The following is a 57,375-nucleotide window of genomic DNA, read 5'->3' as shown; positions in this document are numbered from 1 at the left end:
ATCGACTATTGTGAAAATGAAGATTGGAAACGAAAATTGTATGCAAAAGGTTTTAAAAGTTATATCGCATTCCCTATAGTCGACAAGGACGGATTGTTCTTTGGAACGCTCTGTACGATAGATTATAAACCGGTAACTATCGATACTGAGCGGATAGCACCACTATTCGAACTTCTATCTGAACTGATAAGTTTCCATTTGGGTTCAATCGCCAAGATTAAAAATACAGAAGCACTGCTGGGTGAGGAATTGGAATACTCTGAACGCAGGGATACCCTATTATCAGTTTTGGGGCACGATCTGAAAAATCCATTGAGTGCTGTCATTACCTTGTCGCAGTATCTCGCCGACAAACTCGAAAATGCGAAACATAAACAGACGGCCAAGCTTATATACGATTCCTCGCACAGAATGAAAGGTTTAATCGATAACATCCTAGACTTTGCACGTAGTAAGCTAGGTACGGGTATTCATCTGAACAAAAATGTGGTCCAATTAGATCAGGTGATCCTACAGGCTCTGCGTGAGATCCAAACAAGTTCGCTCGAAAGAAAGGTATTTACACATCTTGGTGCAAAACTTACGGTCAAATGTGATCATGAACGTATGGCACAGGTGTTTTCAAATCTTATAGGAAATTCATTTCGCCATGGATCTGCAGAAAATACAATCGTTATAAACTCTTCCATTGAAAGTGGGAAATTTATCTTCCGGATAGAAAATGATGGACATAAAATCGCAGCCCCTATATTCAATAACCTATTTAAACCTTTTGTTGGAAGAAAAAATCAGAAGGAAGGCGGGCTGGGATTGGGACTTTATATCTGCAAACAGATAATAACCGCACACAAAGGCGATATCCATGTTAAATGCTTTGATGAGAAAGTAGTATTTAGCCTTTGGATCCCAATAGAATAAATGCTCTGATCATGATTAATCTATTATTTCGGGGATATTAAAAAAGGCGTTAACGCAACTAATGTACGTAAGGCATAATTAAGTAGAATAGTCAATTTTGGAAGATGGCTACGCTGTCTTCCAAGAGCATAACAGGAAACTGTTATGCTTTTTTGTGGAATACATTCTCTACAATTGTTTAGTATATAGGGACGTTAATCAAATTCAGCTTTGCAAATTAAAAAAGCGAGCAAAAGCCTGGTCTAATAATCCAGACTTTGTACCCGCTTCAAATTAATCTACCTTTGTGCAAGTGCAAAAAATAAGCTACCGTTTCAATCGCCTATTTCTTTTTTTTACGGAAGACATTATCCGTTACGTCTTTAGAGACAACATCTTTTTCCTTTTGATAAGAAGATTGTGCTTTCTCTTTGGTGCTTTTTTCCTTTTTAATGTCTTTACTCATGATGTATGGATTTTATAAAGTGATGGTCTTTTTACTTTCAATAGCTATGATTGATCGGAAGGAATAATATTAAGCTGAATCGTATTTACTCTTTGAAGTACGCAAGCTGCTATTTGTTGAACTGAAAATTTCCGAAAGGTATATCGTGGAGAATTTAAAGATAAAACAAGTGTATTTATCATATTGGATCTACTGAATGGGTTAAGATGAATAGCAGATCGCAGTAATAAATGTACGCATAATAATTGACAATCAGGCATCAAGTTTTTAAAATAAACTAACGCACAGGTTCATTCATGTAATCCTCCATCTTAAGCCGGGCCATTAAATAACTTATAGTAGATTCTGCGCCTTGATTGATGTTGATCGTGTGCTCTTCCAGACCGTCAAAACATCCACCGGTAACAGGATTATAAACAATCTGCCGAATATGATTCCGTCCCAGAAACCATTCAAATACGATTCGTATATTTCTCTTATACTGCTCATCTCTTGTGAACTTATAAAACCTATCTAGCGCAATAATAGTATAGGCAACATCAATGGGCTGCTCCCCACCTTTAGCCTTGGTTGTCGGTTGGCCACGGTGTGCCCACCCTTTGTTGGAAATCACGTGAATCTCATCGTCAACAATAATCTTGCTCAATAAGAAATCAAAGGATTGATAAGCGATGTCGCTATATCTGCTATCTCCAGTAGCCTCATAAGCGATCAATATGGCTTCGGGAATTACACTATTGCCATAGGTCATATATGATTCATACCATTGCCAATCTGCGGTGCTCTCATGTTCAAACATGGCTGCCAACCGATCTGCAAGTACTTGGATTATAGCTTTATAATTTTTGCCCGTCATAAAACTCAGACCTTTAATCGTGAAGGCCATCGATCTTGTCGAAAAATACACTAAAGCATGTTTGGAGGCTCGCTCCATAAGTTCTATTGCAAGCTTAACTATTCTTTCCGGCAAAAGATTGGCCATGCCCACCACTTCGCCCAGGGCCCAAACAGCTCGGCCGTTGGCATCCTCAAGATTCTCTACTTGGTTTTGTGTTGTAAAATTTCCGTATCTGTCTATATAATTTAGAAAAGTGTCATCTTCTTGCATACAATAAGCTATAAAATCTAAATATTTCTGGATCAGACTAAGGTCTTCATAGGATCCATACAATTTATAGTGATGTAACATAGCTACAAGCGCTCTTGCATTGTCATCCAAAGCATAACCGCTTGAAAGGTCCGGCGTGGAAATATCAGCAAATTGAACAAAGCCGCGCTCCTCTGACATCCGAAAGATATGGTCCAGATTGATCGGTGGAATGGAGTAGATCATTTTCCCTTTCTTATCTATAAGAAGCTCAAAAAGATATACATGAGCTATAGCAACGTTTTGCCAGGAAGTCTTGACCATCTTCTCAAGGTTAACATGATGAATCTTGCTTAATTGAAGTTCATCATCCAAAATATGATTGACAGCAGCTGCGAGCTGATCAGAAGCTTGAAAATCTATTATGGTGCCCATATCTTCCTTTAAAACCTCCTTCACATGAGGGATTGGCGTAGAGATGATGGGGCATCCGGAGCTCAGCGCATAAGAAAACGTACCGCTAACGGCCTGTAGCGGATCTTTTGACGTAAAAAGGTACACGTCGGTTATAGATAGATAGGCTAATAAGTCTTCAGTGGAAAGAAATTCGTTAATAAAACGCACATGAGCTGAAATACCGAATTCATCAACTATTGCCTCAAGCTCGTTTCTATACGACTCTCCTTCACTTCGCAGCAGGTTGGGGTGTGTCATTCCTAAAACAAGGAATATCACATTTGGGTTTTGTTCGATAATAGATGGAAGTGCATAAAGTGTGGTTTCTATACTCTTGCTGGGCCCCAGCAAACCAAATGTACTGAGGACTTTCTTGCCCACGAGGCTAAAATACTCAAGAATGGCATGTTTATCCTTAGCTGGGGCTAAATGGGTGCCGTGCGCAATTACAGTTATTTTACTGGTAGGAATTTTGTAATTACGAATAAGGATATCGGCAGATCCCTGGGTCATCACGATGATTTGCGAGCAATGATAAGCAATGGCAGATACATGTTCGAGCATAGTGCGATCAGGTGCTGGTAACACTGTATGGAAAGTGACTACAGTAGCAAGTTGTGCTGCATTGAGATCCGAAAGAAAAGATATGAATTTAGCCTCCTGACCAAGGAAGAGACCAAACTCATGTTCGACACAAATTAATTTAATATCCAGATCACACAGGATATTTTGAAGGATATTATCGAATGAAAGCGGATTTAAAATATCTAGCTTCCCCAATGGGCCATCATCTTGCGATGTATTATTATCTACAATCGGTATGGGAATTAGCCGGTACGACTCTTCAAATTTACTCGCGATAGCATTTATCAGATCTGTTGTATAGGTTGCAATACCGCAGGCGCGTGGAGGAAAAGTGGAAAGGAACGCAACTCCTTTTTTTGTTTTTGAAATCATGTTGGATTTTTTAAGTGAAGTCCTTGCATACGATCTTCTTGTATCTTTGACAAGGTGCTACACGTAGGGAGGTTTATAAATCTACAAAAATAAAATGAGAGAAATGCTAACTGGAATGTTATATCTGAAAAACTATTAATGATATGTTAAACTTTGAATATCAACACTTTTTTATCCTCATTATACGCCAACTTAGACAAGTACAAAAAATCAGCTATTCAGTCACAGTACTCTACTTTTGGCTCGACTCACCATCGCTGGCCATACAACGTTTAATGAAAAGGGTAGAAAACGGAAGGCACATTATCCTTTCTTATGTAATAGAAAGGCGATATCATCGTGGTTTAGAAAACTTGTTTAACATTTATATTTATAGCGGAACGATGTATTTTGCTAAAAATGCGAAAACAGAAGAATGGAATTTCTATTGTGACTTTTATTAAAAAAAATCGTAGTTAACATCGGCTTGGCAAAATCTAAATATTTACCTAGCTTGTGATGACTTGTATAGCTGTCCTTAGCGTAACTTTTTATATATTAGTTTCACAGTTTCACAAAAACAGTTGTTACCTGCAATGCAAAGACAAACCATTCTATGGCAAAAATAACAGATATTAATCAAGGCGACTTGTTAACATTCAAAGCCGCTGACAATAGATTTAAAATGTTGCTTTGCACGAGTACTTCCAAAGAGAAAAGCCCGCAATATTTTATTTTCTCGGCATTGACTTACGACAGTTTCGAAAAACCGACAACTTCAAACATTAATAATATCGAATTCTTTGGAATAGGAAATAGAAAGTCTGACTACTTCAAATATTCTGACAATGAACTTAAAAAGATGTGGTCAATTCATCCTGAGACTGAACCGTACTTTTTAGGTTCTTACGGATTTTTAATTGTCCGAAAAGACTTTATGAAGTTTCGAGACAATTTTGAAGTTATTGGTACTTTAAATATTATTGACCACCTCGACAAAAACGGCAATGGTAGTATGAATATAAGTAACTGGGAATTAATTAAGGACTTTTTCGCAAATAGAATTAATTCCGTTATGCAAGACAGAAGACAGAAAACCTTTAAGATAGCTGCAATTATAAAACCTTAGAGTTTTTCGACCTCTTCGACTGAAAGTCCTGTGCCCTTAGCGATATCAGCTATTGGTAATCCCATTTCCTTAAATGCTTTAGCAGTCTCAAGCGCTTTTTTGCGCTCCCCTTCTGCCAGACCTTTAGCTTTACCTTCCGCCAGACCTTCCGCCAAACCTTTAGCGTGACCTAAAGCTTCTCCGGATTTCATCGCCGTATTGAATACGCTCTCCGCATCGCGCTTATGTTTTAAACTTGCTTCGTATGACATGAGTTCCTCCTCCGTTAATTTACCTATCTCTCCTATCTCAAAGATAAGACCAAATATTCTTTTATCCAAAAATGATGGCAATCTATCCATAGTACTCAAGTGCTTAAGTAAGTACAACCACTGATCCATAACTGTCTTTAGTTCTTCCGGCTGTTTATTAAATAATGGAAGCGAAATCATCTTATACCCCAATTTATCATAAAATATTTCTTTGGTCAATTTGTCACACAGCGCAACATCATAGAAATAAGGGCGCTCTGTGACACGGGATATACCAGAACTTCCGTTTCTATCCATGTCAAACTCCAAAATACCAATAAAGTAAACCTCCGGTAGGTAATAATCGCTACCCTTCTTGCCTCGCGCTAATTGTTTATTGATGAGACGTGAGGTATAATACACCGCGCGGTCCTTAAAAAATTCTTGAAAGAGCTGCTGCATCTCAATGATGAAAACCTCACCATCACTGCCGATACAATGTAAATCAAATACAACACGACGCATTTCCTCATAGTCGCCATCTTGTTCTACAGGCTTATATCTTAGATCCGAAATTATCTTCTCTCCATGAAATAGACTATTGAGAAACTCAATTAGTAAGATTTTGTTGTCTTCTCTACCAAAGTAAAATTTCCAACCGAAATCGGTACGCGGATCTACATACTTACCCAAATGTTTTTTTGATTTAGCCATAATATTTATTAATTGGTTATCAAACAAATATACAATAATAAATTCAAAAATACTAATATAATTAGCAAAAACACGAGCCGGAAAGTAATTTATATTGATAATCAATCGCACGAGCTGAAAAGTTACAGACAGACTAGTCTTTATCAAATTTTATGAGTTATTTAGTATGTCTTAAATTAGGACCATAGCCTATTAAATAATATCGATTATGTATAAATTACTTTTAATCACTTTCTTACCCCTTGTTGTCTTATAGCAGCTCCGCGCATTATCCTATTAACGCTGCAGATAAGATACAAAACACGTATTCTTATGCGTATATAGGATTATAAGATCACAGCACTAAAAATGCAAGGCCATAGCCAAAATGCATTGCCGCAGGTTACCGGGTGTGATAAAACCCCTACCTCCATAATAATAACGGGTATTAAATAAATTTTCGGCGGTCAATTTACATTGAAATTGCTTGAAAACATAACCTATATTACCATTACAAAGTGTATAAGCGTCGGTATAAAAACTTCCAGCATTTGTACTGTTAATAATCAGATCCTGACCAACATAATTCCCTCCTAATCCGGCACTCCACTTACTGTCCTTATTTGCCGGTAGTTCATAGCTAGCATACCAGGTGAAAGACCATTTTGGACCAGCATTTACAGGCCTTAATCCCTGAACGGCAGCATCAGCAACCGTTAACTTACTAGCATTGTAAGCTCCCCCCGCATGGATAAAAAAATTGGCCAAGGGTTCGGACTGTATATCGAGTTCTACACCACGACTATACTGTTTTCCTCCTTGAATATATTTCGTGGCATCCGCTGGATCTGTAATCACCGAATTGCGTACCCTAATATCATAGTAGCTCAGAGTAAGATCAAGTGCATTGTTAGGAACCGCTATTTTGACACCGGACTCGAACTGGTTTCCGTATTGGGGTTTAAAATTATATAGAATGCCGTTGGCACTTGTAGGTGCGAGATTTTGAAATCCGCTCATATAATTTCCAAAAACTGTTATAATTTTTGGAATAACCTGATAAGTCAGACCTATTTTAGGCGTGATGGACGACTGTTTATAATCGGCTGTGGTAACGGCAGTCAACAGATCTTTTGTGCCAAAATTGATCAATCTATCGTACCTGGCGCTAAGCATCAGCGTCAACGCATCGGTGGGTTTGATGACATCTGAAATGTAGGCCGAGTAGCTGTTTTGAGGAGCGACCGAACTATTGGGCTGCTTGGAAAGTACGATACCACGGATCAGGTCTGCATGAAATAAATTTGCTGTAGCCGAAGGATCAGCAATTGATACCGTATCCACATAACCTGCATTTTTATAATTTGCGGCATAGCTATAGCGCTGGTAATCTAGACCGATCAGTAATTTATTGTCCCAGTCCCCTATCTTAAAATTGCCAATAAAATTTTGTTGAACCTGATAGTTGCTGATATCCTCGGATTCATAGTGTAATATCTTCCTTGCTACCGCGCTATTATTGTCGAGCAGCAGGTTTGTCTGATAATCGCCATTTGATGTACTGTTTGTACTGGCGAGGTTTGTTTCAGACTGCCAAGCCGGAGAAATGGCATAACTTATCTTTCCATAAAAATTAAGTGACGATGTTCGCCATAGCAAGCTGTTATTCGTATAAGAACTGAAGTAGTCCAAATGGAGATCTTTAGAACGCTGTACGTTTGTTGCAATGCCGCCGATTAGTGGATTGCTAGGTGTAAACAAAGGATTATTGGTAGTATTTCTGCGCAAGAATTCTACCTCCATTCTAATCTTAAGGTCAGGACTCAACTGGTAGCTAAAACTTGGTGCCAGAAAAAGGCTTTTATTCAATCCCTGATCCTGGAAACTCTTTCTGGAGGTATAGGTACCAAACATTCTGAACAGGGATTTGTGTGCTGAATCAAGTGCTGTATTTATTTCAACACTGCCGCGATGCAGGGCATTGTTGCCCGCTGCGAGCGAAATAGTTGTAAATGTACTATCCACGGGAATATAGGTGAGTACATTGATCAATCCCCCGAAAGCCATATTTGTACCACCAAACAGGGTACCACTGGGTCCTTTGATTACATCCAGCTGCTGTATATTGCTATTTTCATCGCTATAGTGTAGGTAAGCATTGAGGCCATTTCTAAAATTGCTTCTGGTCCGAAATCCACGAATAGTAAAATAAGGTGCAATCCCGGCCCAGCTAGGGGTAACCCCAGCTGCATTTGCCAACATAGCCGTCTGGGTATAATAGTTTCTATTTTTAGTTAGGTTGATACCGACACTTGTTGTGACCTGTGGATTCTCGTAATCAGGTATGTTTATCCGTGCAGACTGATAGCTAGACCTATCTTTCCTAAACTGGGATTTTATAAAAACAGAATCAAGCTGTTTTGGCAATAGCGTATCAGCATATTGCGACTGTGCATCGACGCTAAAAATTGTAAATAGAAGCGTAAAAATTAAAAATGACTTTAAGTATAGCGTTTTCAAGGGTATAATAAATTAAATTTGACCAATATATACCCACAACAGATCTGTTGCCTGTAAGCAAATAGCTCGAGCCATCCTGGTACAGACAACAATCTGATTTTGCAGGTTTTCATAGCTGGGCTTATTTCGCAGCGCTGTTACGCTCTCTCAAATATTCCAAAATAGCTCTGGCTTCCTCCTGCTGCAGTCCTAAGCTAATCATAGGAGAGCTGAAACCTTTGCTCAGCGCTATTGCATCGGCGTCTTTTTCGAGCATAGTAGCGGGATCCAGCATCATATTCATGATCCACTCTGCTGTACGCCGCTTTACAACGCCATCCAACGAAGGCCCTACCAAGGTACGTTCGAAATCGTGGCACATGGCACATTTAGACACAAAGAGCTCCAGGCCTTTATTAGCTAGCTGTGCGTCGAATGGTTTGTGTTCGATCGCGCTAACAGGCCCCACTCCTTTGGATCCATCTGATTTAAAATCCAACATGGCTGCTTCTGTTGAAGCTGCCGGTTGGTTTGCTGTTGTACTACTGTTGCTTTCTTTCTTCTTGTCTTCATTTCCACCGCAGGCGATTATCCCGATGATACCGAGACAGGAAAGGATTACGTTGATTTGTTTGTTCATTTTTCTTTATGTTATAGTGATTAAAAACTTTATGAAATATCGGACAGCCAGCAGCCGTCCAATTTTTTTACTTAATAATGTAGACCTGGTATTTGATATCATCCTGATTTGCTTTCTTGCCGTCTTTCCACAGCTCAACGATAATTTCCCATTGGCCAGCCATGGAGAAATTTACTTCTCCTTCATAGTAACCCTGTCCAATGGCTTCAGCATCCTTATTACCCGATGAGCCATGTCCCATAGCTGGCATATTTGTTTTCAGTTTGATGAGGTATCCATCCAATGGTGGAAAATCATGGTGCTCCATCCTACTCATCAGAAATTTGATAGGATGCTTTCCTTGCTTCAGGGTATCCGGCAGCAGATTGGATATAAACACGCGGCTATCATCCCGTGTACCGGAACTCATCGTCCGCATTGTCTTTGCAGCAGATACGGGAAGTTTTAGGGCTATGGTATCCTTTTTCCCTTTCGTTTCAAGGGTTGTATACAAATGCCAACCCGGTCCCATATCCGGTATATCGGCCATGATAAACACCATTGACCCTCGGTACCAGCCCTCGCCTAGGGCAACAGGATGTTCAAAAGGTCCTCCATGCTTCATCAGTCCCATATCCATCTGTGGGTAATAGTCAAGCGATGAACTATTGAAGGGTTTACCCTCTTTGTCCTTTACCTGTAAATAAACCGTATGGTATTTATTGTCAAGTTTAGCGTCGGCATAGACCTTAAATGTCAAGCCCTTGTACACGGTATCTGCGATAGCAATTAGCTTAGATTCGTCTGGAATAGCTGGTGCCGCAGCGCCATTGGCACCAACATGTTTTTTCTGGGAATTCTGTTCAGTACAGGCAATAGCATATAGGACAACCGAAAATGCCACGAGAAATTGGAATACTTGTTTTGATAAATTCATTGAATTGTTTTTTGCTATCCTTTATTCAGCAAAAGCTGGATATCGGCTATGATTTTTGGAATTGAATCTGTTTTTGTCCCATCATATACGGCTCTGATCCTAAAAGCGGTATCGACAAGTGTAAAAGCACCACTATGATCGAATCCTCCCGGAGCATTCGGGTCTTCCTGTGCAAACGAGAAATAACCGTCAGCACCAGCGAGCTTATACAGCTCGGTTTTCGGACCGTTGAGGAAAAGCCAATTGGATGGTGCTCCCAGTTCTGTTGCATACCGCTTCAACACATAGGGTCTGTCGTATTTTGGGTCGACTGTGTGCGATACGATCACGATTCTAGGGTCGTCCGCAAAGTGCTTTGCTACTTTAAGCAGATTGCGGGAGGTGATCGGGCAGATCGTAGGACAACGTGTGAAAAAGAAATCAGCTAGGTAGATTTTTCCTTTCAATGTCTTTTTGGACACTATGCTACTGTCCTGATCCAACAGTGTAAAATCGGGTATTGTATGGTATAAAGTATCGATGACCTTAACACCATCCTTATTCCTTTCCATGATATCCCGCTCACCCAAAATAGGCAGAGGACCTGAAGGAGATGATGGCGTACATGCAATAAATTGACATGCCAAAAATGAAAATAAGGTCACAACTATCCCTATACGGGAATATGTGCTCATGAGATTTTGATTTAATTATTATTAACAATTGCAATTGAAAAGGCCACCTCGTCAAATAGCTTATCAATTGCTAACACGTATAAGAATAATTTAAACCAATGGTGGATGGAAAATTGTAAAGGTGGGATTGTAGGAATAATCTTGTTTGTACGCTGGGTAAGGCAAACTAATATAATCTTCATTGTTTAAGGAAGACATATCAAAAGAAAAATTGTGGGAGTTGTCGATAAAGACTACGTCAATAATACGGGATTCAAGATTTTTTTGTTCTTTTTCCTCATGTTCGCGCATTTTCTTCATCAATACACACTGTCCACGGCAGGACAGTGCTTTTTCATTAAAGCGATTCACACATTCATTGCGTGCGATATAATCCCTGTTCAATGCAAATACAGACCATAGCCAAACATTTGAGAAACTCTGTAAGAGCATCAATGGCAATAAGATCCATATGAACTGTTTCGCTTTCATGTTTAGTTAATCCGCCAAATATAAAAACGAAAGATGGAATAAGCAACCTTATCGAAAAAAGAATTGAAATTTATTAAAAAACGTTATTAAACTATCTATTTCTAACCATACTTCAAAAAGCGAAAAACTTGACGAGATACTGATTCTCCAAATAGAAGATTACAACATTGCCGAAAAGATGATCCTCAAAGTTGAAGAGCTGAAAATGATCACAGCCCATTCCATGCTTGAACTTGTTGTAAAAGGCACAATTGAAATACATGGTGAAAAAATTGCCGATATGCTCTGTATGAAATATATCGGAAAATTTGACAAGGGATAAAATGTAATTTGTTTTTTTCGGTTTATAATCTGCCATTTCACATGTTCGGATATTTACGAACCAAGAACATTTACTCAAATATACTGACGAAACCCACGGAATAATATATAAGCCTTAGCGTAAATAGAGATTTGGACGCAAGATCCATACCTAGATCGGAATCGAAATTACCACTTCTAACCCACCAAACGTATTTATCTGGAAGCCTGTGCTTCCTGAATGCATTTTAACAATCTGCTGGACAATATATAAACCAAATCCATGCTGTTTAAATTGGAACAGATTGTCACTACCCAAATATTGAGTCCGTGTTTTAAGAAGGTGAATTTCCTCGGGTGTCATTCCCCTGCCATCATCAGACACAATAAATAACATGTCTTGTTTCCTCGCTTCTACCCGCACATAGATATTACAACCAGCCGGGTTATGCTTAATACAGTTATGGATTAAATTATAGATGGCCCGCTGCAGAAGTCTCCGGTCCCCGATCAGACAGACCGGTTCAGAATTTTTATCGATATTAAGTTCAACAGAAAATATGTCCGGTACTCCACTGTTTAAAAATGAGGCAATCAAGGCACGGCAAAAAACCGATGGATAAAAGACTTCCAGACGCAAAACCTGTGAATCATCTCCCATACGTGTGATGAGGTTCAGATCATTAACGAGATCCCGCAACCGGGTGCTCTGGTATTTGATAAGCGATGCCTTATCCTGAACTTCTTTGGGAAGGGAACTATTGGTTTCAATACTTTCGGCGTAACCGAGAATAACTGTGAGGGGTGTCCGAATATCATGGGAAATACCCGCAATCCAATTTTCCTGCGCTGTCTGCCGTCTTTTGAGTAAATCAGAAGTCCGGTTTAACTGGTTGGCAACTTCCGAAAAATCGCCATATTCTTTTAAATGGATCTGGTCCCCAGAAGCAAGAGATTTAACTCCCGTCAAAATATTGTGAACTGATTTTATCGATTTTCTCCCGATATAAAAGTATAACAGAAAAAGAATAAATAAATCGCATACTATCAAAAACAGAATACGGAAAGGCACTGCCTGGAGTTCCCCATAAGGAAATATATAGTTTAGTTTTGATAAACTATTTTTTGGGTATCCTAATACGATCAAACCTTTTGGATGTTTCCATGCAACGACAGGGTAATCCTTAAGATAGTACCGACTGAAGGTGGCAATGTCACTTAAGGTATAATGCGTAGGGATATCTTGGGGTAGCTTATGGATCCATAATAGTTTTCCGCTATGATCATCAATCAACATAGCCCAAATATTCTGCTTTTCGAGCTCATTTGTCATTGAATCAGGAATTTCATAACGATTGTCTACCATCCTGATGTTTCCGGAAATTTGCTTTATCAGGGGAAGAATGGCGGTTTCGCCTGAAACAGACTGCTGAAATCGGTATATGTAAACTCCTACCAAAAGTATATTGAAGCAAGCAATCAAAAAGATGGCAACAACTGTCCTTATTACAAACTGCCTGATGGATGACTGAAAGACATTCATAGTGGTACGTTTAGTTTATAGCCTAATCCTTTGATTGTGGTCAATAATAGGGGTGAAGATGGATTTACCTCAATTTTCTCACGTATCCTACGGATATGTGCCATCAGAGAATTCTCATATCCGTAACGGTTGTCACCCCAGACACTATTGCAAAGCGTATCTATGGTAACAATACGATTTGCTGCTTTATAAAGCGTGTCCAAAATTCCGATTTCTTTGGCTGTTAGCTGAAAGACCTCTCCTTCTCTATACACTTCAGCTTTACTGATATCAATAATGCAGCCTTCCAGTATAATTAAAGGATCATCTGCTTTATAACAACGTCTCAGAATTGCATAGATTCTCAAGATAAGCTCCCGTGGAGAAAATGGCTTTACCATATAATCGTCTGCCCCCAGTCCCAGCCCTTCAAGCAGATCCTCCTGTTGATCTTTAGCAGTCAGGAATAGAACAGGGATATGTTCTGATTTTCTGATTTCCCTGAGAAGGGAGAATCCGTCTCCATCAGGAAGCATCACATCCAATATGGTAAATTCGGGTTGATGTAGCGCATATTGTTCAAGCGCATCTTTTTTTGTACCACATTTGAATATGGAAGAAAATCCTTCTTCCTTAAGTAAGGATTCAAGCATATCCAGAACCACCTGCTCATCATCGACTAACAATATCCTCTTATCTCTCAGAAAGTAATGCTCATTTCTGTTCATAACAACAAAATTAAGCATAATTGAAACAAGCTAGAGGTTAAAGGCTCAAATGTAAGGTAAAAGTAAGGTTAGTGTAGGATTGCTGTAAAGAAGACGTTATACTTTTGCAGCATATTCAAGTTTAATATCGGAAATATCAATTTAAGAATGGAACCCAAAATATTAAAAGAAAAAAATCTCCGAAATTTCAGCGTGACGGCTGTTCTATTTTTATTATTTATCGCATTAACCATCGCAGTACTGACATTTGATATGCAGCCTATTGGTCCGGGGAGCTCCATTGTCGGTCTTGCAGACCTTAATAAAAGTCTTCACGATGCAATTGGTGTTAATCATTACTGGTACAACATAACGGAATGGACTGGTTTAATTGCCATAACGGTGGCTTGTGGATTCTCACTCTTGGGACTGGCGCAGCTCATCGCCAGGAAAAGTATTAAAAAGATTGATTCAGACATTTTCGCTCTTGGATCTTTTTACCTGTTAGTAGCCATATGCTATGCTCTTTTTGAAATCTGGATCGTTAATTATAGACCAGTTATGATGGACGGGACTTTGGAGGCTTCTTATCCTTCCTCCCATGCTATGGTCGTCCTATGTATTATGGCAACCGCTATAATGCAATTTCAGACTAGAATTAAAAATAGGCTTTTAAAAACAGTAGTTATTTATATTTCTGCCTTCATTATTGTCATGACAATAATTGGCCGATTGGTTTCGGGAGTGCATTGGTTTACTGATATAATGGGGGGTGTATTACTTGGCTTTTCGCTGACCATGCTTTACTACAGTATTGTTCAACGTTTAAACCTGTCGGAACACATTCTTTAATTATAATCTCTACAACTTATTGGAAAAGCTATGCTAAAGAATTTGCTATACTTCATTGTACTCATTTATTCCCTAGTTCAGGGAACAAAGGCGCAACCCCGCGAAAGTGTTAAAACATCTACAGACATACTGATGTTCGCAGCACCAGCTGCGGGTTTCATTAGCACCTTGGCACTAAAAGATTACAAGGGCACCAGAGCACTGATTTCATCGGGTGCAACCAGTATTGCAGCCACATATATTTTGAAATACGCGATAAAAAAAGAGCGACCTGATCATAGTGACACACATTCATTTCCATCGAATCACACAGCAATATCATTTCAGGGAGCATCATTTATAGCTAAAAGGTATGGGTGGAAATATAGTATCCCTGCGTATCTGATTTCCGGGTATGTGGGATGGGGACGTATCTATAGCAAAAGACATGAAACCTGGGACGTTATCGCAGGCGCAGCTATCGGAATGGGAAGCGCACTCATCTGCACACCTCCCTTGTCAAATAACGTTAAACTGAATATTGCTCCCACCGTAATGCCCAATGGCAGTATAGGCTTTTATTCTTCCATAAATTTTTAAAAATGAAGAACAGTAGTTCGCCAAGAGCAAGAAGCAGGCGATACTTACCAATAAAACAACAGCGCCCAATCCGAGAAAGATTAGGCGCTGTTGTTTTATTGGTGAAGTAATGAATATACCAAGCAGAACCACGCTACCATCCAAAAGAAGAAAAAAACGTGAGAGAACCATTTAGAATACCCCAAGCTTTTGGAAATCCTATTTTGAAAGTATATAAAAATAGGAAATAATATATATAATAAGATTCCAACTACCGGATTATACCCTCCAGGATAAGGTAGCACAATCCTAAAAGCATTAGCTATAAACATATTAAACGAAGTATACGACAGAAAAAACCTATTAAGATTAGAATGATATTGATTTTATTTTTCATTTATTCTGAGCCATAAATAGAAGCTATCTGCCAATAATTAATTTGTATCTCACAATTATGAGTTACACTCCCTTTAACCCAAGGGATGAGATTAACTACTGACATTCAATTGTCACAAACCAGATTTAAATGTGAGTGGCAATGATACGATTTTGCGGAAAGCACTTTTATAATGCTGTAAACCATGCTTGATTTGCCACTTGCATCGTCAGACTGGTACCCAACCGTAATCCTACAGCTGATGCTGCCCATCAATAAGGTGTTCCTGCTTCCCGTATAGGTATGGGAAAGTTCCAGTTTTTTGGTAAGCTCCGTCAATACCAATAAATTTGGTGCCCATAATTCTGAAATGTCGCTGATGTCTGTATTCTCAAAGCGGATCCCGAGAAGCAATGTCCATTCGTTTCCAAGATCAAAATTTAAGGTAGCATAGGCTGAGAAAACAGGTTTTAAATTCGCAATTATTGGTGTGCATTTCGATTTGAACGGTAGGATGCTGGATGTTGTATTTTTGCATCAGTTGCATAATGTTGTTCATGATATCCTGTACAGATTTTACTGCTAAATCCCTTGTAACTGCATGTACAGAACCTACATTGTAACTGCCATCCAGACTCCAAATGTGTACATCGTGAATATTGGTTACACCTTCAATCTGGTTGAGTTCTTCTGTTAATTGAGTTACATCCACATTTTCAGGAACAGATTGCAACATTACTTTCACTGTGGCAATCAGGTTTTTAACAGCATTGAACCCTACATATAGTGCAATTCCAATAGTTAATACGCCGTCAATCCAATTCCAACCGGTAAAGTAAATAATCACCGCCCCAATCAAAACAGCAGCCCAACCCAAAACATCTTCCAATAAATGCAGCATGATGGATTGACTATTGTGATTATGCCCAGCATGACTATGTCCGTGATGACTAAGCCCAGCGCCATTTTTAATTTTAAGGAAGGCAACACCATTTACTGCTAGTCCAATAACTCCCAATACTAACATGCCAACACTATGAACTTCTTTTTCTGAAAAGAAGGAATGATAGCCTGCAATAATCATTGTTACCGAACCTGCCAACAAAAAAATGGACAACCCCAATGCGGACAACAGCGAAAATCGTTTATAACCATATGAGAATTTGGCACTTCGTTTTTTATTCGATACTTTCTCTAAAAGTATGGCAAGACCGATTGCAACGGCATCCATTAAATCGTGGAAAGCATCAGCAATAATGGCTGTAGAATTCGTTAAAACACCGCCAATTACCTCAACGATAGAAAATGCCAGATTGAGCCAAAAGGCAAAAGATAATGCATTGTCTTTTGAGTGGTGTTGGTCGTCGTGTTCATTGTTGTGCTCGTGCCGTTCGTGTGAATGATCGTGCTCGTGCTCCTCGTGTTTATTGTTGTGGTTGTGTTGATGTGTCATTTCTAGTTTGTAATAAAATTCCAGAAACTAATTTCCCTCTTGATTTGAAAATCCAGTTTTTCATATAATTTTATGGCTCCGATATTATTGTTGGCGAGGTGTAAATACGGGATGATGTGCGTGCGACTTCTCTTCGTTTTCTCCTTTTTTCCCTTCGGTTACATCGACGGTAAAATCTGCTGTATGCACTTTTCCTTCTATTTTAAACTGCGCCCACATCCTGTAAACTCCGGCCTTTTCGATTTTTGTCTGTGCAAAAACTGGAAAACGGCTGTCTGATACCGGATGAATATGCAGAAACTCTTTGCCGACCTTGCCAATCATTACGATGTGGGCAGATGCGCCTAAATATTGTTGCAAATCTTTTTCGATTAATTTCTTTCCGTCTTTTTCGATGGAGATTTCCAGGTGTTGTGTTTTGTTGGTTTTGAAGTCGCTTCCATTAAGAAGGGTTAGGGTAAATCCATCAACTTTTGAGGTATACTTCGTAGAAATATCGTTATTAACCGGACTGATTTTTCCCCCTACTTCAATTTCCTGTTTGTTCAAAGTCTGTTCGCCACCGCTCGGTTTAAAATCAGAAAATAGCAGATACTTTCCACCAGTCGGGAATGTTTCCATCATCGCATACGCACCGTCTTTCTGCTCTTCCGGATGGACGTGTCGAAACCAGTTTAAATCTTCGCTTACCACCATTAAATGTAATTTCATCTCGTGTGAAATATCGAGCGGTACTATTTTTTCGTTTTGCTTTACAGCAAGTGTCAATTGAGTTGGTTTTCCTGCTTCTACATTTTGTGGCGAAGTCGTTAATTGCACCTTATATGCAACTGCATTTTCAGCATTAACCGCTTTTAAATCCATCCCACATTTAGGGCATTTTTCTCCTTGTTTTCCAGTGACTTCCGGGTGCATCGAGCAAGCGTAAACGCTTTCTTTGTCTATGTGCTCGTGAGTTGTCATATCTTTATGTTTTTTATTTTCTACATTGTTACAGGCCGATAAAGTAGCTAAGCAAACCGTTACGCCCAACAACGTATTGATTACCTTCTTCATCTATCTAAACTATTTTATGGGCTCAATGTTGAAACAATGTAAACTGTGTCTCTATTGCTATTTGTAGCCATAATTTCTATTGCTTATTTGCACTACAAAATTGGCAACAATACTGAGGATAGTTACTATGGAATTATGGATTTGATTTGTAATATTTACTAAACTTGTTCTAAAGGTTTGCGTTTCTCTTCCTTTTTTTGTTTGAAATGACTTGGCGTCAATCCCGTAGTTTTTTTGAATTGATTGCTGAGGTAGGCAACAACAGTTGAAATAAAAACAGAAATGAGACGAAGTGTTTATTCAAAATTCGGCCAGTCATCAGTACGGAACGGCGATACCGGTAAACCTTTGGTATTGAAAAGATTGGGTGTAGCGCTGTTGGTAAAACCAAAACGCACTGCCTTCGGCGCCTTTACCTGATCGGCGAATACCAGTAACTGTGATCCCTTTAGCTGATGTCTGGCGGGGTAAAACTTACGGTCCTCGCCCGCGATGTACAGATCAGTGATTTCTTTTCCACGGACAAGCAGCTTACCATCCAGGTCGGCAAAAGAAAGGATGATCCTGTCTCCTTCGATTGTATAGTCTTGCAAGGTCGGTGATTTATAATCCACCAAAGGTTGTGCATAGATTTCTGCCAGCGCCAGATCCGCCAGCCGCGATGCCACTGCTTTTTTCTGGGCCGGATGGATATTCTTTAGATCATCGACAAGATCCGTGGTGACCACCATGCCCGAACGCGGCAGTTTGCGGGCGGTCCTTGCCTGCTGCTCACGGAGCAGTGCCGCATTTGGCTTTTTATATTGCGGGTAAGCATAAGGGGCAATCTGCACAAAATAAAATGGGAACTGGTAACCCCAGGCCTCCCGCCAGGCACCTACCATGGTCTGGATCAGTTGATCATATCCCCCATAGGCTATCGTGTTATCCTCCCCCTGATACCAAAGGGTACCGGCTATTGTGTATCCCGCAAATGGTGCCAGCATGCTATTCCAGAGTACGCCGGGCTGATGGGGTTTGCGGGGCGCCAGCTTCTGTAATGCGGCATAACGCGTCAGTTGTTCGTCTGCTATGATCTTCTCCCTTGGTGTCCAATACTCTGCGGCAGTGCCGCCCCAGCTGGCATTGATGATACCAACGGGTACACCGAGCTCGCGCGATAGTTTTTCAGCAAAGAAATAGCCGATCGCCGAAAAATCCCTGACGGTCTCCGGCCTGCATGTTTTCCAGCTGTCAAAAATATTGTTCTGTGGAGTTTGGGCAGCGATATTACTGACCTGTAACAAGCGGATATTCGGATTGCTGACATTCGGAAGAATATCGAGGATCTCCTGCAGCTTATTGGCGCCTGACCATTGCATGTTGGACTGGCCCGAGCAGAGCCAGACTTCGCCGATCATGATATCCTTGAGTTCCAGCTGCTGCTCCTGCATAATCAATTTGATGCTGTGCGGACCACCTGCTTTCGGGGTTTCCAGCTGCATGCGCCAGGTCGCATCACCGCTGGTCGTCACTGACAGGGTATCTTTGGACCAGGATGAAATCAGCTTAACCTGTTGTCCGGCTTTGGCCCAGCCCCAGATATTCACCATAGCCTGCCGTTGCAGGACCATGTGATCTGAAAAGAATGCCGGTAGCCGTAAATTTTGCGCAAAAGCCTGACTCAGCATCAGGAAACAGGCAATTATAAATACTACGTTCTTTTTCATCTTTTTTTGTTTATGCGTCAATGAGACGCCGTTTGCCGTTTGTAAACGCTATCCCTTTCCGAGTTTATTTGCTTTCATTTCGTGCGGTGAAAGGTTATAGGTCTTATTTTATTGTATCGTATCGTTTTTAACTTTTACCAGCAGCAGAGATAGCGCAGCCAGCAGCAGCCCGATTGCCACGACCTGATAGGTAATCGCTAGGCTCACGTCGGCATCTTTCAGGGCACCACCGACGTAAACCATCAATCCGCCGACAATGGTGCTCAAAAAATTCAGGAAGCCATAGGCCGTGGCGCTGTAACGGCTATCGGCCACCTGCCGTAAAAGCGGCATCAGATTGGCATCATTGAATCCGCGTGCCAGTCCGAAGACAAGCATCGCGAGAATTGCCCAGGTAAAAACATTGGTCCAGGCCATAAAAAACAAAAAGGGGGCGCCCAGCGCAAAGCCCAGGACGATCACATAGAGGCGGGCGCGCTTATTCCGGCGCTGCCAGCGGTCCGCCAATAAACCACCCACAATGACACCTGCAAAAGACCCGATTTGCATATATCCCGTGGCCGAAATGCCCGCTTGGCCGAGATCGAGGTCGAACTGTTCCTTCAGGAATGTGGGAAGCCAGCCGTTGATCAACCAGTTTGCCATGCCCAGGACAGCAAAATAGACCATAATAATATAAAAGGAAGGCAAGCGAAATAAGCTTTGCAAAATGGCTTTGAGCTGCACGGTCTCCCGCTTCTCTGGTAGCGGTTCGTTCGGAACTGCGGGGACAGTCCGGTCGCGCAAAGTATAGGCCAGTAGTAGCGCGTACACAACACCAAAAAGGCCGAAGACATGAAATCCCTGACGCCAGCCCCAATATTCGGCGATATATCCCCCCAGACCACCCATGGCCATTCCCGTATAGAGTCCGCACATATGCAGGCCCGTGGCCAGGGACCGCGTACGGCCACTATGGTAATCACTAATCAGTGCCAGGGCGGCAGGAATATAACAAGCTTCGCTGACGCCCATCAACACCCGTGTCAGTAATAATTCGGGAAATGAGCGCGCATAGCCTGTCCAAAGCGTAACCGCAGACCAGACGAATACCGAGAAAAGAATCACTTTCCTGCGGGAGTACCGATCAGCCATATAGCCCCCAAAGGGACTGACAATGCCATAACACCATAAAAAGACAGCCGTCAGCAAGCCGAACTGGGCATCGTTTAATTGAAATTCGCTGAGAATCGGATCCCGCATCGAAGTCATCAGCAGGCGGTCAAAATAGTTTAGAAAGGCGACCACCCACAGGGAGATGACGATGAGCCAGGCATAGCGTTTTGATGTCGTATTTATCATTATTTTAGGTTTATACAAGTTCTTTTAAGCGCGATACGCTACTACATTGTTACGAACTACTTCAGTAAATTAAGGTTTAAAACGGATCGTCAATATACGGTTGGTCCGCACACCGGGTCGCACCTCGCCCATCGGAATAAAGATCTGATCAGCCTGCTGCAGCAATCCCGTCGTCACCGGAGGCAACAGCTCTGTTGCCAGACTGTCTCCTTGCCCCTTGCTTTTGCGCACAGGAACCTGACCAACATCTGCCCATGTGCGCTGTTGGATATCGTATGCCAGGATCCGGTCCGAGAAGCCAGGATGCCCCACTGGGCTTGCTGCCGCCAATGCGCCGTCATCACCGCCGAAAATCAGGAGCTGCCCTGACTTTGCGTCAAAGGCGGCGGGGCTAGGTGCCGCCGCGACAGCATGGCTAAGCTCCGGCAACTGCTGCCACACTCCATCCGCTGTCAGCAGATAGGCGTCTTTCAGATACTTCCGCTTACCATTGATCAGTGTTACACCCGAAAGTATCAGCAGCTCACCGTCGGCATTTCCCACGACAGCCAGCATGCGTCCCGGACCGGGGATGGCGCTCAATACCGTCCAGCCATTTTCGGGATGATCCAGATCCAGTCGCCAGCAATTATTGCTTGCTGTCAGGGCATCAGGGCTATTGATGCCACCAAGGACATACCAATAGTTTTTGATTCGGACCGAGGCACAGTTGGCGATCGGAGCCGGAAGATCTGGCAAGCGTGTAAACCTACCACTATCCACCGAAAGCTCAAGGCGGTAGGTGGCCTGGAGATGCCCCAACTGATCGCTCCCACCCGCCAGATAGATACAGTCCTGATACGAAGCATAGGCTCCGTAACCCATTGGGCGGGGCAGCTGAAAGGCGGCTTCCTGCGGAGATCCGTTGCTATTCAGGATAAAGATCCGGTCTGTCCACACCTTCTTCCCGCCTTCCCAAGGTGGAATCCCCGAAGGAAAATTGGCTCCGCCCAAAGCGTACGCATGTCCTTGTGCCTTGCCGACATAAGCCCCGGCATAACCCATTGGATCAGCGACCTGCGCAGCTGTATCCCAAACCATTCGATTGCTCAAAGCCTGTGCTATTCCTTCACGATATCCCATAAATAAAAAATAAAATAAAGCAAGTTTACTGATACAATGCCACATGATCCAAGAATTTCGACTGTTCCAATTCGGTCATCAGTTGCTGCTCATTGTCTTCATCCAACAGCGTCAACGGAAGCCGCGGCTGACCCAGATCTAATCCGATTTTTTTCATAATAGCCCGCTGCACTGGGATCGGCCCATATTTTACCAGCAGCTGCACCATCTCCACGGCTTCAAAATGAAGGTTTCGTGCCGCTTCGTGTGCACCGGCTTCAAAGCGGCGGATTACCTCCAGATAAAGGGGGGCAGCGTAATTGTAGGTACTGCCAATGGCGCCAGTCGCCCCCACTGCCAGTGCCGGCAACAGCAGTTCATCGTAGCCAAACAGAATATCGTACTTGCCCTCCTTGTACTGCAGGCAGGCCTGGTATTCATGTAAGGTCGCCGCCGTATATTTGATACCATGGAAGGTCGGGATTTTCTGCTCCGCCAGAGCTAGGAAGTGGAGCATATCAATCTGCAGGCCTGTGACAGCAGGAATATGGTAGTAGTAGAAAGGTGTATTGGGGGCCGCTGCCGCAATGGCGGCCATGGCATCGACCAGATTTTCCACGGATGAAGGCTTGAAATAAAAGGCCGAGACCGCTGAAATATAATCAGCGCCGATGCTTTCGGCATGTGCTGCCAGGCGTTTGGCTTCGGCAATGGAGCTATGCCCCACATGGACAAAAGAAAGAATCCGGCCGTCAATAGCCTTGATATAACGTTCGGCAACTGCCATGCGCTCGGCCGTGGAGAGACTCGGTCCCTCCCCGTTGGTTCCGCAGATAAATATCCCCCGCAGCCCCTGTCGGACAAGGTGCTCCGTCATGGCCGGAATACCGTCTAGGTCGATATTTCCAACTTGGTCATAGTTGGCAAATGCCGCGGCGATCAAGCCTTTTATTTTATGTTTTTTTTCCATTTTTTTCTAGCAATAGTTGAGGTTATAATAATTCTTTTAGCGGTACCTGCTGAAAGATCAGATCCGCCTGGCTACCTTCATACAGCACGCCAATGGTATGCTCGTCTACCGAAGTAATACAGGAGTAGCCCCGTCCCTTGCCTTCGTCGAGCAGAACTTTGGGCTGCCAGGACTCACCGTTGTCCTTGCTGACTTTGAGTGTGATATTGGCGCGAACAAATTTGGAATCCGGATTACAGAAGACCAATAAGGAACTTCTGTTGCCTCCTGTTTGATAAACATGTTTATGGATGCTGGCCATACAGGTGGGTTCGATCAGCGCCTTGTGCGAAGTGGGATGCTCGGTCCAGGTTTCGCCCAAATCTTTGGTCAGCGCGATCGCGCGACCATTGTCACCCCCCTTGTGAGTGGCGTTGTAGTTGGAACGCATATTTAGCATAATGTCCCCATTATCCAGTTGCACCGCCATGCATTCCGTCGTCGATTCCGCCAGTGCCGGATTGGAAGTCTTCCAGGTTTGACCGCCATCCCTGCTATAGATGATATTGGAAAATGCTTTGCCCGTCTCATCACGTCCCTGGCTTGGCATCAGCAGTGTACCGTCCTGCAGGCTAATGCCATGCCCGGGCGCAGGAGCCCAGAGCCACCATTCCGCCCGTTTCAGATGGGTGAGATTGAGCGGTTTGGACCAGGTCAGGCCATTGTCTTCACTTTTTACCAGCAGAAACTGGGATGTCTGTTTGATCCCAAAACCGGGCTGTGATCCCTTATTTTTCCATTGATGATTGTGGATTTCGCGCCCATCTTTTATTCCGGGATACCAAGTGCCTGTTTCATCCAGCACACCGTGCATCCATAGCCCCGCGACATAAATTGTGCCGGTTCGCTCGTCGAGCAAGATATTGGGATCGGAGACGCCGTTAAATTTTTGTGGCAGGCCGCCGAATGTGCCCATATCGATCGCTATTTCCATAGGCTGCCAGCTGCGGCCACCATCCAAGCTACGTGATACGCCGATATCTATGTCCCCCTGCAGGTCCCGGCCCAGCTCCCTGCGGGCATCGTATACTGCGACCAGACTGCCGTCTTTGGCTGTAATTATCCCCGGTATACGGCTGGTATGAACCCCTTCAGCACCCTGGCGGTGTACGGCAATGGCCGGTCTGTAGCGGCTAAACTTGCCCGAAAGTAGGGAATTAGAAGGTACCCCCAGTAAGGAGACCTTTGTTATAGCCACTTCAAAAGCCTGATCTAGCTTTTTGAAAGGATGCACTTTGGCGGTTACCCACAGATAGTTGACACCTTTTTCCAGTGTCAGTGGAACTGTTATTTTTCCGCTTCTCCCCTTCCATTTCTGTGCAGTTACGCGCTGCTGTGCAGCATTTGGTACAGGCGTCAGCAGGGTACTGTCGGTACCGGCAAACCAACAGCTTACGCTATCCAGCTGAGCCGCTGCCAGCGCGTCGGTCTTTAGGGTAAGTTCTGCTTCGACCTGCTGTCGCTTGTCGGCTGTAAATTCCAGTCGTTTGAGGATATTGATCGGCTGATCCGCTAATACTGGTAAGGTATAATGCCGCTCGGCAATCCGGACCTGCGCAACTGCCGCCGTAGCGGTCAGCAGCAGGAACAGAGTGAGCAGGCTATCTTTTATTTTAGTGGTTATTTGCATATTTTAGGTACTTATGTACTACATATAGGTTTAAAAAAATAAGAAGAAGCGGTTAACGCTCCTTCAGAAATTCGATGTGCGGGCGCAGATGTTCGCGCATGGCATCTGAAAAAGAGTCACGGTCGCCGTTTTTAAGTATCTGTACCAGATCGCTGTGCGACACGCCGGATTTGATGCTATGGTGGCTGTTGCTCAGCACAAAGCCAAAGATCGGCATCAACATGGTCTGGAAACGTTTGAGCGTGTTATTGCCCGTAATTTCATACAGTTTGCCATGAAAGGCAATTTCCTGGCTGATCCTGAACTCCTCGGCGTCGGCATTTTTATCCTTTTTCACAATCTGTTCCAGTTCGGCGATATCTTTGTCCGTCTTCCGCAGATAAAGCAGGTCAGCCATACCCAGTTCAAGGACTAGGCGCAGTTCAAAGATATCCTTCATGGTATTTTCGTCCATCAGCTGCGGGTTCAGTACCCGTTCAAAGGAACCCAGGATATCCGGTGCGGACAGCACCATACCGCGCTTCTTTTTGGTTTCGATCAGACCCAGCATGCGCAGGCGGCTCAGGGCTTCACGCAGCACGTTGCGGCTGACGTCGAGTGCCTCGGCGAGTTCCAGCTCTGTCGGCAGCGTGTCGCCCGTTTTTAATTTCTTGTTGGAAAGATATTCTCTTATACGTATCTCAACTATATCAGCGCGGGTACTCGTCGCTATTGGGGTGAGGTCATTTATCATATATTCAGCAAATAAATCATTTATTATGTTCTACAAATTAACAAAAAAAGAATAGCAATCCAAGCGCATTAATTGTAGCCCTCGGTCTGTTTGATATTGGGATTGGTGTTGATCGAACTATCGTGTACAGGCCACAAAAGGATGTTCTTTTTGGACTGCTGATTTTTCAGGCTCTCCACTTCGTTGAATACGACACCCAGCCGGATTAGGTCCCACCAAAGTTTACCTTCGGCCACAAATTCCTTTTTCCGTTCGCTGAGTATGGCGGTATTGATCGCATTGGCCGGAAGTCCGTCTGCATAAAAATTGTCCGTTCCATAGGCCCGTTTTGCGATCTTGTTGAGCTGCTGTACAGCGAGCTGCCCATTTCCAAGCGCGTTTTCGATTTCGGCGCTGAACAGCAGGGCATCGGCATAGCGGTAGACAAGCAGATCCGATTCAAAGATCCGAGTGCCATTGACCCATTTGCCTGCATATTTATTGATCCATTGGAAGGTCAGTTTTTTATCGTTGTCAAAGGCCGTATCAAAACTGACTTTTGCCCTCGTGTCGGCCGCATTTTCCGTCAGAAATGTTTTGTAATTATTCGTCAGAAAGATCCACTGCTGATGCGAGCCGACTTTAATGGGATTTTCAACCAGGCCCGGTGAAATATATTGGATCGGAACCAGAAAATCCGAAGGATATCCGCCTGTAAATTCATCCTGCGTCATGCGCCAGCAAAAGATCACCTCAGGGTTTAATTCCGTGGCAAAGACATCCGCAAAATTCTGCATCAGGGCATGCTTGCCCGTCAATACTTTATCGACTGACTGTTTCGCCAGGTTCAGAGCAGCGGTGCCACCATTCTGCTGTTTGGCCATCCAGAGGTAATAATCCGTTTTGAGCAGCCGGATGGCATCCAGGTTACCATACTGTGCTTTGGTTGCCGTTGCTGGCATCAGTTCCTCCGCCCGGTCCAGATCCTGTTTGACCAGCTGAAATACAGCCTGTACAGGCTGGCGTGAGGGATAGAGGTCCTCCTGATTGGGAGACTCAAAACCGGCGGTCAGCACGGGCGCATCGCCCCAGACCCGGCCGATCCAGTAATAGCAAAATGCGCGGATAAAATAAGCCTGTGCCAGGTATTCATTCTTCTTTTCGGGCGTAGCAAAGCTGATCTCAGGCACATGTTTGAGGATCAGGTTGCAATCGTTGATGGTGGTATATAAATTGTTCCAGTTGGCATGGGCATGCGTGCTGTTGAGCTGATTTAAGAAAGCTGTACTGTAGCCCGCGTTGGTTTCGAGCCCAGGGCCCCAATAAGCGGTACGGTATTCGCCCCAGAAAATATAAGCTGCCGCAAAGGTATTGCGCATGCGCACATAGGCTCCTGTTACGGCGGCCTGGGCATCGCTTTCGTCCTGCCACATCGAATTGGCATTAATGGCGGCTTTTAGGTCCACATCTAGTCTGTCCGAACAGGCGGCTGCCGACAGCAAGCCGAGGGATACCATCGCACCGTATAAAAATCTTTTTGTCTTCATTTTCATTTCGTTTATAAAGTTAACTTAGCGCCGATCGCGATCTTGCGGATGGCCGGATAGTTATAATAATCGTTGCTATAGGTCGTGGATGCGCCAACTTCGGGCGATATTCCTGTTCCCCGCAGGGCAGAAAAATAAAAAAGGTTCTGCCCCGAAACCGACAGCTGCATGGAGCGGACCCCAATGCGTTTGCTCCAAGTATCTGGTAACTGGTATAGAAAAGACACTTCACGCAGGCAGAGGTAGTCGCCTTTGTAGTTGAACACGTCAGAGGTCCGCGAGAAATTGCTGTTACCAGTATCGGGATCATTGGCCGTAAAACGGGCATACTTCGACTGATCGCCAGCATTTTTCCAGGTCTGATTGACCTCCTCCACCAAGGTATAATTGTTAGCAAAGGTATTCATGAAATAGCGCATGTAGGCAGTATGGTTAATCGAATGTCCCAGTGCCCAGTCGACAAAGATATTGAGTCCGAAAGAGCCATAACTAAAGTTGTTGGCCAGTCCGCCCGTGGTATGTGGCACGGTAGCACCGAGTTCAAACTGGTCCTTGCTGCTGATGACGCCATCGCCGTCGCGGTCCTGCCATTCGTAGTCCCCGGCGAGTTTGCGCCCTTTGACGTTCTTTTTGTCCGTCGGACTCCAGCCACGGGCTGACTCATCGTAACGGGCGACGGCAGCCTCCTCGGGCGTCTGCAGGATATGATCCACCTTGTAGCCGAAGTAACGGTACAGCGATTCGCCCTCTGCGGTGCCACCAAAAGCAGTACCATCGGCCAACTGAATCCCACCGATCCGGTTTTTGTCGCGGCCATTGTCAGGCAGTTCCAGTACCTTGTTTTTTACAAAACTCAAGGTCAGCTTGCTGTCCCATCGGAATTTGCCTGACCGTATATTGTCGCTGGCGATTTCAAAGTCAAATCCCCGGAACCGCACTTTGCCCACATTGGTCTGTACCGTGGAAAAGCCCGAGGTATTGGGTAGCTGCACGCTGAAAAGCAGATTTTTGGTAGTCTTATTAAAATAATCCGCCTGGATATTGATCCGGTTGTTGAACAGGGCAAGATCAAAACCAAGGTCAAACTGCGTTGAAGTCTCCCAGGTCAGGTCGCGGTTGGGCATCGTAGAAGCATAAATGCCGGCTGCGCCATCGTAACGGATATCGGTGGTAAATTTGCCCAACGCATCGTATAGTCCGATGGAGTTATTTCCTGTCTGTCCATAACTGGTACGGAACTTCAGGTAGTTTACCGTCTGCTGATCGCGCATAAAAGGCTCCTGGCTGGCTACCCAGCCCGCTGAAACACCTGGGAAAAATCCCCAGCGGTTTTCCTTGGCGAAGAGCGATGAACCATCATACCGAAAGGTACCCATCAGCAGGTACTTTTGTTTATAGGCATAATTGGCACGACCGAAATAACCGATCAGGACCTGTTGCCAGACATCTTCATCGGCCCCCGTTTTGTTCGGTCCGGCGGAAAGCGTTGGCACCTTGTCGGAGCTGGCACCGTTGACGGAGGCACTAAAGGAATTAAAATCCGTCTGCTGATACGAATAACCGCCCAGCAGGGATATGGTATGCCCCTGGTTCCAGTTGGCATCGTATTTTAAGAGGGCATCCACTTTGCTGCGATCCAGCTGGGACTGACTCGCCTTGGTACTGCGCAATCCCGAAAATTCATGTGCCTTTTCAAAATAATGATAATTGGAGAGATGGGAATAGTTGGATACCTGTACCTGTGCTTTAAGCCCATCAATAATTTCATAGTCAAGGCCGCCGATCAGCGATAAACGTCGGTCTTTGGTGCCATAATCTCGCGTATAGTCCCACCATAGCGGACTTGGCGAGGTGGCATTGTACCCCGGGGTCGGCCGGCCGTTGTCAAAGTACATCTTCTGTGTTGGCGGAGTCGCCAGTCCCCGGGCAATGACGTTTGTCTGATTTTCAAATTCCTGGGAATTGGTCAGGGAATAATCAAAGGCTGTATTGAGCGACAGCTTCCTGGAGAAGGTAACATCGCCCTTGCCTCTTGCGGAGAATCGGTTGTATCCTGTACCTAGGGCTACACCACCGTCATCCGTATAACCTGCACTCGCTGCATAACGGACAAGCTGGCTGCCGCCATTGACACCCACGTAGTAATTTTGCCAGCCCACATTCCGGAAGAGCAAGTCCTGGTAATTGTTGTCCTGAAAGATCAGCGTTTTGCTCGGGTCCAAAGGGTCCGACATGCTCTGATAGCCCGTAGGAACAGCCTCACCGGCCTGGAGGTAACGGGTGGAATAAATGGAGTTGGCATCGTTGCCCGAACTCGCCGAATAGCCCGAACTCGTATTGTAATTGGGATTGGGGCTCAAGGCCACCGCAGGCCGCACGATCTGGATATAATCGCGGGCACTCATCATATTCATCTTTGATTCCGGCTGTTGGAAGGCGTAGGTGGCATCAAAGGTAATGGTTGCCTGTTCGGCTGTTTTTCCTTTTTTTGTGGTAATCAGCACCACCCCATTTGATGCCCGAGAACCGTAGATCGCTGTTGATGCCGCATCTTTGAGCACCTCAATGGATTCCACATCATTGGGATTGACACCCGAGAAAGCACGTTCGACGCCGTCTACTAAAACTAGGGGATCGTTGGTTTTATTGATCGAAGAGCCACCACGGATGCGAAAGACAGGATCAGCCCCGGGACTATTGTTCGACTGATACACACGGGCGCCGGCCACTTTTCCTTTCAGACCCTCGCCCACCGTGCTGACCGGCACATTTTCCAGTGCCTTGCCATCCACTTTACTGATGGCAGTGGTCAGCGTGCGACGTGACTGTGTGCCGTAGCCAACCACCACGACCTCATCCAGACTCCGGTTTGTGGCGATGAGTTCGACAGTCAGCGAACCGCCGGCCGACACCTGCCGGTCCAAAGGCTGATAGCCGACCGAGCGAAACTGCAGCGTGTCCGGCAGCCGCTGCAGCTCAAGCCGGAATTTTCCATTGGCATCGGTCTGCGTCCGGTTGCCCGAATGCCGACCCGAAACAGTAATGGATTGTAAAGGTTTTCCCTGTTGATCCCGAACCGTACCTTCGACACGCTGCTGCGCGTACAACGAGGATACGAGGATAATTTGGGTCCCCACAAATAAGCTCGCTTTTTTGCTTGTCCAAATCATAATTTATGGTTATTAAGTGTAAAAAAACAGATGCAAATGAGCGTTTCCCACAGACGCTCCCCAAACGATGACTTATCCTAATTATTCCAGCGCAGCACGATATTCCTTTATTTTTAAGGCTTAAGATCAGCCATCGTATCCCTCTATTGGTTATTCTCTATATGTAGAATAGTTGTTATGTCCTACATAAAAGTAAGTAATAAAAATTGATAAAACAAAAAAAATGTTATTTCGTACACAATTCGTATGGCCAATGGCAGATTACATGCATACACATCCAATATTTAAATTATCTGCGCTAAATGGGCGTGAGAATATCATCATTATATGGTGCTCACTTGTTGGATTTGGAGTTGCATTGGGTATACATCATAGGAAGTACAATTCCGATGACAACTCATGACTGCAATAAATTGACTAATTTTAGAAAAAGTCTCGATATATGTCTGATTTCATAGCGCAGCTTCATTATAGAACAACACAAGAAGGTGGAAGAAAGACTCCTGTTTTCTCTAAATATAGACCTCAGATCAAATTTGATTTTGACGAAATGCAAACTTCCGGTGAACAAACATTTATCGATAAAGATACGGTGTATCCTGGGGAGGAAGTCAAAGCGGTGATCCGGATACTTGGTGTCATATATTATAAAGGAAGACTAGCCGAAGGTATGTTATTTGAATTTCGGGAAGGGCCCCGTGTGATTGGTACAGGAAAGATCTTACAAATATTGAATGATACATTGAAAATAGACGATGGCAGTACGATTGACAAAGATAATCAAAAATGAAAATTCATATCATTAGCGACCTACATAGAGAATTTGGATACAATGATATAAATCTACGGATAGCTGATGTTCTTGTTTTGGCTGGAAATACTGATCTAGGGATAAAAGGGATAAGCTGGCTCAAATCACTTTCATTGGATATACCGATCATCTTTGTACTGGGCAATCATTAATATTATAAGGGAGCGTATCCGAAAACACTCTATAAAATCAAGGACGCTTCGAGCAATTCAAAGATCTATGTGCTCGAAAATGAATCTTTGGGAATCGACCACGTTTGTTTCCATGGTTGCACACTTTGGACTGATTTTTCTTTGAGGGGCAATCCTGCCGTTTATGGATCGCTATTCCAAAGCCGTATGAATCATTATAAGGAGATCAGGTTGGGGGACCGTTTGGACCGGCAAATACTCTTAACCTTTTGGCTCTAGGCATAAAACAATACCTTTTTTTAATTTAACTTTACTCTTTATCCGATCTATTTTTTTAATAATCTGACGGCTCCCATCTATATGTTTTTCAACGACGTATCCGTCCTCGACAACCTGGATTGATAGATCTAATGCCCGGTTCTCCTTATTCGCAATTTCAGAAGCCTGTTTCGCTTGCTTGATTTAACTTTTTGCGCTCTTCTCTCAATTCTAATGCTGATGCCATAATAACCTCCGTTGTCTAAATATACAAAATATTCACCATACTTGTTTCGAATAAGGACTGTATTTCCTTGAACGGATATACTGTCTTTAAATGGAAACGAGCACGTTCTATACGTAAACCGGTATCTATAGGAGATAATATTGGGATGGAAGCATGCTAGTTCTATAATCAAAAAATGAGCTGTTAAAATAGAAACCTCATTTTGCTTTAATTTTACCTCTATGCTTTAGACCAAATTTAATTAAAGCATTGGCAACTTCCTCCGTTTCTTTAGCATAGGCGGTAAGCGCATAAGAAACGGTCACAGGTTTGGTGTCATTAACCGTTCTGCTAATCAGTAAATTATCTTCTAATTCCTGAAGTTCCTTGGATAGAACTTTTGGGGATATTCCCTGAGCCATCTCTTGCAGATCTTTAAACCGCATTGTGCCGTGTTTCTGCAAATTGTGCAGAATACAAAATTTCCATTTACCACTGAGCAATTCAATGCCATCTTTTAATGCCAATATAGTTTCTTTATCAATATTTTTATTGCTCATTAGATAGTTACTTTCCTAAAGGTAATGAATAGTAAATATATATTGAATATCCAATAGTTTTGTGGTACAGAAATTTAAAGAAAATCATTATGAAAGTAACAGTAATCGCAAATATTTCGGCTAATGGAAGAATTTTGATATCCGATAATCCGCATCATAAACTGCCACCGGAAGCAATGGAATTTTATATACAATCTGTAAGACGGATTGGAAATGTAGTGATAGGATTGAAAACATTTGAAAATTTTCTAAATTTTCCAGATCCAGTAAAAGAACATTTTAATGGAATAGAAATCATCATATTGGCAGATAAATCTTATACGGCTGATGGCTACAAGACTGTAGCAAGTCCCGAAGAGGCAATTGCATATATGTCTGCAAAAGGAGTGCGGGAAATAGCCGTTGGAGGCGGAGCAGGTACTTTCAACGCTTTTTTGGACAGGGATTTGGTTACCGATATCTATTTTAACGTCAGCCCCATAATCACTGGAGCTGGAGCAATTTTAGCAAACAATGAGGAGTTAAGTTCAACGTTCAGGTACAAAGCACAGACGCTTAAAAACGGTTTTCTTCAATTGCATCTAACTAAAGAAGACTGAATAACAACAGAGCAAAAATGTCTTTCAAGAATAGTTGAATGACGGAAACAAATTCGCTAAAATTATTTTTTTCCGATCTATATCCTTTCAATTGGCGACTGTATACACACGACGATAAGTATATGCATTATGGCTAAGGGCGCCGGCGAGCGGAAAGAGAATAAGAAAACCGGTTGCTGTAGACTCACTGGGCACGATTAAATCACCATGTTTATCTAGTGCAAAGCAAATAGTTTTGGTAAAGAATCTATTGACTAATACATAGATGTCAAGGTCGGTATTTCTGAAAGAAACAAAGTTTTGCGGTTCGGGCTTTACTTTCCTCGTTCTTTCACGCACGACATTTCCTAAGGTATCAATTAGTTTGAAATGGATTTTATTTTTTTTGGTGAGCTCCAATGAAGTTTTGTAAAGATAGTGCAGGCTGTCAGTTTTATAGTAATTTGGTTCAATATAGTTCCATAGACAATATTCATTATAAGCTGCACTCTTCTCCTGACTGCTATGATTATGGCCTATTATCTTCTGGGGATAATTATCAAAGATGTATGTCTCCTTCAATTCTACCTTCGAAACGCTATGTGCCGTAGCATTTTGTGCTAAATACTTGGGCGATATGGAAGTACAAGAGATGCACAAAAAAGTAAATACCACGGAAAATAGTGCAATGGCTACAGCGCGCATATTATGATGTTTTTTCATTTCTTTCATAAGCTCTTTTGTTCAAATTCTAAATGGCTAAGTGCTTTCTTTTCATTTTGTGCAAAGAAGACAGTATAAAATCCGACCAATAGTAATAACTAAAATGGAAATTCATATAAGAAGTTTTGTAAAAATTAAATCTACTTAATCTATCCGTTGCCTCCAACCGTAGTCATACGAACAGGTTTCGCACCTTACAAAGAAATAACTGGCGCATATTTTAATTTTATGTTAGCTTTAAACTTACCAAAGTTCCATTATCAAAGGAGATTAAAACTTTAATAAATCGTTGACGTTTTTGACCAATGTCAACGACTATATCCTAATATAAAGTGCATCTTTGACCGATAAATAATAAGCGATGAGAGAGCAACTATTACAATTGTTACGTGAAAAAGCGTCGTTAACCGAACAGCAATTAACGGAGGCCCTAACTTATTTTAAACCCCAATCGATAAAGAAAAATGACCATCTGCTCAACGAAGGTTCTATTGCAGACTATCTTTTCTTTGTCGGCAAGGGCTGTTTGCGCCTATATTTTCGCAATGACGAACTATCAACGGCAACCCGGTTCATGGCTTTTGAACATACTTTCCTAACCTCTATCGTCAGTTTCATTTCAAGACAGCCAGCTACAGAATTTATCCAAGCCGTAGAAGATACGGAGGTGCTCAGCATCAGCAACACTGACTTTACCTTTTTGAGAGACAATATGCCTGGCTGGGACAATTTTTATATCTACATCCTCGAATATGGATTAACTGTTGTAAATAATAAACTCAGCAGCTTATTAACCCAAACCGCTAAAGAACGCTATCGCGATCTACTGAAAAATAATCCAGAGCTCGTACAGCGTTTGTCTAATGCCAACCTTGCAGCTTATCTGGCGATATCACCTGAAACATTAAGTAGGCTCAAATCTACTATCTAACTAATAAAAAATGAGAAGCGACGAAGTAAAGAAGGGATACCAACGTACTCCCCATAGAGCCCTATTTCGGGCCACAGGCGTAAATGATAACGATTTTGATAAACCTTTTATTGGAGTGGCAAACTCCTTTATCGAAATTATACCCGGACATTTTTTTCTGAATAAGGTTGCTGAGATTATTAAAGAAGAAATCAAGGCAAACGGATGTATTCCTTTTGAATTCAATACGATCGGTATTGACGATGGTATTGCTATGGGACACGATGGTATGCTGTACTCGCTCCCCAGCCGAGAATTGATTGCCAACTCAATTGAAAGTGTCATGAATGCACACAAATTGGATGCGATGATAGCTATACCTAATTGCGATAAGATTGTACCCGGGATGATTATGGGTGCGCTACGTGTAGATGTGCCCACAATCTTTGTCAGTGGAGGCCCAATGAGAAAAGGATATACCAAAGATGGTACTGCCATTGACTTGTCTACTGCTTTTGAGGCTGTGGGCAAACACGAAGCAGGCTTAATCAGTGACGAAGAGCTCAAAGATATCGAGTGTAATGCATGTCCCAGTGGTGGTAGTTGCTCGGGTATGTTTACAGCAAATTCCATGAACACGCTGATGGAAGCTATGGGTATTGCATTACCTGGAAATGGAACCATATTGGCATTAACACCCGAGCGTGAAAATCTATATCGGGAATCAGCCAGAAGGATCTGTGAAATCGCTAAAGACGATCAGCTTTCCAAACAATTCAAACTTAAAAACATCATCAATGCAAACGCCATCCAGAATGCTTTTGCAGTGGATATGGCCATGGGCGGTAGTACCAATACTGTCCTTCATATGCTTGCTGTAGCTCACGAAGCAGATATAGATTTTCAGCTTAGGGACATTAACTCAATATCAGATCAAGTAGCGCACATCGCAAAAATATCGCCCAGTTTAAGCACCGTTCACATGGAAGATGTCCATCGCGCCGGAGGTGTTAACGCTGTAATGAACGAAATGACCAAGCGCAGCAACCATGTTCTCCTGGATAATATGACGGTCGGTGGCGAAATGCTATTCGAAAAGATTGCCAATGCAGCGATCAAAGATCCAACAATCATACATACAATAAACAATCCATACAGTCCTGTTGGAGGATTGGCGATTCTATTTGGAAATCTTGCAGAGCAGGGAGCTGTGGTAAAATCCGCAGGAATCACAGGCGAAAAGAAATTTAGCGGGACTGCAGTTTGCTATGATAGTCAAAATGATGCCATAGTAGGCATCCTTGCCGGTGAGATCAAAGCTGGAGATGTTGTGGTGATCCGTTACGAAGGTCCCAAAGGTGGCCCGGGGATGCAGGAAATGTTGACACCTACTAGCCTGATCATGGGGATGGGATTGGGTAGTTCTGTAGCGTTGGTAACAGATGGCCGATTCAGCGGAGCTACTCGGGGAATAGCTATTGGACATGTCTCACCTGAGGCTGCTGAAGGTGGATTGATTGGATTACTAAAAAACGGAGACCATATCGTTATTGATATCGACCAACATATGCTTTCAGCTGACATTAGCGAAGATGAGATGCAATTGCGAAGAAAAGACTTTATTCCGATCAGAAAAAAACTAAATTCTAAATGGTTGAGTCAATATCGGCAGCTTGTTGGCAATGCTAGCAGTGGTGCCATATTAAATTGTGATTTTTGAAAATAAAAGCGTTTCAGTTTAGCAAATTGACATCATAGACTAATTCTAATGTATTTAGGCAAATAAGGAAGGTAACAGAAAAAGAACAGAACTGGTGGTGGTTACCATCATGGCATGCTATTTTTCAATCGGGCAAGGTTAATACCAAAGCCTACTATACATTATTTATTCTGAATGAATATGTTGGTCAATTTTAACTATCTAGATTATTACATACTGTAAGGCTAAGGTATTGGTTTGAAAGTGGGATTGGTTACGGGAAACCGTAAGAAGACTTGAAAAGCAATCCATAGGTTTGAAAAGACAATACAAACCACATTAATCGACAAAATATGAAAGATAAAACAACCGCAGCTTTAATGGCGTTTTTCCTTGGAGGATTTGGTGCACATAGATTTTACCTGGGTCAGATCGGATTGGGTTTCCTCTATCTCCTTTTCTGCTGGACGCTTATACCTACCTACCCAAATGTTTTTTTGGTCTAGCCACAATATTTATTAATTGGTTATCAATCAAATATACATCAAAAAATTGAAAAATACTAATTTTATTAGTAAATTTACCTTTATGGACCCGTTAGAAATTCGCTGTCGCAATCGTATAATGTTCGTGAAAATGAGTATAGTGGATAAAGGGATGGAGATAAGTGATTATTATCTGTAGGGAAAAAATAGCAGATCAATGCGATTGCGAGTTCTAGTGTTTTTCTATTTTAATTAAATGACCTCTTTCATCATAAAACTTCCAATCCCCCGTTTCCTTTCCATCTGTGTAGATTTCGGTTTTTATCAACGTACCCTGTTCATTATAAAATTTCCACTCACCATTATATCTTTTGTATTTATTATAGATCTCCAAATGTTCCAATTTGCCATTTTGGTAATAATAATTCCATTCGCCAATTTTCATTCCTGCTTCATAACGGCCAATGCTTTCCAATTCTCCATTTTCGTAATATTCTTTCCATTCGCCAGTTTGACGTCCCTCTTCGTCATATTGTTGCATTCCTCTACTGGTTCCGTCTTTATGATACAATTTCCATTGACCAATACTATTTCCATTTTTCATAACTCCTAGCGAGGATAATTGACCATTATCAAAATAATGGTGCCAAGAACCTGTTTTTTCGCCATTTTCATAATCCCCATTATTGGCCAATTGTCCATTTTCATGATATTCTTTCCATTCTCCAGACATTTTTTCATTTTCATTGAATGATACACTACCCCTTAATTTTCCATTCTTCCAAAACCACTTGCTTTCACCAATTTTCTTTCCACTTTTATATGTGCTGACAGTTGACAACTTTCCATTGTCAAAATAGATGTTTGTTTCACCAGTCAACTGCCCATTTTTATCTAAATAATATATTTCCTTAACCTGACCGTTGTCGAAAAACGTTTTATGCTCCGTGGATTGTCCTTTACAAGAAAAAAAGATGTGAAAAATAACGAGTAGAAATAATAGTTTTTTCATAAGTATGCTCATAATTTTATATAAAAATACTGCCGGCTATCTGATGATGCAAGGGCAATTTATAATTCGTTAAGCCGTATTTATTATCCGCAATAACTTTATAAATATGCGCGAATAAACCGATGTACTCCATTTTCACTTATGTGTAAGCTATAAAATTGAATGAAGTGTTTTTGCCAAATACGTTTTTTTGACGTGCCGTATTTTAAAATGACGTGCAACGTTTTGCGCCTTTGCGATGGGCGGGCTTTTCAGTTTAAATGTTGACGCGGAGAACTAACCTTTCAGCAACCATAAAACTATCAGCGGGACACGAAACCTCGTCCATTGCAAATGTGCTGTAATAGACTGCCTTTTCTGTTTCTTTATTTAATGTCAACGTATGCACTTTTAAAATAAATTTTCATGTTGGCTCTATGCTTCTTCCTCGGCAAAATTTCTTGTCCGTTCGCTGCACTGCTGCTTGAATAATAGTCACCACTTTTAAATTCCACATATCCATAAATAACTTTGTTTTTTGTAGCGTCTGGAATTTCTGATAGAATGATTTTTGTGTCTGTGCACGGCACTTCAAGTCGAAAAATCAAACTGTCCTTTTGGTTGTATGCGTAAGAAGGGAAGTTGTCCGATGCCAGCATGTGATAAAGTGTTGCCTTGCCTTTAACCATTTTAATTGAAAAGCCTGTTCCCCCGAAAAGTCCAAATGCACCATCTATGCCCAATGTATCGCCTTGCCAATAGTAAAATGATTTAAAAACTGTGCTTTTATTGTCTTGCTCTTTGAGTGAGCTACTTAACTTGTCGTCTTCGTAGAAGTCAAGCAACATACGGTTATTGTAAATTAAAATCTTGTCTTGTCTAGCGCCAAATTCGCTTATAGTGATATTTTTCTCTACTTCCGTCTTAATATTTGGGTCAATTGTCAGTCCGACCGTTAAATTGTCTTTTGTCGTTTGTCCACGAGCGCTAAGTATCGAGCAAAAAGTGATTATTATGATAAAGTATTTTGTCATTCGTGTTGTCTTTTAAAGGCAGCTACCTAAGTTTTTTTCCAAAGAGGAGGTACGTCGAGTATTGGACAGCACAGATAATCTCAAGTACTTTGATAAAAATCAGCAAATGGATGATTATATCGTGAACTTTCCCTCCCTTAGATGGAATTAGCCTTGGTTACTATCATGGTAGTATACTTTTCAATTGAGCAAGTTAATACCCAAACCTAATATACATTATTTATCCTGAATTAATATGTTTACAGCTATTAACTTTCAAGATTATAACAAAACGTAAGGCTAAGGTATTGGTTTAAAAGAATAGCTGGTTACGGGACACCGTAAATGCAGGCAATGCTAACCAGATGTCCGTTTGGACCAAATGTTAACCAGTTTACTTATGCATCATTAATCGCGTAATTATAGAGTAATTCTGCCAGTTCTTCATTAGAAAGGGATCTGTTTTGACTATTATTTGCCGCTTCAATGGCATCTAAGAAATAATAAAAATCAAATAAATTATAGTAATTTACTCCATTATCGGTATATGCTACACTCCCTCCAGTTTTCTCAATTTCAAAATATCTCAATTTATTATGAATACATAAAGGGATCTCCATAAAAATCTCGATCACTTCGGATTCCTCATGTAATAACTGCAGATGGCAGAATTCTTCGTACGAACCACCATCCCTAAAAAAATCAATTAATTCTAAAAGCTTCATCTAACGCTGTTATTTTTATGTTAAATTTAAACAATTCTTAAAACGCGCAGCAAAGAATTGAAGATAACAAAATCAGCTCTAACTCATATTTATTATGAAAAAGAAAAAGGCCCCTTGCATTATTCAGTTGAGACATAAACTAAATGATTACGGTATATTTGCCAATGAGCAGTTTGCTAAGATGGGATTTTTGCGCGTAAACGTCACCGATTACATTAGCAACGATTTTCCTGGTTTTGTAAGAGCTGAATTTAGAGATATTAAAGGAGATATACATACCATCGAAGAGAAAGCTCCGGTTCTATCTGACCAAGAATGGGACGAGAATACAGCCTACCCTTTTTGGACACTTGTTCCTGGACAAATATTGGATAGCCGTGTTGAGATATCAGTTACCAAAACAGGAAAAGAAATAAAAAGAAAAATCGTCAAAATATCGCTTGAAAATCCGTGGGGTATTTGTGACATCAATGATAAAACTATTTTTGAAGTCTTTGATGGGGATGTTGTGGGGTGAGAAAGAAAACAAAACCTTGCCTGATTTTCTGGAAGCTTTGGCTGCATATACAGAGGATATCCAAAGGTATTATGATAATACAGATGCAAATGTAGATGCTGAGAAATCTGCGCGATCAACATTTGCTGATATCTTCAAGGGAGCTAAAGTTTACGATTAATAGTAAGCACTCCTTTCACATGTTCGCATATTCACGAACGAAGATCATTGACTTAAATATACTGACAAAAAACTACAGAATAATATATGAACATAAAGCTTAGTGTTAACAGAGATCTGAACGCAGACGATATTCTACAACTATATAAAGCTAATAAATGGAGTGCTGCCGAAAAACCAGAATTACTGATGAAAGCCCTCCTCAATTCGCATTCTCTGGTTACCGCATGGGATGCTACAACATTAGTAGGCCTAGGGAATGCCATTTCCGATGGATATCTCGTGGTTTATTATCCGCATTTACTAGTACTACCCTCCTATCAAGGCAAGGGGATCGGATGTTTGATTATGGATAAAATGCAAGAGATTTATAAGGGTTTTCATATGCAGATGCTCACGGCTGATGGAAATGTTATTGACTTTTATAAAAAGAACGGCTTTGAACGAGCAGGTCAAACGGAACCGATGTGGATCTATTCTGGTGGTGATCATTAAGATTGAAAAAATAACAAAACTTAAACTTACCTAGGGTCATGATATAGGCTATTATGTCGCCATTGATTCCGGAGGTAAAAAATCAATACAGAGGAATAGGTTACGTTCCTATCACTGAACAACTTGATTATGAAATACTTATTAATACTTTTAAATCTTTGCACTTTATTGTCCGCTTATTGTCAGGATACACCACCTATTGCGGTGTCCCCCATTGTTGATTTAGATATACCGATCAATCAAAAAATTGTCAATACTGTCGATAGTTTTTTAAGAGTGAGGGACAACTATACCAATATCAACAGGTATAAATTCTGTGAAAAATCTGACTTTGACCGATTTGGAAGTCCGTTTTCTTTCTTGCAGAATATGGAGAATAATAGTAGCGGTCAGCGTGTTTTCAATCCTTGCGTAATGGAGATTATTCCGTGGATTCCCCAGAAGCAATACATTGTTAAGATCAGCTTTATTTCTTCCAGCAAACCACTTTTAAAAGCTATTGTCAATGTAATAGCAAAATACGACAACGATACGGTAAAAATTTCATCTTATCTCCATTTTACTGAGCAGACCTGGCAAAAGAAAGAAAAAGGAGAAATTACTTACTATATAAGTCGTAATAGATTAAAAAATGTTGACAGAGACATTAAAGAACAGATAAAGTTTAATAAAAAAATGTCTCAGTATTTTGATATTCCTAGGATCCCTTTTACCTATTATTCTGCATCGACAGTAGAAGAGTTTTTCAATATGCAGGGGTTTCAATATCATCCGATGATGTATGCAGATAGTACCGGTGGCGTAGTTTATAAAAACAATGTATTGTCTGCAAATAATTCGGAATATTATCCTCACGAAATCAGTCATCTGTATATCAGAAAAGCTGTTCCCGGGGTAAATCAGTTTTTCGATGAAGGACTCGCTACTTATTTAGGCGGAAGCGGAACGCTATCATATGAGCAACTTAAAGCCAAATTTAAGAAAGAAGTCAATAAAATGGATTTATGGAAGGTTTGTCAATCTAATATATTTGACAGGACTTATTGGACACATGATTTTCCAGCCAGCTATGTAGTGGCAAGTATAGTTTGTGAATATGGCATCAAAAAATACGGCAAAGTAGATTTTTTAAAATTGCTCAGAGATATACGTGAAACAAAATTAATTTTTAAAAATCTAGGTTTAAATAGGGAAAATGTACAAGAGCAACTGCTCCGCCTATAGGTAGAGTCATGAATTAAACAATGAAAATCATCCCCTATGCACAAAAGATCAATAACATTATGTATGATGGCCGTGACGCTATTTTCATGTACTTCGAAGGACAAAGTTCCAAGTAGTACTAACGACATCCTTCGAACAACAAACGAATTTGACCTGACAGATACCATACCGAAGATAATGATCCAGGACACATCATTGGCGTTCCCAAAGATATTTGAGGGAAGCTTCTTGAAGGGTACAAAAGTAGCGCAATTCGGCACTGAAATAGCGTTTGATAAAATAGCTATTGGAAATCTAAAGATATCGTCAGGCCAGATTATCGCAACTGATCCTGTTATGTTAAGCGATGCGATAGCTTTTAGTGAAAATTTTCCTGTTGGTGAGTTTCCGGTCGAATTGGCAATGGCAAATATCAACGTCAATAAGGATCGAAGGGTCGCATTTGCTCGGGTAAAATTCTCAGATAAGCCGATCAAAAAATGGGCGTTTGCATTATTACCTGGACAGGCTCCAATCCCCCTCAAATCCAAAGAAATATATGGATATGGAGTAGATGCGGGACTAGGTCTTTTCGTTGATCGAGCAGCAAAGAATAATTTGGATACGCTGCTCGATAAAAACTGGGACAGTATGTTCTCCGAAAAATTCGAGGATTATTTAAATCACAGCTTTCAGAATCAAAATGCCGTCTTTTTCTCCACGGGGTATGGAGACGGTTTTTATGCTACTTACATAGGAAGAGACAGTGAAGGTAAAATTTGTCAGCTGTTGACTGACTTTGATATGGTACTTTGGCGGAATGTCGCGGAGTAGTGAAAGGTTGATCAATGGTTTGTCACAAATTACTATACTGAAAGCGGGATAAATGGACCTAATTTATTTGCAATTTTTACTGAATTTTATAAAAGGTAATTTCAATAACTAACAATGGTGTCCAAAATATAAAGCAAAATTTTGATAGTTTTATAATGAAGTTGCTATAATCACCTCTCGAAACAAACATTCTCGCTCCAAATATTAAGATTAGAATTGACATAAACCGTCGCTACGCGGACAGCTTACAAAAAGCGACTTGGCAAAACAGCTCCACTTTCGTATCTTCGATTCGGCTACGATACTTCGCCAAGTCGCCGCGCCAATTACCTGCAAGCATACTGCACACATCAATGCAAAAAATTGAATTTATGACACCGACAGAAAAACTTAGATCCATTTTGACCGAACAATATATTTCAGAAGATGGAGACGAATATAAGGTAGAACTAAAAGAAGGTTTGACCAACCAACAGATTGACGAATTAGCCAAACGACTGCCGACAGGACAAATTCCGACAGAGATAAGAGAATTGTTAAAATTCGCACGCGGTTTTGAATTTTTCGGACTTGAAGAAGTCACATTTGACGGAGTAGGTCAATTTGGATTTGAAGAGCTTTTTCCTAATTCAGTTCAGCTTGCGGGAGACGGATTTGGAAATTTTTGGATTTTAGATGTTGACAAAAATGGAAGTTGGGGAAGCGTGTTTTATGTGTGCCACCACCCAGCAGTAATCGTAAAACACTCGGACAACTTAACTCAGTTTATAGAACACGTTAACGATTTTGGAAAAAATACAAATAAGTCAAACCTTGACATTATTCACGAAAAAGTGGTTATGGATATTTGGCGCAAAGGAAATGGATTTATTGGACTTGAAAACGCAAGAAAATCTAACGACACAACTTTGAAAGACTTTGCATTATCACTTCCTGACAATTTCTTAATTGCAGACTTGAGACACAAACAAATTCAAAACGGATTTGCGTGGGGCAAATTCGGACCGAACATTGGAAAAGCAAAACGACACGAAACGGAATTAATTTGGGGAATTGAGAAGCCAATTAAAAAAGGATTCCTATCAAAACTATTTGGACGATAATAATAACATAGGCAATCAGACAATTTTAAGAGTACCCAACTGTCGATTAAGTCTTAACTTTTACAGATTAAGTCCTTGACTACTTGATATAATGTAATTTCCATCCTTCCCAAATCGTTTCAAACAAGGTAAAAACACATTACTATATGTCTCAGTTTAAACTTATTTCCGGCTTTCGATTTCTTCGAAATACGACATTACTTTTTTGTCTGTTTCATTATGCAAAGTAACCCTATCGTCAAAAAGATCTCTCCTCAATTGTCTGTATAACAATACGCCATTTCTCAAACTGTCTAATAAAGATTTTCTATCATACATTGGAAGGGTAAATTTTAGTTTTTCGAGATCTTCGGGGAGCAAATCCTGTTCGACTTTTCTAACACCTCGTGGTAAATTATCATTCTTAATATGCAGCAATGGACCAAAAACAACCATCCGTAGAAATGCCATAAAGTCGTATGCTTCAAGGTATTCTCCCCGCCCTATTTTTAACAACACGTAATGCACCCAGGTCCAAAAACGATCTTCAATCCATTGATAATCTGGATAAGGAAACTTTTCAACTGTCGGAGAAAGTATTGTTTCCAATTGTTTATCTTTATCGATTAGCAGGGTTGGATTTTCAATACGGACTTTAAATTCTTCAATTGTTAAAAATTTTATATCAACGTGCAAAAGAGGATCGGCATAAAGACAAATTAATAATCTTGGTTCTCCGACGTGCTCTCCGGTAAAACCCGACAGGAAATTCCCTAACCTTTTCGCGTAGTCCAACATAAGATTTCTGTCATTAGAAATTCTCTGTTTCGTTACCAGAATTAGATCAAGATCTGAAAAGTCATCTATTTCATTTGTTAGCCAGGATCCCGCTACCGCCAAACCAATCACATTTTCATCTGGTTCTAAAATTTCCTTTGCTTTATATGCAAATGCTTGTTGTATCATAATTATGATGTTTGTAAATTTAAAATAGTCGCATGTAATTTTTTCTCACTGATGCCAATATACCCGCTTTTCCCTCTTTGAAATTATTCGACAATTACCACTGAAGACAGGGTTTAGATTGTACATACTTAAAAAATACTATACGTTTCATAGATATTCTCATATTCTATCAAGTCAAGTTGAAGAAAATTTTGAAAATGTGGTGATTGCAAGTAGTCTTTGAAAGACTGTTCGTCTTTAAAGCAAAGCCATAAAATTATCTTTGTGGATGAGAATTTATCTTGTTGAATATCAAATGAGATGCTACTACTTTTAAAAATTGTTAATTCTCTTAGCTTTATAAGTTCAGCGATTGTCAATGCTATTTTTTCTGGTTCCTTAATCTTGAGAATTTGTGTAGAATAATAATATTCATCTGGAGATCGAGGTTCAATTAAATCCCATAGATTGCCGTATAAATCTTCAAAAACCGCAACAGTACCATAAGCTTCAAAACTCGGCTCCCTTACAATTTTTATGTTGCTGTTTATCAAATTTTGGTAGTCTCTTTTAAAATTATCTGTGTTTAAAAATAAAAAAACTCTTCCGCCGGTTTGATTTCCAATTCTGCTTTTTTGTTCTTCTGTTACGCCCTTTGCCAATAATAACGAACATTCATTTGCACCCTTTGGCCTTAATAAAACCCATCGCTTTGTTTCAGATAGCCAGGTATCTTCAAGCAATGTGAAATTTAGCTTTTGGGTGTAAAATTTTATTGCTTTATCGTAGTCATCCACTACAATAGCGATATGAGTTAAACGCTGTTTCATTATTTATTGTTCGTTTTTAGAAATCCATGTAATCATTGCCAACTTGTGCTTCGGTAAACTTTGATTTTTTCATCGCTTTTCCTCCCTTTTAAAATTAGTAATTCATACCCTTTATCCAGAAATTCGCTCTCTTTGAATGTTATAAAGGTCAAACTTAGGATGTTTCCAAAAATTCTCTAATCCAAGTGTGGAGATAACATCAATCTCTGTTGCATATATGGGGTAAATACCTTTAATATAAATATTATATCCGGTACCAATATCAATATTTTCATAGTTACTTTTTTCTCTAAAAATGGAGGGCGCAAATACTAAAAAACCGTCCATTTCAGAATCGTTAGCAATCTTTTCCCCAAAATTGATAGGATTTCCATAGGAAAAAGGGCATTTATTTCGTAGCCAGTTTGCTAAGTAGCCCGGCACTCTCCCCCAGGCAAAGTCATCTGATCTTACTGTTAATGTAAGTTCTGGCCGTCCGTTTCGCCAATCGGGATGATGTCCCAAGGAAAGACCATATGTAAATGATGTAATCATGCCCTTTTTGGGTATATTCTCGTACACGATCGTTGTAACACCTGGAAGACCCTCATCCAAACTGTCTTCTTTAAATAAAAGTGGTGTTTTCTTAAATACGCTATTCAAATGATTTAAGTATCGCTCCGCAGGTGTTGTTTTTTTTTGAAATAGTTTCTTGAACATTTTTTCATTCTCCTTTATTAACACTAGCCCCAATAGCCGACGTGTCTGTAATATAATTAAGTTTCAGCAAAAATTCCAACTTTTGATCCTCCTTTATTAAGGAACCGAGATTATATGCCGATTAATTCCATAATGATCCAATCGACCAAAATCATTTCACATCCTTCACCTAAACGATATAAAACTGACTTGATCAGTTCCAATTTCTACAGAAATTTCCGCTAAAGAAACTAGCGCGCTAATCGAAAGCCAAATGTGTTTGACGAAATCCCCTTCTGTTTCAAAAAACAGGGTGAAGCTTATATTAATTGATCAATCGAAGGTCTTTCAAAGTTTAATGTTTATGTAGTCAAATGAATTTTGTACGAAAAGACTTGTTCTGTCCTTTATGATCTGTGTGCCTAAGTATATGACATACTCATTCATAAATACAAAAATACAAATTATTGATGCTCAGAAAAACAATATAGACCTTTGAAATCTTCCAATAAAAGTGGACGAACCGAGCTCTACTAGAGGTAATATTTTCGGGTCTTTATAAAATTATATATATATTGGACTTGAAATAGAGACTATTCATACTTGAATACCATTCCTTGATTTTCTTGGAAAAAGGATAACTTTAATTAATTACTTTTACTATGCTACATTTCATTAATTCCAGCAGATACTATTCGGCATTCTTGCTAATATTACTATTCTCATTAAGGGGCTTAGGTGTAAAGGCGCAATTATTTGATCAGGACAGCCTGAAATTAATATCTCGGCAGTTTGCATTTACAGAAGGGCCGGCAGTGGACAAGGAAGGGAATGTCTATTTTACTGACCAGCCCAATAACAAAATCTGGAAATACAATACAAAAGGTCATCTTTCTCTTTTTAAAGATTCAGCCGGCCGTGCCAATGGACTGTACTTTAACCACCGCGGTCAGCTACTTGCCTGCGCAGATGAAAAAAACGAAATTTGGTCAATAAGCAAAGATGGCAAAGTTACCGTCCTACTGTCAGATGTAAATGGAAGGAAACTGAATGGTCCAAATGATCTTTGGGCAGATAAGAAAGGGGGGATTTACTTTACAGACCCTTACTACCAGCGTGACTACTGGACCAGAAAAAAACCAGAGATAGAAGGGCAGAAAGTTTATTACCTCCCTCCGGGAAAAGGTAAAAAACCAATTGTAGTGGCTGATGATGTAGCTAAGCCTAACGGCATTGTAGGATCGCCCGATGGAAAATACCTATATGTAGCGGATAGGGTGCGAAATAAAACTTACAGGTATACCATTGAATCTAACGGTAAACTCAGCGGACAGAAGGCGGTCATCGACCAAGGCTCTGATGGGATGACATTGGACAATCGTGGAAATGTTTACCTTACGGGGAAAGGTGTTTCTATCTATAGTCCGATAGGCGTATTGATAGGACATATTGAGGTAAAAGAACCATGGACATCGAATGTCTGTTTTGGGGGCAAAGATCGGACTGATTTATTTATCACAGCTTCAACAGCAATTTATTGCATCCCCATACGTGCAAAGGGTGTTGATTAATTGCCTGTCTTCAATAGTTGGTGTAAACGGCAATTTAGTAAGCTCTACTGATTATATGGACAGTTTCGCATTTGAATGCATCACAAGAGAAACAATGTCAGCATATTTAAAGTTTATATTATGCTGAACCAATGCGCCATCCATTAGATCACCCAGCTTCTCTATCGGAACGCGAGCAACCTCTTTAAGATGTACTGGTGTCCCCACTGCAATAATCATAAATAGCTGGCTTATACCTTTCCCGAAATTTAGTCAATATCCACACTAAGTCCAATAATAGCATTAGCACGAATTGCCTGGGCACTTCGCTTGAGCGTTTCTGTGACGCGCTTGTACATTTCCTGCATCTTCTTCTCATAGTTGGACAGGTTGTAGTAATTCTCTTTTTTGAATTGAACCTGAATTTTTCCTCTACAACAGGACTTATTGAATCATTGCTTCTTGGAGTTCGGGAATGGCTGACCATACAATTTGGTTTTCATTTAAGATTCGTCATTTAAATCGTGTATTTTATTTTTTCGCAAAGACCTCCCTATTTTAAATCATATCATTCATTTATTGAAAAACGATGTATCCATCCTATTCACCCTATCATTTGCCTTTAAGAGCAAGAAATGAAATCACTCGGCCTAAAACATAATTCAAAATTTATTAAAACCCTGCGAATATCAAATAAGTAATGACAAAGAAGAATTAAAAGAAAACACAATCGTCAGAAATACTATCTTTATATTCTACAAAGTCACTAAAATTTTATGAAAGATAACAATGGATTTAAAGCTTACATGGATGAATGCAGAAAATATACTGCTGCAATCAAGGATGAAAATCTATTTTTCTGGGGCGGATGGGTCTGTGAAGAATTGCTGGCGATAAGCCAGGGCATCATCTCAAGACTTCTGGCTGAAAAGGAAATTTCGCTGATAAAGGATATCCTTTCCTACATCTGGTCCGTGGTCGACAGTAACGATAAGTTGTCCCCGGAAAAATCAAGAATTTATTTGAGGGACCTGAATGATATCAATGAGACCGACCTGGATCGGACCGATTATCAGGAAAATGCCTTATATGAATTGATCATATCAATTGACGCGATCATGAATTTCGCAGTTTCAAAGCGTCGCGGTTTCGAATACAACCTATCGATGGCAGTTTTGAACGCCATCGATTCCAAACTACAGGACGATGATCAGGATATTTTGACGGATGAAGGTTTTAATGAGCCCATTGTGCAAAGGGAAATTGAATCACAGACACTGATTCTTAGATTAATGGCTGAAAAAAAATTGGATAGTAATTCGAAAAAACTGTACAGATAGAGAAAAACGGATTATGAACAAATTATTTGTAACCTTTCAACGTGGTCATATAAAAAGAAAAGGAGTTCCTTTGCTGGATGACATTACCCTTTTCGACACTTACGATCCTTCCAAAAGGACCAAATTTTACACTGATTCACAATGGCGTACATTAGACTATAAAAACTTACCTTTTCCTCCAGAAGAAAAGGAATATAAGTTTCCTTCGGAATTGTATTTGGTGTTCAAGAAAAAACAGACTGATTTTCAATTCAATTACCTCGAATATGGTTCGGATGTAAAGATATTGTCGCTGGATTTCTTTCGGGAGCTCTCTAATAATGGATTGGATAAAGGTCAATATGAATATTCAACCTTGAAGTTGGTAAATAAGGAAGGTAATCAATTAACAGATAGAAAGTTTTTTGCCTTAAGATTCGGAAAGTTCGATGATGATAAGTTTGATCTCAATCAGAAAACAAGTGTCAGAAGTAAGGTGAACGGAACTACTAATTATATATACCCAGACTTGGCACTTATTACAGAATCTTTGGATAAACATGTTTTTGTCTTGAAGGAATTTGCTTACAGAGCCTCATTTGTGTTCGATGGTAAGGAGTTCGTGACAAACATTGTTGATAAATTTAAAGATATTGATATTTATAATACCAAAGACTTTCCGTTTATTTATGATAACCAATATGATTAACATTTGATTACACTAAAAAATAATTAGGCATAAATAAGAAAAGTATCCATAGTCTATGACAATTTTTTAAAATAAAAGATATCATGTATAAGTTGTTATTAACCATATTTTTGTTTGCCTGCTGTCTTGGGAGTAGTTCAGCACATTATAAAGTAGATACTCAAACCGAACTACAAATGACCTTTTCCTATGCTTATATTCGGGTGGAAGGAAAATTCCTGTCGAAAAAACTAAAGGTGAGAGTTGACTTAGGAGATTCGGATGAACAGATCGCAGAAGGTGAAAAGCTGTCCGAAATACTGACCAATAAAAAGTCGTATGCTGCCATATTGAACTATATGTCTAAAATTGGCTATGAATTAGTAAATACATTCGACTTAACGGATAACTATAATGGCTCGGGAGGAACTTCTGGAATTATTTACGTAATGAAGAAAGCTGAGGAGAATTAACGATCACTCTTGAAATGCATTTTAACAAACTTATTATTGCCGCAATTATAACTATCACAGCTGGGCTATATATAGTTATTACAAGTACAAAAGAAAAATCTGACTATGCAAAATCGGAAGGAACAATCGAATATTTGGCATTAGAATATGACCGACATCCATTTAATAATCATGCCAAGTACAAATATCTAAAAATAGATAACTACCCCTATGTATTTGAAATATACGAACCAAATAGTGTCGAAAGTGATTTGTAATACCAATCTACTTGGGATCTCAAATTATGATTTATTAATATAAAAAGCTCATTACTGATGAATATCAACAATCAAATATGATAAAGTATCCTTAAATTAATCAAAAATATGTAGTCCACCCGAAACCAATCCACTGTCCGAATACGAACAGAGAATGTCCGAATACGAACACCTATCCAGACAAAACATCATTAACCATATGAATACAAGCCACTTATACAATTGGCAACCTTATTGAAACGGTTTAACCGTTGGATGAAGCCTTCTTAAGACTTATCTGAAAATCATTAGGTCTTTCGATCTTATTTTTTGTTTATTGGCTGACGGAGTAAAAGCAAAAAAACATGATAAAAAACTACCTAAAAATCACGTTGCGAAATATGAACAGAAACAAGGGGTATACATTTTTGAATGTGGCCGGATTAGCCATTGGCATAGCGGCCTGCCTGATCATTTCTTTCTATATCCGGAATGAATTAAGTTACGATGACAATTCGGCTATTCACCAACAGAATTACTGGCAAAAGGGAATTAACTATTCTTTTTAAGTTATAATTGTTTATTACGGATTCGAATTTAAATAACTCAATCTTCCAATTTTCGTACTTATCTATCATTTCCAAAAATAATTTAAGTAATTATTTATCTGATACCGGTTTCTCAAATCGATTAATTCCATACTATTCCAATCGACCAAAATCATTTCACATTCTTCACCTAAACGATATAAAACTGACTTAATGTGTTCAAATTTCTTTACAGAAGTTTCCGCTAAAGAAACTCGTTCGCTAATCGAAAGCCAAACATGTTTGACAAACTCCCCTTCTATTTCAAAAAAGATGGTGAAGTTCGAGAAACCAAATGCTTTAGTCTGTCTTGTTGTGCAGTCAATAATTTTATCGTAATTATAATCTATGTGTGTTGCTCTTTCAAATCCAAAAACTGTTAATAGCTCCATTAAATAGTCTTCTCGGATTTCTTTTGAAATGGTGGTTATAGGCATTTCTCCATGTTCAAATATTTCAGTAAATCCAAAATCTGTTCGTGACACCTCTGAAAGTGGTTCTATTTCTGCGATCGATTTTAATACATATGCCATATTTTCTAATGGAACAATTACAACTTGACAATAATCGTCTTCCCAGAGAAGTGGCAAATAACCGTCTGCCTCAAGTTTCCTTCTTGCTGTTGTCTTTCGTTTAAATATTTTGAAAAAGTCCAATAATTTCATTCAAACGCATTTGTTATATATTTGCATATTTGATATTATCAATAACAAACTCTTTTAATTCCTTTAAAACCGAAAGTCTGTTGGCCATTTCCGTATTGTTAAACCGAAAATAACCAATTTCAAATGTTTTAAGTTTTGTTAGGTTTTCCATTCCTGATAAATCGTCAAGGTCCACTTTTTTGTTGCTCTCTGTTGTTGATGCAAAGAGGGATAAGTGTTCAAGGTTTTCGAACTTATCAATCCCATTCAAGCTTTTAAGGTTTGAAGTATAAGTTAATGAAAGGTTTTTAATTCTGGATTTTGAAGCGTTTGGCAAGAAATTGAAGTCTGATACTTTGTTTAGACTTAAAAGACATAGCGTGTTCAGATTCGTTAATTCGTCTAAGCGGTTAAATGAAAAGTCGGCTTTTTTGACATGTGAAATTAATAAATGAGTCAAATTTGGAAACAATGAAATTAAATCCAAGTCATTTTGTTTGATGTTCCAAATATGTAAATGGCTGACATCTGTTAAATTATTCTTATACTTCTTTAATGCGTCAAGATTTTTACGATCAATCTTATAGTTATTGATGGTGATAAACTTCAGATTGTCATAAAACCGGATATTTTCCAATGTTTCAGTCGATGGTAGAACATACAGAATTTCAGATCTGAAATCGGTTCCACAAATTGTCTTTGAATAATTGGAATCGTCAGCCTGAACAAAATTTTCATTTTTTTGTTGAAATAGAAACTGCTGGAAATCTTGTATATTTTTTATCTCTTTTAAATCCATTAGATGATGGTTAACGTTATATTAATTTATCCAATAATTGTGTCAATAGAAGGTTTACCAAAGTTTAATGCTGTCAAAATTTTTGTTGCTTTTGCCTTATCTTCAATTAAAGCCTTCTCATACTCAAATACAAGTCCGGTGGTCAATAATCTCTCATCACCTGTAAGTCCATCAAAACTTATACAGTTCTCTGATATTTCATAGTCAACCCACTGTCCTTTAACAAATTGTTGTAGACGTCCAAACACAGGCTTTCCGACTTCTCTGCCTTTTATCCTTGTCGGAATAATAAAGTCCTGCTGACAATTTTCAGGTTGGTCTGCAATTATTATCCAATCCTCTTCATTAACATCATAATCCTCAAAGCAACACTCAATCGCATCTTCCATAGTGTAAAAGAAATGATCCCAATCTGCAAAACTGTCCTGTAAACTGTAATATCCAAAAAGATAAACTCCCCCTTTTGCATGACAAAGCATAAGTTTTTTTGTTTTTCCGTCTACGTCTTTAAATACTACTTTTCTCATTACATGTAAATATGATATAAATTGCTGTTTTAATATAATATCTTACCTATAATATTTTGATCAAGCTTCGAAATAAGGTTGTAGCCTTTCGCTCAGATTCATCTTGACCCATTGCCTACCAACTCCATACTCCATATATAATATTTCGAGGATACCAACATGTACAATATTGATAATTTCACGGTTGTGACTTTGCCCAATATAATTGATATAATCATAGGAGCTTTCGACAAAAGGGCCTGTCCGGTCTGCTATGATCTGGCCGCCAATATATGTCGCAAATTCGTTCATAAATAAATATGTTGAACGATCTGAGAAAAGACTATCCTCTCCCATTTCCACGATTTCCATATATTCTGGTACCTTATCAAACAAAATACCTGTTAATGTATCAAAAATAAAAATATCTATCTTTTATAATGGCTTCATATGGAATTTCCAATAGGAGTAAAAATAAGAATTTGCATCAGATCTGCGATACAAAATAGATATAGAAATTATAGTTGCTGAGTTATATATTTTGTCTTTTGAGTGCTGTTTTGTAAATTCAAAAAATAGTGAGCCATATTTCATGAAGACGAAAAGATAACCTTTAAAAATCACTATTATTGGACGCTTCCTCAAAAGAAAAACTTGCTTATCAACATGCGCATTCACTTTTAAAGATAGATCAAAATGAGGATATTGATAAAATAAAGAGGGTTTACTTTAAAGCTGGATGGCTAACCAAAGACGAAAATTCACTAAGTTTATTGAATAATGGACTAGAGAAATTTAATGAAGATATAGCAACGCGTATTATACATGATCATACATCTGAAATTTTTTTTAATTACTGCCCCAATTGTGGCAAACTAGCCAGAACTCCAACAGCAAAACAATGTCGTTTTTGTAATTACGATTGGCATTGCATCATGACGGGTACATTCGTGAAATAGCAATAGCGCAATTAATGAATCTTTTTCCTTTAAAAAGCGTACCATACTTGCATCATGATTTGCTCCAACAGCCTGAAGCTTTATCTGCCATAATAAAATTAATAAGGGATATTACCTTTCCTTAATTTTAAAACAACATATTGTATTTGAGGCAAGAAGAGTAAAATGACAATGACAAATATCACCCCCATTAACATCCAATCGTAATAATCCCTAGTAGCACGGGCCAATAGTTGATGATTAATCATTTGATTGAAATAGCCTGTGGATACTGTTTTCGAATTATACATATCACGGCCAGCATTGATATATTGGTTTTGAATATCCAGTAAAGTAAGTGGTAACTGCGGATTTGTTTCCGTGAGTGCTTCCCGTATCTTTTCGCGAACCGCGGATTTTGTAAATAATTGAAGTTCGTTGTTAAATGCCAGACTTGCGCTAAAACCGGTGAACCTTGCCAATATGCCAACAAGCGAGGCATTGACTGCAATTTTCGGAGGTGCTGATGAAGCGGTAAATGAAACAATCGGAACAAATAGAACACCTGTGGCCACACCATAAACAAACATCGGAAGAATAAAATTGATTGTTTCACCCTGTACAGAAACAAATAGTATCATATAGGCATAGTAAATTGCCATTATACCAAAACCGGCAATAATCATCCTGATCAAGTTGTACCCCATTAAAACAAATCGGGAAGTGACCAACATGCTCAGGATCGTTCCTAAAATTACAGCCATCCATATCGGAATGGTATGCAGTGGGTCATTTCCTAAAATCACTTCCACATAACCATAGGCTAGTCCGGTACTACCTTTGAAAATGTAGAATGTAACAAGTAGGAATAACCCAAAAACAAAATTCTTTGCCTTAAAGATCTGTAAATTGATCAATGGCCTTTTTAGTTTTGATTCTCTGATAATAAAGAGGGAAAGAATAACTAAAGCACTTAAACTAAGCATCAAAATTAATGGGTTATCAAACCATCCGAATTGCCTTCCATAGACGAGTATAAATCCCAATATCAAGATGAAAGACATATAAAACAGATAGCCTATCCAATCCACCTGATATAAGGGTATCTTTTTGGTAAACCTCGCTTTACCGCTCATTGTCAGCAAAACAACAAATGTCAGAATAATGAGCACAACAATAAATCCATAGAATAGCCAGTTAAAATCAAAAAAATGAATGACCACACTTGTATAGATGGAATAGAAAGGTACAGCGATTTGTATACTGCCGTAAAGAAGACTGTAAGCAATCACACGGGCACGTACAGACTGTAATCTTGGAAAAATGAGCTGTAATACTATCCCTGACATCAATGCGCAGGTCATCCCTTGCAAAAACTGGCAAATAACAAACAATGTCCAATCTTTGAAATGAAAGCAGATAACGGAACATATTGCATTGACGGCAAGGGCAATCAGCAGATATTTTCTGGGTGCAAAATATTTTACTATCCGAAAATCAAGTGCCAGGAAAGCCACCGTTGAACCATAGATTACAACCATGCCATATTGTACATCGGTAGGTTGTATGCCGTAAAACCCCATCGTCGCGATCGGACTGCCGTAAAAAGCGAAACTGAACAGACAGGTCATCAGAATGGTAAATATGACGGCTCTCGCCACCCATTCGGACACCCAGGATTTGAAAATCGGTATTTTATGTGCTTGCATCATTAATCTTTTAAAATGTAAACATTGGCATTCATTCCGGCAGAGAGGTTCGCTAATTTTTCAGGCGTATCGGTAAGTTTAATTCTTACAGGAATACGCTGGATGATTTTGACAAAATTACCTGTAGCATTATCTGGAGGTAGCAATGAATACCGTGAACCTGTGGTTGGGGAAAGTGATTCAATAGTACCAGTGAATTTTTCATTCGGGAACGCATCAACCTCAATGGTTACCGCTTGCCCGATCTTTAAATTACCGGCCTGTGTTTCTTTAAAATTTGCAATCACCCATTTTTTCTCGGCCTTGTTCACCAAAAAAGCCAATGTCTGCCCAGCTTGTATCAGCTGGCCTTCCTGAATGGTCTTTTTACCAATTTGTCCGTCAAAAGGCGCAGTGATAACCGTATATCGAATGTCCAGTTCCTGCCGCTGAAGAAGTGTTTCTTTAATTTTTATCTCTGCCTGTATAACATTATGTTGCGCTCTAAAATCATTAAGTTTAGATTCAGCTACTTGTAAAGAAGCTTTAGCTTGATCGTAATCTGACTTTGCAATAGATAATGAAGCACTTATATTATCGAATTTTTGTTGTGTGGTAGATTCATCCGCCAGTAGATTTTTATAGCGGTCAAACTCTTTTTGCTGCTGATTCAATCTCACGGCAGCACCTGCCAATTGTGCTTTTATGACTTCAATACTTTTAAGTTGCGTTTCCTCGTTTGCAGCCAATATGGGCAATTTGGCTTTTGAACTCAAAACTTCTGCTGAAGCAGCTTCTTTTTTCAGTCCATATTCGTCCAATTCAATGACAACTAGTGTATCACCTTTTTTTACCAGCTGATTGTCATTGAAATATATTTTGCTGATATAGCCACCTACTTTTGCGTTTATGGGTGACAAGTAAGCGTCTACCTGTGCATCATTAGTGTGTTCGTAGCGATATCCTCTTAAGAAATAGGCTGTTCCCCAAATAATGATTCCTACGAATAATGCGATTCCCAACCAATTGGTGAGGCATACAATAATTTTATCTGTTTTATTTTTATTCATAATATTTGTATTAAAGAATTCCTACGATTGCCAATAATCTGACATGAGCTATTCTTATATTTGTTTGTGCTGTTGTCAGATTGAATTTTGCTTCCAATAAAGCATTTTCTGCTTCCAAAAGATCGGTCAGTAACGATTCCTGGTTTAAGTAGCTGCTTCTGATAACACGGACGGTTTCAGTGGTTCTAATGATATTTTTCTCTGCCGTTTCTACGCTCTCCAAAGCCTGTTGTTGCTGTAAATAAGCTTCTTTTACCTGAAGAGCGATTTCGTCTTTCTTCATTTCTGCTTTTTCCTTAGCCTGACTGCTGACAACTTGAGCATGAGCAATTGTATGTTTGCTTTTGTACAAATTATCTATAGAATACTGTAATTTAATTCCTGTCTGACCAAATCCCCATAAGTCATTTGAATACGGATAAAAGGAAATCTGCGGATAATTGTAGTTGTAGTTAGCGTACAAAGAAACTTTGGGCAATCGTGTAGCTTTCATTTGTTTTACATTCAGTTCGCTCCATTTGATATCACTATTGACCATTTTATACGCTGGAGATTTGTTAAAAACAATGTCTATATAATCATTGTAGTCACCGTCTGTGATAGCGTTTAATTCAATTATATCTCGATATTTGATTGCTAGCTCTGTATCAATTTCACGTCCCATCAGTATATTGAGATGTTGTTTGGCGATTTCGATCTTTTTTGTCACATCAGAAAGACTAAGTTCCAGCTGAGACAATTTCATGGAGGTTCTCAGTACATCACTCTTTAGTACGGTACCGTTTTTATGAAGACTTTCTATCAAATTCAATTGCTTTTTTTCTGCATCAATCTCTGCATGAAGAAAGTCATAGAAATGCAAAAGTTTGTATAAATCAAAATAGGCA

Annotated in this window: 61 protein-coding genes (2 of these 61 cut by a window edge); 24 read left to right on the top strand and 37 right to left on the bottom strand. The window is 40.2% G+C overall.

What is annotated here, in order from left to right:
* Window positions 1–918, top strand: the 3' portion of a protein-coding gene (locus D7322_RS13880) for a GAF domain-containing sensor histidine kinase (RefSeq protein WP_121124828.1). Its footprint begins 261 nt before the window's first position; 918 of the gene's 1,179 nt are visible here — the last part of the coding sequence; the start codon falls outside the window, past its left edge; its stop codon occupies window positions 916–918.
* 322 nt (window positions 919–1,240) lie between these two features.
* Here D7322_RS13880 and D7322_RS29100 read toward each other — a convergent pair whose 3' ends face one another.
* Window positions 1,241–1,363: a hypothetical protein gene (locus D7322_RS29100; RefSeq protein ID WP_257090543.1), complete on the bottom strand. Its 123-nt coding sequence runs from the start codon at window positions 1,361–1,363 to the stop codon at window positions 1,241–1,243.
* A gap of 277 nt (window positions 1,364–1,640) precedes the next feature.
* The gene (locus D7322_RS13875; protein WP_121124827.1) at window positions 1,641–3,863 is read right to left on the bottom strand and encodes a glycosyltransferase; all 2,223 of its coding nucleotides are present in this window, start codon (window positions 3,861–3,863) and stop codon (window positions 1,641–1,643) included.
* Between the two features lie 595 nt (window positions 3,864–4,458).
* Between D7322_RS13875 and D7322_RS13870 the strand changes: the two genes are divergently transcribed.
* Complete coding sequence (locus D7322_RS13870) at window positions 4,459–4,971, top strand: hypothetical protein (RefSeq protein WP_121124825.1); 513 nt, start codon at window positions 4,459–4,461, stop codon at window positions 4,969–4,971.
* On the opposite strand, the gene D7322_RS13865 is transcribed toward D7322_RS13870, so the two are convergent.
* The 6 genes from D7322_RS13865 to D7322_RS13840 form a co-directional block, all read right to left on the bottom strand.
* Window positions 4,968–5,915 carry an Rpn family recombination-promoting nuclease/putative transposase gene (locus D7322_RS13865; RefSeq protein ID WP_147430414.1) on the bottom strand — a complete coding sequence of 316 codons (948 nt, stop codon included), beginning with the start codon at window positions 5,913–5,915 and terminating at the stop codon, window positions 4,968–4,970. The two genes, D7322_RS13870 and D7322_RS13865, sit on opposite strands and share 4 nt — an antisense overlap.
* A 342-nt stretch (window positions 5,916–6,257) precedes the next feature.
* Window positions 6,258–8,414 (bottom strand): TonB-dependent siderophore receptor, encoded by a 2,157-nt coding sequence (locus tag D7322_RS13860; protein WP_121124820.1) that lies wholly within the window; start codon window positions 8,412–8,414, stop codon window positions 6,258–6,260.
* A 121-nt stretch (window positions 8,415–8,535) separates the two neighbouring features.
* Window positions 8,536–9,033: a c-type cytochrome gene (locus D7322_RS13855; protein WP_121124818.1), complete on the bottom strand. Its 498-nt coding sequence runs from the start codon at window positions 9,031–9,033 to the stop codon at window positions 8,536–8,538.
* Window positions 9,034–9,100: 67 nt separating this feature from the next.
* Window positions 9,101–9,949 carry a FixH family protein gene (locus D7322_RS13850; protein WP_121124817.1) on the bottom strand — a complete coding sequence of 283 codons (849 nt, stop codon included), beginning with the start codon at window positions 9,947–9,949 and terminating at the stop codon, window positions 9,101–9,103.
* A gap of 14 nt (window positions 9,950–9,963) precedes the next feature.
* A complete protein-coding gene (locus tag D7322_RS13845) occupies window positions 9,964–10,623 on the bottom strand; it encodes an SCO family protein (RefSeq protein ID WP_121124815.1) in 660 nt (219 codons plus the stop codon).
* 90 nt (window positions 10,624–10,713) lie between these two features.
* Window positions 10,714–11,094 carry a hypothetical protein gene (locus D7322_RS13840; RefSeq protein ID WP_121124813.1) on the bottom strand — a complete coding sequence of 127 codons (381 nt, stop codon included), beginning with the start codon at window positions 11,092–11,094 and terminating at the stop codon, window positions 10,714–10,716.
* Window positions 11,095–11,272: 178 nt separating this feature from the next.
* On the opposite strand from D7322_RS13840, the gene D7322_RS28460 reads away from it, so the two are divergent.
* A complete protein-coding gene (locus D7322_RS28460; protein WP_183078705.1) occupies window positions 11,273–11,416 on the top strand; it encodes a hypothetical protein in 144 nt (47 codons plus the stop codon).
* 150 nt (window positions 11,417–11,566) lie between these two features.
* Here the strand turns inward: D7322_RS28460 and D7322_RS13830 are convergent, their stop codons facing one another.
* Together D7322_RS13830 and D7322_RS13825 are read right to left on the bottom strand one after the other, a co-directional pair.
* Entirely contained in the window at window positions 11,567–12,937 is a 1,371-nt protein-coding gene (locus D7322_RS13830) for a sensor histidine kinase (RefSeq protein ID WP_121124809.1), read from the bottom strand.
* Window positions 12,934–13,644, bottom strand: a complete 711-nt coding sequence (locus D7322_RS13825; RefSeq protein WP_121124892.1) for a response regulator transcription factor — start codon at window positions 13,642–13,644, stop codon at window positions 12,934–12,936. The genes D7322_RS13830 and D7322_RS13825 overlap by 4 nt, the downstream gene beginning before the upstream one ends.
* 147 nt (window positions 13,645–13,791) lie before the next feature.
* On the opposite strand from D7322_RS13825, the gene D7322_RS13820 reads away from it, so the two are divergent.
* Window positions 13,792–14,475 (top strand): phosphatase PAP2 family protein, encoded by a 684-nt coding sequence (locus tag D7322_RS13820; protein WP_121124807.1) that lies wholly within the window; start codon window positions 13,792–13,794, stop codon window positions 14,473–14,475.
* A gap of 30 nt (window positions 14,476–14,505) precedes the next feature.
* On the top strand, window positions 14,506–15,054 hold the full coding sequence (locus D7322_RS13815; protein WP_121124805.1) for a phosphatase PAP2 family protein: 549 nt from the start codon (window positions 14,506–14,508) through the stop codon (window positions 15,052–15,054).
* 788 nt (window positions 15,055–15,842) lie between these two features.
* Here the strand turns inward: D7322_RS13815 and D7322_RS13810 are convergent.
* From D7322_RS13810 to D7322_RS13760, 10 genes are all read right to left on the bottom strand, one after another.
* Window positions 15,843–16,862, bottom strand: coding sequence for a cation diffusion facilitator family transporter (locus D7322_RS13810; protein ID WP_121124802.1), 1,020 nt, complete (start codon window positions 16,860–16,862; stop codon window positions 15,843–15,845).
* An 84-nt stretch (window positions 16,863–16,946) separates the two neighbouring features.
* Window positions 16,947–17,918: a heavy metal-binding domain-containing protein gene (locus tag D7322_RS13805; RefSeq protein WP_220700075.1), complete on the bottom strand. Its 972-nt coding sequence runs from the start codon at window positions 17,916–17,918 to the stop codon at window positions 16,947–16,949.
* A 296-nt stretch (window positions 17,919–18,214) separates the two neighbouring features.
* Entirely contained in the window at window positions 18,215–19,627 is a 1,413-nt protein-coding gene (locus tag D7322_RS13795; protein ID WP_245971343.1) for a sialate O-acetylesterase, read from the bottom strand.
* 108 nt (window positions 19,628–19,735) lie between these two features.
* Entirely contained in the window at window positions 19,736–20,968 is a 1,233-nt protein-coding gene (locus D7322_RS13790) for an MFS transporter (RefSeq protein ID WP_121124800.1), read from the bottom strand.
* 69 nt (window positions 20,969–21,037) lie between these two features.
* The gene (locus tag D7322_RS13785; RefSeq protein WP_183078704.1) at window positions 21,038–22,090 is read right to left on the bottom strand and encodes a kelch repeat-containing protein; all 1,053 of its coding nucleotides are present in this window, start codon (window positions 22,088–22,090) and stop codon (window positions 21,038–21,040) included.
* A 25-nt stretch (window positions 22,091–22,115) separates the two neighbouring features.
* On the bottom strand, window positions 22,116–23,039 hold the full coding sequence (locus D7322_RS13780; RefSeq protein WP_121124797.1) for a dihydrodipicolinate synthase family protein: 924 nt from the start codon (window positions 23,037–23,039) through the stop codon (window positions 22,116–22,118).
* 22 nt (window positions 23,040–23,061) lie between these two features.
* Window positions 23,062–24,708, bottom strand: coding sequence for a sialidase family protein (locus tag D7322_RS13775; RefSeq protein WP_121124795.1), 1,647 nt, complete (start codon window positions 24,706–24,708; stop codon window positions 23,062–23,064).
* 52 nt (window positions 24,709–24,760) lie between these two features.
* A complete protein-coding gene (locus D7322_RS13770) occupies window positions 24,761–25,441 on the bottom strand; it encodes a FadR/GntR family transcriptional regulator (protein WP_121124794.1) in 681 nt (226 codons plus the stop codon).
* Between the two features lie 68 nt (window positions 25,442–25,509).
* On the bottom strand, window positions 25,510–26,967 hold the full coding sequence (locus tag D7322_RS13765) for a RagB/SusD family nutrient uptake outer membrane protein (RefSeq protein ID WP_121124792.1): 1,458 nt from the start codon (window positions 26,965–26,967) through the stop codon (window positions 25,510–25,512).
* Window positions 26,968–26,978: 11 nt separating this feature from the next.
* A complete protein-coding gene (locus tag D7322_RS13760) occupies window positions 26,979–30,137 on the bottom strand; it encodes a SusC/RagA family TonB-linked outer membrane protein (protein WP_121124790.1) in 3,159 nt (1,052 codons plus the stop codon).
* Window positions 30,138–30,579: 442 nt separating this feature from the next.
* Here D7322_RS13760 and D7322_RS13755 point away from each other — a divergent pair, with 442 nt between their 5' ends.
* Together D7322_RS13755 and D7322_RS13750 are read left to right on the top strand one after the other, a co-directional pair.
* Window positions 30,580–30,927, top strand: coding sequence for an EF-Tu C-terminal domain-related protein (locus D7322_RS13755; RefSeq protein WP_121124789.1), 348 nt, complete (start codon window positions 30,580–30,582; stop codon window positions 30,925–30,927).
* The gene (locus D7322_RS13750) at window positions 30,924–31,100 is read left to right on the top strand and encodes a serine/threonine protein phosphatase (RefSeq protein ID WP_121124786.1); all 177 of its coding nucleotides are present in this window, start codon (window positions 30,924–30,926) and stop codon (window positions 31,098–31,100) included. Before D7322_RS13755 ends, D7322_RS13750 begins: the two co-directional genes overlap by 4 nt.
* A 681-nt stretch (window positions 31,101–31,781) precedes the next feature.
* Here the strand turns inward: D7322_RS13750 and D7322_RS13745 are convergent.
* Window positions 31,782–32,123: a winged helix-turn-helix transcriptional regulator gene (locus tag D7322_RS13745; RefSeq protein ID WP_121124785.1), complete on the bottom strand. Its 342-nt coding sequence runs from the start codon at window positions 32,121–32,123 to the stop codon at window positions 31,782–31,784.
* Between the two features lie 89 nt (window positions 32,124–32,212).
* On the opposite strand from D7322_RS13745, the gene D7322_RS13740 reads away from it, so the two are divergent.
* Complete coding sequence (locus tag D7322_RS13740; RefSeq protein WP_121124783.1) at window positions 32,213–32,722, top strand: dihydrofolate reductase family protein; 510 nt, start codon at window positions 32,213–32,215, stop codon at window positions 32,720–32,722.
* A gap of 87 nt (window positions 32,723–32,809) precedes the next feature.
* On the opposite strand, the gene D7322_RS13735 is transcribed toward D7322_RS13740, so the two are convergent.
* A complete protein-coding gene (locus D7322_RS13735) occupies window positions 32,810–33,433 on the bottom strand; it encodes a hypothetical protein (protein WP_121124781.1) in 624 nt (207 codons plus the stop codon).
* Window positions 33,434–33,785: 352 nt separating this feature from the next.
* Here D7322_RS13735 and D7322_RS13730 point away from each other — a divergent pair, with 352 nt between their 5' ends.
* The 3 genes from D7322_RS13730 (at window position 33,786) to D7322_RS29260 (ending at window position 36,539) form a co-directional block, all read left to right on the top strand.
* Window positions 33,786–34,355: a Crp/Fnr family transcriptional regulator gene (locus D7322_RS13730; RefSeq protein ID WP_088161870.1), complete on the top strand. Its 570-nt coding sequence runs from the start codon at window positions 33,786–33,788 to the stop codon at window positions 34,353–34,355.
* 10 nt (window positions 34,356–34,365) lie between these two features.
* Window positions 34,366–36,054 carry a dihydroxy-acid dehydratase gene (gene ilvD, locus D7322_RS13725; protein WP_121124779.1) on the top strand — a complete coding sequence of 563 codons (1,689 nt, stop codon included), beginning with the start codon at window positions 34,366–34,368 and terminating at the stop codon, window positions 36,052–36,054.
* 332 nt (window positions 36,055–36,386) lie between these two features.
* Window positions 36,387–36,539 (top strand): TM2 domain-containing protein, encoded by a 153-nt coding sequence (locus D7322_RS29260; RefSeq protein WP_121124777.1) that lies wholly within the window; start codon window positions 36,387–36,389, stop codon window positions 36,537–36,539.
* Between the two features lie 211 nt (window positions 36,540–36,750).
* Here D7322_RS29260 and D7322_RS13715 read toward each other — a convergent pair whose 3' ends face one another.
* The 3 genes from D7322_RS13715 to D7322_RS13705 all read right to left on the bottom strand — a co-directional run bounded on the left by D7322_RS13715 (window position 36,751) and on the right by D7322_RS13705 (window position 39,247).
* Complete coding sequence (locus tag D7322_RS13715; protein ID WP_183078703.1) at window positions 36,751–37,530, bottom strand: toxin-antitoxin system YwqK family antitoxin; 780 nt, start codon at window positions 37,528–37,530, stop codon at window positions 36,751–36,753.
* Window positions 37,531–37,895: 365 nt separating this feature from the next.
* Complete coding sequence (locus tag D7322_RS13710; RefSeq protein WP_121124773.1) at window positions 37,896–38,543, bottom strand: hypothetical protein; 648 nt, start codon at window positions 38,541–38,543, stop codon at window positions 37,896–37,898.
* A 377-nt stretch (window positions 38,544–38,920) separates the two neighbouring features.
* On the bottom strand, window positions 38,921–39,247 hold the full coding sequence (locus D7322_RS13705; RefSeq protein ID WP_121124771.1) for a hypothetical protein: 327 nt from the start codon (window positions 39,245–39,247) through the stop codon (window positions 38,921–38,923).
* 94 nt (window positions 39,248–39,341) lie between these two features.
* Between D7322_RS13705 and D7322_RS13700 the strand changes: the two genes are divergently transcribed.
* The 6 genes from D7322_RS13700 to D7322_RS13680 all read left to right on the top strand — a co-directional run bounded on the left by D7322_RS13700 (window position 39,342) and on the right by D7322_RS13680 (window position 43,558).
* On the top strand, window positions 39,342–39,764 hold the full coding sequence (locus D7322_RS13700; RefSeq protein WP_121124769.1) for a hypothetical protein: 423 nt from the start codon (window positions 39,342–39,344) through the stop codon (window positions 39,762–39,764).
* Complete coding sequence (locus D7322_RS28315) at window positions 39,745–39,924, top strand: DUF7660 family protein (protein WP_455430952.1); 180 nt, start codon at window positions 39,745–39,747, stop codon at window positions 39,922–39,924. Before D7322_RS13700 ends, D7322_RS28315 begins: the two co-directional genes overlap by 20 nt.
* A gap of 86 nt (window positions 39,925–40,010) precedes the next feature.
* Entirely contained in the window at window positions 40,011–40,418 is a 408-nt protein-coding gene (locus D7322_RS13695) for a GNAT family N-acetyltransferase (RefSeq protein ID WP_121124768.1), read from the top strand.
* 129 nt (window positions 40,419–40,547) lie between these two features.
* Window positions 40,548–41,642 carry a hypothetical protein gene (locus D7322_RS13690; protein WP_147430410.1) on the top strand — a complete coding sequence of 365 codons (1,095 nt, stop codon included), beginning with the start codon at window positions 40,548–40,550 and terminating at the stop codon, window positions 41,640–41,642.
* Between the two features lie 36 nt (window positions 41,643–41,678).
* Entirely contained in the window at window positions 41,679–42,455 is a 777-nt protein-coding gene (locus tag D7322_RS13685) for a DUF4241 domain-containing protein (protein ID WP_121124764.1), read from the top strand.
* Between the two features lie 353 nt (window positions 42,456–42,808).
* A complete protein-coding gene (locus D7322_RS13680) occupies window positions 42,809–43,558 on the top strand; it encodes an SMI1/KNR4 family protein (protein WP_245971342.1) in 750 nt (249 codons plus the stop codon).
* Between the two features lie 162 nt (window positions 43,559–43,720).
* On the opposite strand, the gene D7322_RS13675 is transcribed toward D7322_RS13680, so the two are convergent.
* The 3 genes from D7322_RS13675 to D7322_RS13665 all read right to left on the bottom strand — a co-directional run bounded on the left by D7322_RS13675 (window position 43,721) and on the right by D7322_RS13665 (window position 46,011).
* Window positions 43,721–44,503, bottom strand: coding sequence for an aminoglycoside 6-adenylyltransferase (locus D7322_RS13675; protein WP_121124762.1), 783 nt, complete (start codon window positions 44,501–44,503; stop codon window positions 43,721–43,723).
* 128 nt (window positions 44,504–44,631) lie between these two features.
* Entirely contained in the window at window positions 44,632–45,312 is a 681-nt protein-coding gene (locus D7322_RS13670) for a VOC family protein (protein WP_121124760.1), read from the bottom strand.
* 111 nt (window positions 45,313–45,423) lie between these two features.
* Window positions 45,424–46,011, bottom strand: a complete 588-nt coding sequence (locus D7322_RS13665) for a suppressor of fused domain protein (RefSeq protein WP_121124758.1) — start codon at window positions 46,009–46,011, stop codon at window positions 45,424–45,426.
* Between the two features lie 641 nt (window positions 46,012–46,652).
* Here D7322_RS13665 and D7322_RS13660 point away from each other — a divergent pair.
* Window positions 46,653–47,561 (top strand): SMP-30/gluconolactonase/LRE family protein, encoded by a 909-nt coding sequence (locus D7322_RS13660; protein WP_121124756.1) that lies wholly within the window; start codon window positions 46,653–46,655, stop codon window positions 47,559–47,561.
* Window positions 47,562–47,612: 51 nt separating this feature from the next.
* Here the strand turns inward: D7322_RS13660 and D7322_RS28455 are convergent, their stop codons facing one another.
* Complete coding sequence (locus D7322_RS28455) at window positions 47,613–47,780, bottom strand: hypothetical protein (RefSeq protein ID WP_183078701.1); 168 nt, start codon at window positions 47,778–47,780, stop codon at window positions 47,613–47,615.
* A 29-nt stretch (window positions 47,781–47,809) separates the two neighbouring features.
* Complete coding sequence (locus tag D7322_RS29255) at window positions 47,810–47,929, bottom strand: heavy metal-binding domain-containing protein (RefSeq protein ID WP_394342594.1); 120 nt, start codon at window positions 47,927–47,929, stop codon at window positions 47,810–47,812.
* A 387-nt stretch (window positions 47,930–48,316) separates the two neighbouring features.
* Here D7322_RS29255 and D7322_RS13650 point away from each other — a divergent pair, with 387 nt between their 5' ends.
* From D7322_RS13650 to D7322_RS13630, 5 genes are all read left to right on the top strand, one after another.
* A complete protein-coding gene (locus tag D7322_RS13650; protein ID WP_121124752.1) occupies window positions 48,317–48,880 on the top strand; it encodes a hypothetical protein in 564 nt (187 codons plus the stop codon).
* A 13-nt stretch (window positions 48,881–48,893) separates the two neighbouring features.
* Entirely contained in the window at window positions 48,894–49,568 is a 675-nt protein-coding gene (locus D7322_RS13645) for an Imm43 family immunity protein (protein WP_121124750.1), read from the top strand.
* Between the two features lie 83 nt (window positions 49,569–49,651).
* Entirely contained in the window at window positions 49,652–50,020 is a 369-nt protein-coding gene (locus tag D7322_RS13640; protein ID WP_121124748.1) for a hypothetical protein, read from the top strand.
* Window positions 50,021–50,034: 14 nt separating this feature from the next.
* Entirely contained in the window at window positions 50,035–50,277 is a 243-nt protein-coding gene (locus D7322_RS13635; protein WP_121124746.1) for a hypothetical protein, read from the top strand.
* Window positions 50,278–50,657: 380 nt separating this feature from the next.
* Window positions 50,658–50,825 (top strand): ABC transporter permease, encoded by a 168-nt coding sequence (locus D7322_RS13630; protein ID WP_183078699.1) that lies wholly within the window; start codon window positions 50,658–50,660, stop codon window positions 50,823–50,825.
* A gap of 65 nt (window positions 50,826–50,890) precedes the next feature.
* Here D7322_RS13630 and D7322_RS13625 read toward each other — a convergent pair whose 3' ends face one another.
* The 4 genes from D7322_RS13625 to D7322_RS13610 are packed head-to-tail and all read right to left on the bottom strand — an operon-like array spanning window position 50,891 to window position 53,188.
* Window positions 50,891–51,508 carry a hypothetical protein gene (locus D7322_RS13625; RefSeq protein WP_220700074.1) on the bottom strand — a complete coding sequence of 206 codons (618 nt, stop codon included), beginning with the start codon at window positions 51,506–51,508 and terminating at the stop codon, window positions 50,891–50,893.
* A gap of 13 nt (window positions 51,509–51,521) precedes the next feature.
* The gene (locus D7322_RS13620; protein ID WP_121124742.1) at window positions 51,522–52,286 is read right to left on the bottom strand and encodes a hypothetical protein; all 765 of its coding nucleotides are present in this window, start codon (window positions 52,284–52,286) and stop codon (window positions 51,522–51,524) included.
* A 26-nt stretch (window positions 52,287–52,312) separates the two neighbouring features.
* Window positions 52,313–52,813, bottom strand: coding sequence for a hypothetical protein (locus D7322_RS13615; protein ID WP_121124740.1), 501 nt, complete (start codon window positions 52,811–52,813; stop codon window positions 52,313–52,315).
* A 60-nt stretch (window positions 52,814–52,873) separates the two neighbouring features.
* A complete protein-coding gene (locus D7322_RS13610) occupies window positions 52,874–53,188 on the bottom strand; it encodes a DUF7674 family protein (RefSeq protein ID WP_455430951.1) in 315 nt (104 codons plus the stop codon).
* 233 nt (window positions 53,189–53,421) lie between these two features.
* Here D7322_RS13610 and D7322_RS13605 point away from each other — a divergent pair, with 233 nt between their 5' ends.
* The gene (locus tag D7322_RS13605) at window positions 53,422–53,751 is read left to right on the top strand and encodes a hypothetical protein (RefSeq protein ID WP_121124736.1); all 330 of its coding nucleotides are present in this window, start codon (window positions 53,422–53,424) and stop codon (window positions 53,749–53,751) included.
* Between the two features lie 98 nt (window positions 53,752–53,849).
* Here the strand turns inward: D7322_RS13605 and D7322_RS13600 are convergent, their stop codons facing one another.
* The 3 genes in view from D7322_RS13600 to D7322_RS13590 are tightly spaced (at most 10 nt apart) and all read right to left on the bottom strand, a layout consistent with a single transcriptional unit that may run on beyond the window.
* Window positions 53,850–55,442, bottom strand: a complete 1,593-nt coding sequence (locus tag D7322_RS13600) for an MFS transporter (RefSeq protein ID WP_121124734.1) — start codon at window positions 55,440–55,442, stop codon at window positions 53,850–53,852.
* Complete coding sequence (locus D7322_RS13595) at window positions 55,442–56,488, bottom strand: HlyD family secretion protein (protein WP_121124732.1); 1,047 nt, start codon at window positions 56,486–56,488, stop codon at window positions 55,442–55,444. The genes D7322_RS13600 and D7322_RS13595 overlap by 1 nt, the downstream gene beginning before the upstream one ends.
* A 10-nt stretch (window positions 56,489–56,498) precedes the next feature.
* Window positions 56,499–57,375 carry the 3' portion of a TolC family protein gene (locus tag D7322_RS13590; RefSeq protein WP_121124731.1) on the bottom strand. The gene runs 458 nt beyond the window's last position, so 877 of the gene's 1,335 nt are visible here — the last part of the coding sequence; its start codon lies beyond the right edge, outside the window; it ends in the stop codon at window positions 56,499–56,501.

It is taken from the genome of Sphingobacterium puteale (assembly GCF_003627955.1).
Classification (GTDB): Bacteria; Bacteroidota; Bacteroidia; order Sphingobacteriales; family Sphingobacteriaceae; genus Sphingobacterium; species Sphingobacterium puteale.
The sequence above is the reverse complement of the archived record's forward strand: the minus strand, read 5'-3'. Positions and strand labels throughout refer to the sequence as shown.

What these genes read in the sequence shown, in the direction of transcription:
- D7322_RS13615 (WP_121124740.1), bottom strand. Translation starts at nt 52,813, where the DNA reads ATGAGAAAAGTAGTATTTAAAGACGTAGACGGAAAAACAAAAAAACTT.
- D7322_RS13740 (WP_121124783.1), top strand. Translation starts at nt 32,213, where the DNA reads ATGAAAGTAACAGTAATCGCAAATATTTCGGCTAATGGAAGAATTTTG.
- D7322_RS13815 (WP_121124805.1), top strand. Translation starts at nt 14,506, where the DNA reads ATGCTAAAGAATTTGCTATACTTCATTGTACTCATTTATTCCCTAGTT.
- D7322_RS13855 (WP_121124818.1), bottom strand. Translation starts at nt 9,033, where the DNA reads ATGAACAAACAAATCAACGTAATCCTTTCCTGTCTCGGTATCATCGGG.
- D7322_RS13780 (WP_121124797.1), bottom strand. Translation starts at nt 23,039, where the DNA reads ATGGAAAAAAAACATAAAATAAAAGGCTTGATCGCCGCGGCATTTGCC.
- D7322_RS13650 (WP_121124752.1), top strand. Translation starts at nt 48,317, where the DNA reads ATGAAAGATAACAATGGATTTAAAGCTTACATGGATGAATGCAGAAAA.
- D7322_RS13645 (WP_121124750.1), top strand. Translation starts at nt 48,894, where the DNA reads ATGAACAAATTATTTGTAACCTTTCAACGTGGTCATATAAAAAGAAAA.
- D7322_RS13700 (WP_121124769.1), top strand. Translation starts at nt 39,342, where the DNA reads ATGAAAAAGAAAAAGGCCCCTTGCATTATTCAGTTGAGACATAAACTA.
- D7322_RS13750 (WP_121124786.1), top strand. Translation starts at nt 30,924, where the DNA reads ATGAAAATTCATATCATTAGCGACCTACATAGAGAATTTGGATACAAT.
- D7322_RS13785 (WP_183078704.1), bottom strand. Translation starts at nt 22,090, where the DNA reads ATGGGATATCGTGAAGGAATAGCACAGGCTTTGAGCAATCGAATGGTT.
- D7322_RS13730 (WP_088161870.1), top strand. Translation starts at nt 33,786, where the DNA reads ATGAGAGAGCAACTATTACAATTGTTACGTGAAAAAGCGTCGTTAACC.
- D7322_RS13685 (WP_121124764.1), top strand. Translation starts at nt 41,679, where the DNA reads ATGCACAAAAGATCAATAACATTATGTATGATGGCCGTGACGCTATTT.
- D7322_RS13680 (WP_245971342.1), top strand. Translation starts at nt 42,809, where the DNA reads ATGCAAAAAATTGAATTTATGACACCGACAGAAAAACTTAGATCCATT.
- D7322_RS13845 (WP_121124815.1), bottom strand. Translation starts at nt 10,623, where the DNA reads ATGAGCACATATTCCCGTATAGGGATAGTTGTGACCTTATTTTCATTT.
- D7322_RS13850 (WP_121124817.1), bottom strand. Translation starts at nt 9,949, where the DNA reads ATGAATTTATCAAAACAAGTATTCCAATTTCTCGTGGCATTTTCGGTT.
- D7322_RS13705 (WP_121124771.1), bottom strand. Translation starts at nt 39,247, where the DNA reads ATGAAGCTTTTAGAATTAATTGATTTTTTTAGGGATGGTGGTTCGTAC.
- D7322_RS13695 (WP_121124768.1), top strand. Translation starts at nt 40,011, where the DNA reads ATGAACATAAAGCTTAGTGTTAACAGAGATCTGAACGCAGACGATATT.
- D7322_RS13875 (WP_121124827.1), bottom strand. Translation starts at nt 3,863, where the DNA reads ATGATTTCAAAAACAAAAAAAGGAGTTGCGTTCCTTTCCACTTTTCCT.
- D7322_RS13825 (WP_121124892.1), bottom strand. Translation starts at nt 13,644, where the DNA reads ATGAACAGAAATGAGCATTACTTTCTGAGAGATAAGAGGATATTGTTA.
- D7322_RS13770 (WP_121124794.1), bottom strand. Translation starts at nt 25,441, where the DNA reads ATGATAAATGACCTCACCCCAATAGCGACGAGTACCCGCGCTGATATA.
- D7322_RS13760 (WP_121124790.1), bottom strand. Translation starts at nt 30,137, where the DNA reads ATGATTTGGACAAGCAAAAAAGCGAGCTTATTTGTGGGGACCCAAATT.
- D7322_RS13640 (WP_121124748.1), top strand. Translation starts at nt 49,652, where the DNA reads ATGTATAAGTTGTTATTAACCATATTTTTGTTTGCCTGCTGTCTTGGG.
- D7322_RS13790 (WP_121124800.1), bottom strand. Translation starts at nt 20,968, where the DNA reads ATGATAAATACGACATCAAAACGCTATGCCTGGCTCATCGTCATCTCC.
- D7322_RS13820 (WP_121124807.1), top strand. Translation starts at nt 13,792, where the DNA reads ATGGAACCCAAAATATTAAAAGAAAAAAATCTCCGAAATTTCAGCGTG.
- D7322_RS13775 (WP_121124795.1), bottom strand. Translation starts at nt 24,708, where the DNA reads ATGCAAATAACCACTAAAATAAAAGATAGCCTGCTCACTCTGTTCCTG.
- D7322_RS13660 (WP_121124756.1), top strand. Translation starts at nt 46,653, where the DNA reads ATGCTACATTTCATTAATTCCAGCAGATACTATTCGGCATTCTTGCTA.
- D7322_RS13840 (WP_121124813.1), bottom strand. Translation starts at nt 11,094, where the DNA reads ATGAAAGCGAAACAGTTCATATGGATCTTATTGCCATTGATGCTCTTA.
- D7322_RS13670 (WP_121124760.1), bottom strand. Translation starts at nt 45,312, where the DNA reads ATGAAACAGCGTTTAACTCATATCGCTATTGTAGTGGATGACTACGAT.
- ilvD (WP_121124779.1), top strand. Translation starts at nt 34,366, where the DNA reads ATGAGAAGCGACGAAGTAAAGAAGGGATACCAACGTACTCCCCATAGA.
- D7322_RS13735 (WP_121124781.1), bottom strand. Translation starts at nt 33,433, where the DNA reads ATGAAAGAAATGAAAAAACATCATAATATGCGCGCTGTAGCCATTGCA.
- D7322_RS28315 (WP_455430952.1), top strand. Translation starts at nt 39,745, where the DNA reads ATGGGGATGTTGTGGGGTGAGAAAGAAAACAAAACCTTGCCTGATTTT.
- D7322_RS28455 (WP_183078701.1), bottom strand. Translation starts at nt 47,780, where the DNA reads ATGATTATTGCAGTGGGGACACCAGTACATCTTAAAGAGGTTGCTCGC.
- D7322_RS13630 (WP_183078699.1), top strand. Translation starts at nt 50,658, where the DNA reads ATGAACAGAAACAAGGGGTATACATTTTTGAATGTGGCCGGATTAGCC.
- D7322_RS13865 (WP_147430414.1), bottom strand. Translation starts at nt 5,915, where the DNA reads ATGGCTAAATCAAAAAAACATTTGGGTAAGTATGTAGATCCGCGTACC.
- D7322_RS13620 (WP_121124742.1), bottom strand. Translation starts at nt 52,286, where the DNA reads ATGGATTTAAAAGAGATAAAAAATATACAAGATTTCCAGCAGTTTCTA.
- D7322_RS13755 (WP_121124789.1), top strand. Translation starts at nt 30,580, where the DNA reads ATGTCTGATTTCATAGCGCAGCTTCATTATAGAACAACACAAGAAGGT.
- D7322_RS13830 (WP_121124809.1), bottom strand. Translation starts at nt 12,937, where the DNA reads ATGAATGTCTTTCAGTCATCCATCAGGCAGTTTGTAATAAGGACAGTT.
- D7322_RS13810 (WP_121124802.1), bottom strand. Translation starts at nt 16,862, where the DNA reads ATGACACATCAACACAACCACAACAATAAACACGAGGAGCACGAGCAC.
- D7322_RS13665 (WP_121124758.1), bottom strand. Translation starts at nt 46,011, where the DNA reads ATGTTCAAGAAACTATTTCAAAAAAAAACAACACCTGCGGAGCGATAC.
- D7322_RS13710 (WP_121124773.1), bottom strand. Translation starts at nt 38,543, where the DNA reads ATGACAAAATACTTTATCATAATAATCACTTTTTGCTCGATACTTAGC.
- D7322_RS28460 (WP_183078705.1), top strand. Translation starts at nt 11,273, where the DNA reads ATGATCCTCAAAGTTGAAGAGCTGAAAATGATCACAGCCCATTCCATG.
- D7322_RS13675 (WP_121124762.1), bottom strand. Translation starts at nt 44,503, where the DNA reads ATGATACAACAAGCATTTGCATATAAAGCAAAGGAAATTTTAGAACCA.
- D7322_RS13795 (WP_245971343.1), bottom strand. Translation starts at nt 19,627, where the DNA reads ATGAAAAAGAACGTAGTATTTATAATTGCCTGTTTCCTGATGCTGAGT.
- D7322_RS13765 (WP_121124792.1), bottom strand. Translation starts at nt 26,967, where the DNA reads ATGAAGACAAAAAGATTTTTATACGGTGCGATGGTATCCCTCGGCTTG.
- D7322_RS13595 (WP_121124732.1), bottom strand. Translation starts at nt 56,488, where the DNA reads ATGAATAAAAATAAAACAGATAAAATTATTGTATGCCTCACCAATTGG.
- D7322_RS29260 (WP_121124777.1), top strand. Translation starts at nt 36,387, where the DNA reads ATGAAAGATAAAACAACCGCAGCTTTAATGGCGTTTTTCCTTGGAGGA.
- D7322_RS13870 (WP_121124825.1), top strand. Translation starts at nt 4,459, where the DNA reads ATGGCAAAAATAACAGATATTAATCAAGGCGACTTGTTAACATTCAAA.
- D7322_RS13805 (WP_220700075.1), bottom strand. Translation starts at nt 17,918, where the DNA reads ATGAAGAAGGTAATCAATACGTTGTTGGGCGTAACGGTTTGCTTAGCT.
- D7322_RS29100 (WP_257090543.1), bottom strand. Translation starts at nt 1,363, where the DNA reads ATGAGTAAAGACATTAAAAAGGAAAAAAGCACCAAAGAGAAAGCACAA.
- D7322_RS13635 (WP_121124746.1), top strand. Translation starts at nt 50,035, where the DNA reads ATGCATTTTAACAAACTTATTATTGCCGCAATTATAACTATCACAGCT.
- D7322_RS13600 (WP_121124734.1), bottom strand. Translation starts at nt 55,442, where the DNA reads ATGATGCAAGCACATAAAATACCGATTTTCAAATCCTGGGTGTCCGAA.
- D7322_RS13715 (WP_183078703.1), bottom strand. Translation starts at nt 37,530, where the DNA reads ATGAAAAAACTATTATTTCTACTCGTTATTTTTCACATCTTTTTTTCT.
- D7322_RS13625 (WP_220700074.1), bottom strand. Translation starts at nt 51,508, where the DNA reads ATGAAATTATTGGACTTTTTCAAAATATTTAAACGAAAGACAACAGCA.
- D7322_RS13690 (WP_147430410.1), top strand. Translation starts at nt 40,548, where the DNA reads ATGAAATACTTATTAATACTTTTAAATCTTTGCACTTTATTGTCCGCT.
- D7322_RS13745 (WP_121124785.1), bottom strand. Translation starts at nt 32,123, where the DNA reads ATGAGCAATAAAAATATTGATAAAGAAACTATATTGGCATTAAAAGAT.